Source organism: Bifidobacterium moukalabense DSM 27321 (assembly GCF_000522505.1).
Lineage (GTDB): Bacteria > Actinomycetota > Actinomycetes > Actinomycetales > Bifidobacteriaceae > Bifidobacterium > Bifidobacterium moukalabense.
This window is the reverse complement of the sequence record NZ_AZMV01000001.1, coordinates 284,030-341,700: the sequence shown is the minus strand read 5'-3', so window position 1 is coordinate 341,700 and position 57,671 is coordinate 284,030. Positions and strand designations below refer to the sequence as shown.

Genomic DNA, 57,671 nt, shown 5'->3' with positions numbered 1-57,671 from the left:
GTCAACGATGTCGGCAGGCATTCACCGATCCGCATCATTGCCTTGCGCATACGTCGCAGTGATAGCGGCTGATTGTTTTTGTTTTACGGGCCGAGACGGTAACATGCTTCATATGCTGCGGCAACCGGAGCAAGAAGGCACTTGCAAAGTCTGCGGCACACAGCCAAACAGCGTAGTGGGCACAGAAAGGCGATATGGCACGGCACAGAAAAAAAGCACGGCAGGCACAAAGCTCAACCTGCCATCTCCGGCTTGAAGCCTGGTGTCATCAGGTCCACGTTCATGCCCAAAGACCGTTTCTACGCGGCAGTGGTGCAAGGTATACACGACGGTATGGAACGGGAACGGGAACGTACAAGAAAAGTCACGCGCACGGCTTTGACCATTGCGGCGACCTGCACGTTCGTCGGAAGCATCTGTTTCGGATGGATGGGGGCACGCACATTGCAACGGGCGCATGAACTGGCCCGGATATCCACCTGTCAACAAGCCGTCATCGATATGAACGACTCGTACTTCAAAGCTTTCCAGCTCAAAGCACAGGTGGATTCCGCTTTCACCAGCATGGATGGCACCTACGATCTCGACAGATTGTCGAATCTCCATAACGAAAAAAGTCGAGGTCCCGAGCACACTGCAGTGCTCCGACAACCCCTCCAGCATCACCGGCACCGCCAAAAAGGCCAAGGCCACCTATGACGAACAGACGGCAACATTCCAAGATGCGTTGAAGAAGACGGAATAGCGGGTCCGGCGCACCGCCCGCGAATCTCCGGATCTAATCCACAAAATGGGGGTCGCTGGAGGCTCTGCGCGGAGCCGCAGCAACGGAGGAATCGGTTACGACGGGTTCGGTGCGGCGCATCGAAATACTGGAGGAAGACTGTACGGAACGCGCCTCACGGGAAGAGGCGGCCGCATCAGCCTGTACGGGCGGAAACGCTCCGGTCACGGGGCGGATCCGGCCGGTCGCCGTAGGAATGAAACTGGGCGGAAGCGGCTGCGTGGCAGTGTCATCCTCCGAAAAGTCCTGAGAGACGGTCCGCTCGGAAACCCGGGAAGCCATTGCAGCAAGGGAGTCACACGTATCCGGTTCCCGTTGCTGAAAATCATACTCCGGCATTGCATCTCCCCTCATTCGCTCACCTCACTGTACCGAGGGTAACGCAGCCATAATGACTTCCACATTACGAATGCACGATATGCGCAACTCCCTTACTCAACAGCAACTTAAGCGTTCACAGTGAAGATGGATCGGAACGACGGACGGCTTCCTGCCATGCCTGCCATACGCAGCGCACCCTGCCGCAGAGATGCCCGTCGGAACCTCGGAAAAGCGAGGGGGTTCACCTCACTCAGCCTCGTGCCTCGACTCTTTGTCCTTTACGTTCCAGTATCTGATCGCATTGAACGCACAATATCCGGAGACGAACGCCAAGCACAGAGAGAGGATGATCGTTGCGTAGGAGAACAACGTTCCATCAGCATTGGCTTCGATTACGGACTGGACCAGCCAGATGATGCAGGCGACGCTGGTGATCGCATAGAGCCGTGCGCGGCCGGAGGTGGTGAGTTTCATAATGGTTCCCTTCAAGATATTCGTCAAGATATTCGTTCTCTCGAGCACTTGATTCTCGAGAAGCTGTGATGCAAAGTGAGATATCGGAAAGTCGGATCCGCCTTCATGAGGGCGGATCCGACAGGATTGGTCAATCGGTCAGCATGGCATCAGCTCTTCTTGCGCTTCGACATGATGTCGACCGCGACGGCGCCAAGGAGTACCAGGCCCTTGATGGTCTTCACGATCGCGGTATCGACACCCATGATGGACAGTCCTTGGTTGATGACGCCCATTACGAAAGCGCCCACGACGGCACCGGGGATGGTGCCGATGCCACCAGTCACTGCGGTACCACCGATGAAGCAAGCGGCGATGGCGTCCATCTCAAATTCCATGCCGGCCTGTGCGGTCGCGGAGGCCAATCTGGAAAGCATGCACACTGCGGCGACTGCGGACAGGAAGCCCATGTGGACGAACAGGGTGAAATCCACGCGCCTAGTGTTGATGCCGGAGAGCTCGGCCGCCTTGCGGTTGCCGCCGACCGCGTATACATGACGGCCGAATACGGTCTTGGTCAGAATGAAGTTGTAGATCAGCACCAATACTCCAACGATGACGAGCATGATCGGAGTGCCTCCCTGATCCGCATTCCCGGAGGAGGCGAGCAGATAGGTGACGAAGCCGATGGCAAGGGTCGCGATGACGATCTTGATGATGGTCAGGCTCATCGGTTCAGCCACAAGACCGACCCTTTCCGCGCGAGCGCGCTTACGCAGCTGGCTCCATGCGAACGTCACAATGCACAGAGCACCCAGCACAATGGTCAGACCGTCGAACGGCCCCCACCATCCGAGTATGTTCGGCAGGTAGTTACGCGCGATGCCGCGGAAGGATTCGGAGGTGATCGGGACGGATTCACCGACAATGACGGTGGCGAGACCTCGGAAGATCAACATGCCGGCCAATGTGGTGATGAAGCCCGGGATGCCGACATAGGCGACCCAGAAGCCTTGCCAGACGCCGACGATAAGGCCGACGGCAAGGGAGATGACGATGGCAAGGCCCCAGTTGACTCCTTGCCGTTCCATCAACAGCGCACAGACACCTCCGATGAAGGCCACGAGCGAGCCGACCGACAGATCGATATGGGTCGCGATGATGACCATCACCATGCCTATGGCCAGAATGATCACATATGCGTTTTGCTGAATCAGGGATACGAAACTGTTCGGCTTAAGCAGAACACCGCCCGTCAAAATCTGGAACACGATGACGATGACGAGCAACGCTCCTACGATGCCATACTGCCGTGCGTTGTTGGCAATGGTGGCGAGCAGGCCACCGGTCTTGTTTTCCCTTGCTGCGGGTGCCGCGGTATTTGCGCTCATCGTGCGGCCACCTCCCTTTCCTTGGTCATGCCACGCATGAGATATTCCTGTGTGAATCCTTGTTTTCCGACGTTATCGGTCACGACACCTTGGCTGACCGTGTAGATGCGGTCGCAGATGCCAATCAGCTCGGGCAATTCCGATGAGATGACGATCACCGCCTTGCCGGCATCGGCAAGTTGGTCGATGATTTCGTAGATCTCGTATTTCGCACCGACGTCGATGCCTCGCGTGGGTTCGTCGAGGATGAGAACGTCGGGATCCGCGATCACCCATTTCGCGAGCACCACCTTCTGCTGGTTTCCGCCCGAAAGGGTGGAGACCTGCACGTCGATGTCATGGCATTTGATGTTGAAATCCCTGCGGTATCGGCTGACTTCCTTGCGTTCGATGTTGTCGTCCATGATGCCGTGCCTGCTCAGCTTCCGCAACGATGCGAGAGAGGCGTTCTCTCGGATGTTCTGCAGAAGGTTGAGCCCATACACCTTGCGGTCTTCGGTGGCATAGGCAAGGCCCGCATCGATCGCCGCCTGGACGTTGGGCAGTTCCGTTTTCCTGCCCTTGATGTAGATCTCACCGGAGATGTTCGAACCGTAGGAACGCCCGAACACACTCATGGCGAGTTCGGTACGCCCTGCACCCATGAGTCCCGCCAATCCGACGATTTCGCCGGCACGTACGGCGATGTTCGCATGGTCGACGATGACACGGTGCGGATCGAGCGGATGATGGACCGTCCAATCCTTCAGCCGCAGATATTCCTCGCCCGGAACGTTCGAGGCATGTTCCGGGTAAAGGTTGGTGAGTTCACGGCCGACCATTTTGCGGATGAGTTCGTCCTGATCGAGCGGCGTTTCCTCAGTGACATACATCTGACCGACGGTCGACCCGTCTCGGATGACGGTCACGTTGTCGGCAATCGCCGCGACCTCGTTGAGCTTGTGCGTGATGATGATGCTGGTCACGCCCTGTTCATCACGTAACTGCCGCACCAGATCCAGCAGATGTGCGGAATCCTCATCGTTCAGTGCCGCGGTAGGTTCATCAAGAATCAGGAGTTTCACGTTCTTGGACAGCGCTTTGGCGATTTCCGCCAGTTGCTGCTTGCCCACACCGATATCCGCGATTCTGGAGTCGGGGTCTTCCGGAAGCCCGACTCGTTCCAGCAGGCGGACGGCCTGTGCCCGGGTTTCGTCCCAATCGACCACTCCGGCTTTGGCTCGTTCGTTGCCGATGAAGATGTTCTCCGCGATGGATAGGAACGGACTTAACGCAAGCTCCTGATGGATGATCACGATGCCGTCCGCTTCGGAATCATTGACGGTGCGATATTTGCATTCCTTACCGTCGAACATGATTCTGCCGCTGTAGCTGCCATAGGGGTATACTCCGGAGAGGACATTCATCAGCGTCGATTTTCCGGCGCCGTTCTCGCCACAGATGGCATGTATCTCTCCACGTTCGACGGAAAGGTTCACATTGGTAAGAGCCTTGACCGGCCCAAACGTCTTGGTGATGTTTTCCATCGTCAGAATGGTGTCTCTTTCAGACATGTCACCACTTCCTCATAATGATTTTCTGGAGGTTGTGCGGCCCGTATCCGTGACGGGCCGCACAATGCTCACGGGTTGGCCCGATTACTTGGTCGGTTCGATTACTTGGTCAATTCGTCGAAACGTTCCTGGGTGATGTATTCGGCCTTGACCAGATCGGACAGATTGTCCTTGGTGATGCTCTGAGGATCGAGCAGCTTGGACGGCACGTCGATGTTGTTGTTGTTGAACTTGCCGTTGATGCCGGAGACATCCTTGCCTTCGGCGATCTCGATGATCATGTCGTACACCGCGTCGGCCAGCTTGTTCACGTCCTTGAACACGGTTTCGCCCTGCTTGTCCTTGGAGATGTTCGCCACGGAGATCTCCATGGCATCCTGACCGGTGATGTACGGCCAGGAATCCGTACCGGGCTTCATGTCGGGGCGCTTGGATTCGATGGCATTGATCACACCTTGGGTGATGCCGTCATAGGGAGAGAGCACCGCATCGAGTCTCTCGCCGTGTGCATAGGTGGAATCCAGAATGGATTCCATGTCCTTCTGGGCCTGTTCCGTCTTCCAGGACTGCACGGAAATGGACTGCCAGTCATCAACCTTGAAATCCTTCGTCACGCCCTGACCATGGTTGGACGGAGAGACCAGCACGCCGGATTCAAAATAGGGCTGCAGGAGGTCCCATGCTCCCTTGAAGAAATACTTCGCATTATTATCGTCCGGGGAACCGGTGAACAGTTCGATGTTGAACGGGCCCTTGGCACCGTCTTTCAGACCAAGTTTCTCAATCAGATAGGTGGCTTCGAGCACGCCGACCTGCTCGAGTTGGAAGGTGGCGTAGTAGTCCACGGCTTTGGTGTTCATGATGAGACGATCGTAGGCGATGACCTTCGCGCCCGCATCATGGGCTTTTTCAACCGCAGGACCGACCGCGGTGCCATCCTTGGAGGCGACAACGACAAGCTTCGCATTGTTGTTGACCATATTTTCGATATCCGCGTTCTGCTGGGCCGGTTTATCGTCGGCGAATGACAGGATGACTTTGTACCCGGCCTTTTCGAGTTTAGCCTTTAGGTTGTTGCCGTCCTTGTTCCAGCGTTCCTCGGACTTTGTAGGCATGGAGATGCCGATGGTGTCGCCTTTGGCGAATGCGCCACTTGTGCCGTCCGACGACTGACCTCCTCGGGAACCGCCGCACGCGGCCAGACCCGCACACATCGCCGCACCGACCAGCAATGCTATGACCTTCTTCGTGAATCTCATGTGGTCTCCTTCGACTCCACGGGCGAGCCGCTTTGCCCGTCCGTTCCCACGGATTATTCCGCGGGTTGTCCTAAGCATACCCGATTGTGTTCATTTGTCAAACTCAATACAATGGTCTATGAAGTTTTGAGTTTGTTTGTTGAATTTAGCGGTTTGCCACATCAACCCGACAATCATCGGAAAAGACATCGTCCGGCTCCCCCAAGAAGACCATGATTCGTCACCGTAAACACTTCCATGAGTTAAGCTTGCTTTCATGGCAAGAAGAACGAACGGATCGCAAACATCTTTGCGCAGAGCGAACAAGGCGAACTTATTGGAGTCCATCCATAAATTCGGCGCAATGACCCAAGTCGAACTTGCCGAAATTACGGGATTGTCGACGGGAACCGTCTCCACCCAGGTGCATCAGCTAGTGGAGGAAGGCAAACTTGAAACCCACAACACCATACGCAACGGACGCAGGGCAACGCTGGTCGCCCTGTCCCACGAACAGGGACTTGGAGTCGGGCTGTCCATCACCCGACGCGACCTGCTGCTGGTCATCATCGACTACTCGAAAAACATCATTGCGGAACACAGGCTGCCGCTTCCGCCAAAGCATAAAGCCGACACGACGTTAGAGCGGGCGATTCGACTCATCAATGAGACACTCGAGAATGCGGGAACCGATGCCAGCGAAATCGTAGGCATCGGCGTCGCCCTGGGAGCCCCCGTCGATTTTCGCGCCCAAACGGCCGCAGTGCCTGGCATCCTTCCCGGATGGGATGGCATCGATATTCACACCCCCCTGACTACGGCGTTCCACGTGCCGGTCATGATCGACAATGACGCGAACGCAGCCGCCATCTGCGAAGCTCGAATGGGCGCCGCACTAGGCAAGCAGAATTTTGTGTACATCGGCACAAATGACGGCGTCGGCTCCGGCATCATGGTCAATGGCGACATCATGCACGGGGTAACCGGACTCGCAGGCGAAATCGGGCATATTCAGGTGGATCCGCTGGGCAGTATCTGTTCCTGCGGGAATCGCGGCTGCCTCAACACCATCGTCGACGAGGCACGGCTCGTCTCGCTGCTTAGCGTCACCCACGGCAACATGACCATGGAGGATCTGGTGCAGACAGCCAATGCCGGCGATCCAGGCTGCCGTCGCGTCATTGCGGATGCCGCGGTACGCATCGGAACCGTGGCCAGCGATCTGTGCATCTCGGTGGACCCCGAAATGGTCGTCGTGGGAGGCAGTCTCTCCATGTCCGGAGACACGTTCATCGAACCATTCTCGGAAACGTTGCAACGGTTGCTGTTCCCGAACGCACTGACTCCAATCCAGGTCCTTGCGGCACAACACCCAAATAGCGGTTCGGCCCTCGGTGCTGCCATAATGGTCATCGAGCTTGCTGAAAAGAAAAAAACTGCTTCAAAGCTGAAGCAGTTACGACAGGGGGATCGATGAAAGACACCACACCGTTGTTGGAGATTCGGGACGTTTCCATGCGTTTCGAATTCGTCGAGGCGCTCAAATCCGTCAACCTGACAATCGGTCATCAGGAAGTCGTCGCTCTCGTCGGAGACAACGGGGCGGGCAAATCGACATTGGTGAAGATCATCGCCGGCCTCTATCAGCCATCCACCGGGCATTTGCGCATCCACGGCAAGGAAACGAAGATCAACGACATCCGCAGCGCCAACGACCTAGGCATAGCCTCCGTATTCCAAGACAATGAGTTCTGCGAGAATCTTAGCGTCGCCGCCAATCTCTTCCTCGGCAAGGAACTCCGCACCAACTACGGGATCCGAGACGAGGATTCCATGAACGTCAGAGCAAGGACCGTTCTCAACACCTTATCGTCCTCCATTCAGGTCAGCAGACCGATTTCCAGCCTCTCAATGGGCCAGAGGAGAACCGTCGCAATCGCAAAAACGCTACTCAATGATCCGGATCTCATCCTTCTTGACGAGCCGACCGATTCGCTATCCATCATTCAGACGGCCGAAGTGCTGGAATACATCAGACGCCTACGTACAGAAGGTCGGTCGGTCATTATGGTATGCCATGACCTACCGGATGTATTCGCCATCGCAGATCGAATTGCAGTACTGCGTCAAGGGAGAATCATCGCAGTCCATAACGCCAACGAAACCAGCTACGAACAGATTCTTGCGGAAATAGCCGGAATCCCGAACACCGACGGCCTTGAGGACGCCGATGACAAAACGACCCTGCCGTATGGCAACTTCAGCCCGCGAAGGGGGCTGATCAAACGTCGGGCCGAGCAAAGTGGCCTACTCGCATGGACCTGAATACCCGTCAGCCACAACGTCACGATCAGCTGACAATCTGCGAAGTGAGCTCGAAGACACCGCCGGCAGCGTGCATCCATCTCAGGAAGCCGGCACGAAGATTCCTACATTCGAAGACCCTTCTTACCTGTCATAAAACATCCTTTAGATAACAAAATTCATATACGTAAATCATCATTTACAGTTGACGACGCGAAGCAATCAACACGAATATCTGTACTAAAATACCCGTAGACAAACTTAGAGGGGTATTGTATTCGATTCACTAAATATACCTTCCTACCATGTGCATATATGTAAATCTTTATGCAGGATGATGAAAACTGCGGAAAGACATCGGATAAAGATCTGAGTCTAGTCACGAGGTTTCCATAGACTGCGATGACTCAATTAATGACGTGATCCCACTCTCATTACAGATTGAAGAACGTGCAATTGCAAAGCCGAAGGACTTAAATTACTCTAGGAAGAGTCGCTGCGCCAGTGAGGACATCGTCGTCATTCAGTGCAACGTAGATAAAAACGGTTCTCCGAAGAGGAATCGCAACAGTCGGCCCCAGCCCAGAACCGTACGGAGTAGGTAGATTATCGGAAGATGCGGAAGAAGACGCGCAGTGGATGTTTTACGCAGATCGAAGAGTCACGGGTGGATTCCCCGGGCGAAGCGATTCCTATGGTTGAATCACCGTCGTCTTCCGAGTAGGGGTGGTGTTGTGGTGGTGCGGCGCGGGCGTTGGGGGCGGTTGCCCGGTATGGTGTCGGCGTTGACGTCCTGCCTGCTGTGCGCGGGCCTGTGCGCGGGATTGTGCGCGCGGACGGCGGCGGCGGACGGGACGGCCGACTGGCGCATCGAGGACATGGGCGTGCGCGACGCGTGGAATGCCGGGCTGACGGGCAAGGGCGTGAAGGTCGCGGTGATCGACACCCAGGTCGTGCGGGACTATCCGGCCCTGGCGGACGCGGACGTGACGTACAGGCTGGCGCTCTCGCACGGCGACTCGTGCCACGGCGAATACGACAAGGGCCGGACCATGTCGAAGCGGGACATGACGCTGGGCACGGCCGACGGGTTCAACATGACCCACGGCACCGACATGGTCGCCCTGATCGTGGGCAACGGGAAGGGCTATGACGGCGGCGCCGGCATCCAGGGCATCGCGCCGGACGCGTCGGTGATCGCCTACGCGAAAAGATTCCCCACCACCGGCCCGATCGGCGGGCCCTTCACCGGCGAGGGCTGCATGGATGCCGACGGGAACAATGCCGGCCAGGTCGAGTCCAGCGTCACCGACGCGGTGGATTCGGGCGCGCGCATCATCAACATGTCGTTCGCGGGCGGTGGGGAGAACTGGGATTATCCGCAGGCGGCCCTGCATGCGCTGCGCCACGGCGTGATCCTGGTGGGCGCAAGGGACAACTCCACCGACGCGGGCCTGTACGACCTGGTGGGCAAACCGGCCCACAGCGAGTATTTTCCCGGGACGGTGACCGTCAACTCCCTGGCGCGGGACGGCACGGTGTCGGCCACGTCGGATGTCATGGACGGCAACGTGTCGATCCTGAGCCCCGGGGCCGACACGCCGAGGTACAACTACACCGGTGACCGTGATCTTGTCTTCGCCGATGGCGGCACGTCGACCGCGGCGGCCGACCTGACGGGGTATCTGGCGTTAGCGGTGCAGAAGTGGCCGGAGGCGACGGGCAACCAGATCCTGCAGTCCCTGGTGCGCAACACGAGGGGCAACGATTCGGGCGAGGCGAGGCTGGACGGGGAGCATCGCACGGGGTTCGGCGCGGTGGACCTGCCGCGCCTGCTGTCGGTCGACCCGACGGGCTATCCGGACGTGAACCCGCTGCTGGAGTGGGCGGTCAAGGCCAGCGAACGGCACGAGGAGACCAAGGGCATGTACACGGAGCATTCCGATTGGACGGACACCACGATCGTGGAGAGCGACCCGTTCTCCCCGAGCGGCGAGAAGGTCGCCTGCACGACGGCGTGCATATTGGTCGGCCGGGAGTACCGGCGCCAGGCGCGGGCGTGGCGCAAGGTGGAGCAGTGCCGCAGGGACGGCGGTTCGGATTGCATGCGCTGGTCGGCGACCGCCACCGCCGGACGGGCGGACGCGGACGCGGATGCTGCGGGTTCGCCGGCGTTGCCGGGGTGGGTGGTGCCGGTGGCCGGCGTGGCCGTGGTGGTGGTGGTCGGCGGGATCGTGGCGGCCGTGGTGGCGCGGCGTCGCGCCCGTGGCCGGCGCCGGCCGCCCCAAGGGCCTGTCGCCGCTGTGGGTGGCGGGCCGGCGTATCCGTCCGGGGTCCCGCCGGTGCGGTATCCGCCGTCCGCCGTCCCGCCGGACCAACAGCCACCATTGCCACCACGACGGTAGGCCAATCGTAATTGAACAACATCTGGAAAACGCATTCAGGAAAGGACGGATATGGCCTTTAAGGAAAAATCAACGGGCAAAAGCAATTATGAGGAACGGCTGTCGATGATTGCGCGAACGGCCCAGTGGGAGTTCCCGGATGAGATCACGCGGTTCTGCGATGCGATGGACAAGGCCTCCGACGCATTGGGGCGTGCGGGGACCGTACTGCAGGAGGATGGCGTGTTCGAATGCAGTGCTCGTGACGCCGCATTGGCGTGTTCCGACCGGATCGTCCGGAATATCAGCGATGCCGATTTCACCGCCCAGGCGAAGCGACTCCGGCAGCGTATCGAAATGTTCAACGATGTCATCTGCGAGGCACAGAACGTTCGTCTTCCGGGTGACAAGTTGAGCAAGGAATCCGAACAGGCCATCATGAACGCCACCGAGCCGATGGACTGGATCGTGCCGGGACTAGGTACCGTGACGGGGGTTATGGGGATCGCCGGTGCGAATTTGATCTCCCGGATGCTTGCCAGCAACCGAGAGGAGGAGGCAAAAAAGGAATATACGCGACTGATAGGGAAAGTCAGAAACGGGCGTTTGGACCCTGAGCCTCTTCCCGCGGTTGATGTGAATGGAATCTGGCCGGCGCCCTCCACCGATGGCTCCAAGGACAAGGCAATCGAGGATTCCCCCTTTACCAACGGATCGAACGGCAAGGGCTCGGGTGGTGGCGATGGCCTGTCCGCCATCGGTGCCGCAGGTGCGGGTGTCGGCGGCGGTGCCGTTGCCGCGGGCGTGGCCGCAAAGAGCGCCGTTTCGGATTCCGCCAATGCCTCCGCCACGGCTTCGAGTGCCGGCCTGTCCGCCACCGGTGCGTCGAGTGGAACGGGTCGCTCCAGTGTTTCGGAATCCGGTGGGTCGGGAAGCGGTTCCCGCTCGGACGGGCTGGTGTACGATCCGGCGACCGGCAGGTGGGTCCGCCGCAAGGACCACATGTCGGTCGATAGCGGCATGGACGGTCTGAACGGTGCGGGCTCGCTGCATGGCGGCCTAGGGCGTACGGCGATGGCGGCCAGCGCCGGCGTGGGAGTCGGCAGCACCCTGGCTGCGGGACGCCTCGCGGGCTCGGGCTCGTCCATGGGTGTGCTCGGTGGCGGTGCCGGTGGCACCAGCACCGCAGGGCTGGCATCGCTGGGCGGTGCGGGCATGGGATCGTATTACGCGAACGAACCGGTGCGGGCGACCGCCGTATCCTCATCGATCAAAGGCGCCACCGGCATGGCCGCGGGCCTGCCGAAGGCCGGGGCGGCGTCTTCCGCCGGGGCCGCTTCCACGCGTGGCGCGACCCCGGCGATGATGGGTGCCGGCCGCGGCGCCTCCTCGAGCAAAGGAGGCCAGCGCCGTAACACGTTGGGCTACATCGCGCCGACGATCGAGGACGACGACGAGTTCATTCCCAAGCCGCTCGCGGCGATGGCCGGTCACCGCAAGCATTCCGGCGAGTGAACGCAATCCGGTGAGGTAGAGGAAGAAAGGACCGTTTATGGCATCGCAATGCATACTCTACAATTCCGATGACCTGGCGAAAACAGCGCAGGCATACCATGAGGCAGCCAACGGTTTCGCCGCCGCGAAATCCACATTCGTACAGACCGGAGCGAGCAATCCCGGCTTCGGCCTGTTCATGATGGCGCTGTACCCTCCATATATTGCCTGTAAGGCTGCCACGCAGGGATATCTGGGCAATATCGGGCAGATGGCGGAAAAGCTGTCTACGGCGTTGCAAGGCGCATCGGAAGACAGCCAGCAGGTCGAATGCGACTGCCAGGATCAGATCGATAATCTGCAAAAGCAGATTGACGAACACAACAAACGTCTCACGGCACTCGAGAACAATCAGCATACCGGCACTTCCACCGACAGCAACATGGGTGATGGCGGAGAGGCCGGCACCGGTAGTGGAGGCTACGGTGGCGGCGGTACCGGTGGATACAGCGGCGGCGGAGGCGGCGGTTCGGCCGATTCTTCCGATACCTCCGGCATGCAGAGCATTTCGACTCCGGCGCAGAGCTCCCCGGCGGACACCTCGACGAGTGTGGACGACGGTGCGCAGACCTCATATGCCCCGATCGATACCGCAAACGGTACCGGTGCCGGTACCCAGCATGGCGCGGGAACGACCGACACCCAGCATGGGACCGATTCCAACACGCAAAACGGCACCGGCACGAACGGCACCATGCCGCCGGCCGATCAGAAGACCAAGGATACGGTCAACACCATCGGCCTCGACGCCAACGGCGACGCCAAAGACGATTACTCCCTGAACCTCGCGGATGGCAACACCCATGCGACAGTGCTGGAGGATGGGTCCGTCAAACTGTCCAGACAGGATGCCTCGTCCATGCCGATGCCCCCTGGAACCAATGCCGGGAAACCCGATTCCTCCTTCAGCATCGATGCCAACAATGACGGCAAGGATGACGTCTCCATGGCTCCCGATACGGGTGCGGACGCCCGCATCAGCATATTCGAAAAGGATGATTCCAAATACGCGGCCATCGACTTCGACAATGACGGCGACTACGACGCCGCGGTACGCATCGGCGACTCCGAGGCGGCGCGCGAGGCCATGCGCAGGGAGACGGAGGAATCCGTCTGGCAGGGCATCGCGAGCAGGGATCCGTTGGGCAGATCCGCCGACGAGCTGAAATCGCTGTATCAGGACCGCGACATCGTGGAGCTGCCCCAGCGCACTGAAATCAAATAGATGAAATCAAGTGGAAAGGAGGCGTCATAGCATGACTGATTCCTCATCGGAGCCAACATACTCATGGGCGAAAAGAGTGCAAGACAATAAGGGACTCTTCGAATCCGCCGGGGCCATCGCCAAACAGGCCCTGGAATCGTCCCGACAGGTTTCGTCGGCCGCATCGACCGCCGAGAAGGGTCTGACGGAGAAGATCCATGGCGGTTTCGCCAAGGCGCGCATCGCCATCACAGCGGTTGATGCCCTGTGCAAGGCCATTTTCGGGTACAGTCCCGTCGATGAATGGATCAAAAAGCCGTTCTTCGGCGATTGGGATGAACTGCGCTCCACGGCCAGCCAGTGGCGGGCGCTGGCCGAATCGCTGACCGCACTGCAAACCGCCGTACAGAACGTCTCCTCCAACGTCGATGAGACGTCATGGTCCGGCGAAGCGGCCGACCTGTTCGTCATCCGCAACAACAGCCTCGCCGAGAACGCCGGCAAGGGGCCCCAGCCATGTCTCGAAGTGGCACAGGCGCTGGAGGCCCTGGCGAGCGAGATCGACGGAACGTTCGACATGGTCATGGACGAGCTCGAACTGCTTATCGAACTGCTTGCCGCGGATGCCGCCGAATTCAGCATACCGGTCGTGGGGCCGATCCTCGGAACCGCCCAGGCCGCGGTTGACGTAGGCGTGGCGATCGATTTCGCCGTGGAGGTGACGGAATACATCGCCACGCTGTTGGGCGCCATCGCCGATTTCGTCGGAGTCGCATCCACGATGATGAATCTGACGAGCGAATCCCAGGCGGCGCTGGATCAGTTCGGGACCGGCAGCGGCGGCAGCGGCGGCAAAGCCGTCGGTGGCGGCGGCTTCGGCGGGCGGTGACGGTCGCCTGACCGCCAATGTTCGTGCCATGAAATTGCGGGAATCATAGAAGGAACACCATGGAAAACGTGGATATTGAAACTTTCATGCAACGTCTGGATGAAATCTCCACCCGGCGTAAGGCGATGCAGTCCAAACTCGCCCGAGAGAAGCATCGTGTCGACGAACTGGTCGCCGAGCGGAGAAAGAGGATCGAGGAGCGCCGCCGCAAAGGAGACAACGGACGTGCCTGGCAGGTTTTGCAGCAGCGCATCGACATGGGCGAAACCTGTGAGAGCGACATCTTCTCCGGCATCGACAAGTCTCCGGAGGCGCGTGAGGTGCGCGGCTATACCAGCAAGCTGGCAGGCTACATGCGCGACTACGTGGAGGATGCGGATGATCAGGACAACGAGGCCGCCCAAGGGCGCGTCAAGTTGGACGAACAGATGAAGCATCTGCATGAACTGGAATCACGATTGAATGCCCAGGCATGATGGCAGGGCGGTCTCCACGTCGTCCGTCGAATCCGGCAGGCGTGGAGACCGCGGCGGCATACAGCCGGTGTCCCGTCGAAACCTTGATGGCATGGCTCTCGTCAGCGCCGCGGTGTTCGGTGTTGTCGCGGTCATCGGATTGACGGCATCCCTGATGTCTCCGACTGTGCAGGAACAGGCGCGGGATACGCCGATGATTCTGTTCGTAGGGCTGATGATGGCGGTGCTGCTGTGTGACTGGCTGTGCCTGAAAGGCATCCGTGACCATGACCGTGCCTTGTCGTTGATCGCGTTCGCCTGTTCGGTGATATTGGCCGCATGCGGTGGTGTGGCGGTCTCCTTCGTGATTCGCTGCACGCAGCCGATGACGGCCGGTGCGCTGTTCGCATCCTGCTGTGTGGCGGTGAACATGGCGCTGATGATGGTCCGCATCACCGATCCGACCATCGGTGGGGCGATTTCCGCCGTGTTTGCGGCGGCGGTGCCCCTGATGCTGGCGTGCGCCGTTGCGCTGATTCACGCGCTGCATGTACGGCTGCTGGCAGCCTTCGTGCTGGCTGCGGCGATCTGCTGCCTGCAGATGCTGCCGAACATCGTGGTGCACGCGCCGGACCGTTATCTGGTGGAGTGGCGCACTTACATGACCCGCCGTTGGACGGTTCGTGGCGGCATTCCCGAAAGGGCCCGGGCGCTTACCCGAGCCGACATACACGACGACATGCAGACGTTTCTGGCGCGATACGCCACCGGTTTCATGGTATGCATGATGCTGATACTGCTGACGTATGCGGTGGTGGCCGAGTCCTACGCATACGACCAGTGGTATGACCGCATCGGCTTCCTTACGCTCAGCGCCGCGTTGTTCCTGTTTCTCACGTTGAAACCGCGCCAGTCCGGTCGCCCTTTCGAACGGTACTTTATGCGCCTTGGCGGCATCATGGTGCTGCTGATCTGGTGCATGCACATGCCATACGCGATGCCCGACTGGGTATCGGCGTTCCCGTTGGCGTGCATGCTGGCCGTCGGGGCATCGGGATCGGCCATGGCATTCGGCATGCTCGCCCAGCATGGCGGATTCCATTCGCTTGCACTATCCCGCATCGGCGACGTGCTGTGCTTCACCTCCATGATGATTACGCCGGCGGCGGCGTTCTTCGCCGTCGGCGCCCTGGAATTCATAAGGGGATTATGATGGCCACCCCGACACCAGTCACTCGCTTTCGCCCGGCCGATGCGGTCAGGCAGTGCGAAGCCTCCTTCATCGATTTGGGATTCGTGCTGTTGTGCGCGGGTGCCGCCGCATTGATCGGCCGTAACGTCACGGTGACGGCCATGGTCGCATTCGAGGCGGTGATCGTGCTTGCGGTGGCGGAAGGCTCACGAGGCCTGACCCCTGGCAATATGATGCTTGGATTGCGAACGGTTCGGGCCGAAGGCATGCATGACGCCGCCGCCGGAGTGCTTCCCGCCGGAATGGGGCGCATCCTCATCAAATATTGCACGCTGATCGCCTCGCTGTTGGCGGTGTTCGTGGGACTTCCAATAGTCATCTGCTCACCGCTGTTCGTCAGGAACGATCTCAATCAGGGATGGGCGAACGGGCTCGCCTCGCTGGCAAGTGTCGACATCCATCAGCCCATCGTCATATCAGGAGGAACGCCGCGTCAACAGGCCGCCGTGGCGGCCGCTCCGAGCCGTACGGCCACCCAGCGAACGATGTCACGACAGCCATCCGCACAGCCATCCGTACCTCCTACGGTCGCCCTGCCGCCGAATCTCAAACCAGCCCCGGCGATGCCGCCGATGCCGGCTGCGCCGGTACCGGCTACATCGGCACCGGTCGTATCGGCACCGACCGCACCGGCGACGCACATCATCATCTTCTTCGAAGACGGTTCCAAACAACCGCTCGCCATCCCGTCCACGCTGGTCCTGGGACGCAAACCCGCACCGCAGGAGCAGGGAGACGCCGTGCTTGCCGTGCCCGACCAAACCGGCACCGTATCGCGCAGCCATGCGCGGCTCGAAATCACCGGGGACGACCTGTGGATCACCGATCTGGGCAGCACCAATGGCACGAAGGTCATCAGCGAGGACGGCGAGGAGACCAGGCTGAGGGCACGGCAACGGTTCCCCATCCACACCAGAAGCCGCATTTTCCTAGGTGACATGGGATTCAGCATCATCATGTCGACAAGCAGGAGGAAACGTTCGTGAGCGCGGAAGAAACGCAGACCAGCAGACTTGAAGGCCCGAAAACCCCCAAAGGCAGGGTCGTGCTGCAGGCCCCACCGGAACTTGAACCCAGTGACGGCGTCAATACGCTGCTCACCTCACTCGTGCCGCTGTTGGGCGCCATCAGCGCCATGGTCATGATGCTGATGACCAATTCAGGTCTGACCGGCATACTCACGGGTGGCATGTTCATGGTCTCGTCATTAGGATTCGTGGTGGTCAACGGTTTCCGCCAACGTTCGCAGCGCATGGCCAATCTGACCGCTTCGCGCAGGGAGTACCTCACCTATCTGACGGGGTTGCGCAAGACCGTACGCGCCGCAGGACGCAAACAGCGCAACGCGGCGCTCTGGAACGCACCGGCCCCTCAATCCCTGGCGGCGCTTGCGCAGGAGCCGGAACGCCGTTGGGAACGCATTCCCGCCGACGAGGACTTCATGACCCTGCGCTGCGGCACCCACGAGGTACCGCTGTGCCTTAAGCTCGAATCGCCCGAACTGCCACCGCTGGCGCAGCTTGATCCCGTTTCGGCCTCGGCGGCGCATCGATTCATGTTGGCGCACCAATCCCTGCGCAACATGCCCTATACCGTGGATATACGCGCCTTCAAGCGGGTGGAGCTCCTGGGAGACGTCGAACATACGGAGGCGCTCGCCCGCTCACTGGTCTGCCAGGCGGCCGTATGGCACGCACCGGAGCATCTGCGTGTGCTCGTGCTGACCTCCATCGAGCACAAGAGCCGATGGGATTGGGTGCGTCTGATGCCGCACTCCCGCACGATCAACGAGGATTTCGATGGAGCGTGGAGGGGCATGCCCATGGAACCCTCCGATCCGAGCCGGTTCATGGTGACCACCAACACCCATATGGTCGACGGCCTTGTAGGCGATGACGTGGTCAACCGCAATCGATACACCGGCGATGATGAGATATCCCCGCATGTGATAGTGGTCAACGACGGCTTCGACCGTGACACCCTCGCCAAGGAGACCAGACTGTTCTCCTCGGATGGACTCGGAGGCGTCACCATCATCGACATGCCCAGCCAATGGGGCGAACTCGAAGAGGACAATGTGCTGCGAATCCTCTTTGCGCAGGCCGTGGTCGAGGAAGGCTTGAACGTACTCGAAAAGCGTGATACCGACATGGTGGAGCTCTTCTCGACCACCATCAAGCCGATCCGGATCGAACCGGACGGGCTGACGGTGGGCGAAGCCCTTGCCATCGCGCGTCGTCTCGGCGAGGTGCAATCGCAGGAACGGTCCGATGACGGCTCGCAATCCGCGAACGCACGCAAGAAATCCTCCGAACTGCCGAATCTGCTGGGCATCGACGACATCCGCAGCATCAATCTGGGGGCATTGTGGGCATACCGGACCGGCAAGGAACGGCTTCGCGCGCCGATCGGCCTGTTCGACGACACCAGCACGGCATATCTCGACATCAAGGAGATGGGTCAGCGCGGCATGGGACCGCACGGCGTGCTGGTCGGCGCGACCGGTTCGGGCAAATCCGAAGTGCTGCGAACGTTGGTGCTTTCCCTGGCGCTGAGCCATTCCCCGGATCAGCTCAACTTCGTTCTCATCGATTTCAAAGGCGGCGCGACCTTTGCGGGAATGGACGGCATGCCGCACATCTCGTCCATCATCACCAATCTCGGCAGGGAGGCGTCGCTGGTCGACCGTATGGAAGACGCCTTGGACGGCGAGATCAACCGCCGTCAGGAACTATTGCGCGATGCCGGCAATCTGGCGAACATCACCGAATACGAGGATGCCAGGGTCAATGGCGGGCGTACCGATCTGAAGCCGTTGCCGTCTCTGCTGGTGGTGGTGGACGAGTTCTCCGAACTGCTCAAGGCCAAGCCCGATATCGTGCAGTCCTTCGTACGCATCGGCGCGGTGGGCCGCTCGCTCGGCATACACCTGCTGATCGCCTCGCAGCGCCTTGAGCAAGGCAAGCTGCGGGGTCTGGACGAGCATCTGTCCTACCGCATCGGACTCAAGACGTTCTCGGCCTCCGAATCACGGGCGGTGCTGGGCATTCCGGACGCCTACGAGCTGCCCAGCCTGCCGGGCATCGGCTACTTGAAATCTCCGGACGGCACCATCACGCGATTCCGTGCGTCCTACGTTTCCGGTGTGCCGAAAGGCTTTTCGGGGGAGACCACCACGTTCCAGTATGCCGTCGAGCAGATGCGCGGCAAGGGCACACCGGCCCACGTGGTGTGGCTGCCGCCGCTGATTACGCCGAATTCGCTTGACGAATTCATGCCCGACCTGACCGTTACCGAGGAATATGGCCTGATCTCCCCGAGCTGGAGAGCCCGTGGCACACTGATTGCCCCATGCGCGCTTGAGGATCGGCCCCGCGAACAGAAGCGCGAGGTCATGGCGCTCGACCTGTCGGGTGCGGGAGGCCACGTGGCCGTGGTGGGCGGTCCCTTGAGCGGCAAGAGCATGATGCTGCGTTCCATCGTCACCTCGTTGGCGTTGACGCATTCCCCATTGGAGACGCAGTTCTACGTCATCGACTGCGGCGGCGGCACGTTCGCGCCCATGGAGACTCTGGAACATGTCAGCGGCGTGGCCTCCGGCAACGAGGAGGAGAAGGTGCGTCGTACGCTTGCCGAGGTTTCCGGCATCATCGACTCTCGCGAGCGTTTCTTCAAGGAACGGCGCATCGACGGCATGGACACCTATCGCCGGCGTCGTGCCGCGGGGCAGGTCGATGACGGGTACGGCGACGTGTTCCTGGTCATCGACGGTTGGGGGGTATTCCGCAACGATTACGAGGAGTTGGAGGCCAAGGTACAGCAGATCGTCGCCCGTGGCCTGACCTTCGGCGTGCATGTGCTGATGAGCGCCAATCGTTGGATGGAGATCCGTGCCAATATCGGCGATTTGGTCGGCACCAAGCTCGAATTGCGTCTTGGCGATCCGGGGGATTCCCAGATCGACCGCAAGATCGCCGCCACCGTGCCCAAGGGAACTCCGGGCCGTGGCCTGAGCTCCGCGAAACTGCATATGCTCGCCGCGTTGCCGCGCATCGATGGCGGGCACGACGCCGCCACGGTGGCCGACGGCATCGCCGATCTGATCGCCAAGGTGCATGCGGCATGGAAGGGCAGGCAAGGTCCGAAGCTGCGCCTGCTGCCCACGAATCTGCCGTATGCCACGCTCATCGGCGCCGTGGCGAAGCAGGACGCCTCCGACCTCACCCATGGCAGGATGGTCATCGGCGTCAATGAAAGCGCCCTCGCCCCGGTGGTGCTGGATCTGCACAAGGAGCCGCACTGCTACCTGTTCGGGGATTCCGGTTCCGGCAAGTCCACGTTCCTCCGGCTGATGATCAATGAAGTCGTGCGCGGATATCCGGATGGCAAGGCGAAGATCTTCATGGTGGACTACCGACGCGCCAACCTCGCCCAGATTCCGGATTCGCACATGGGCGCGTATCTGACCAACGACAAGATGGCCACGGAACAGCTGGCCGATCTGGCTGATTTCCTGTCGACCCGCATTCCGGGACCGGACGTGACCGCCGAGCAACTGCGCAATCGTTCGTGGTGGACGGGCTCGGAGGTCTATGTGATGGTCGACGACTACGATCTGGTCGCGACCAGTCGAAGCAATCCGTTGCGTGCGTTGGCTCCGCTTCTGGCGCAGGCCGGCGATCTGGGGCTGCATGTCATCGTGACCAGACGAACCGGTGGCGCGAGCCGCGCCATGTACGATCCGGTGCTGCAGTCGTTCCAGGATCTCGGCATGACCGGCATCCTATTGTCGGGGGATCCGAACGAAGGCCAGCTTATCGGTAGGGTCAAGCCGGTGAAGGCGGTGCCGGGCCGGGCGCAGATCGTCACGCGTGACGAGGGTCTTTTCGTGGCGCAGCTCGCCACGCTTCCCCTGAAGGAATAGGTATGGCGGCACGGCGCGTGTTAACGATGTTCGTAACATGCGCATGGAACGATGGTGCATTATGGATAAACAGCAAGAGTTTGCGCTGCGCACGGTCGAGGAACGCGACGTGCGCTTCATTCGTCTGTGGTTCACGGATGTGTTGGGGACGCTGAAATCCGTTGCCATCGCGCCTGCGGAACTTGAGGCCGCGTTCGAGGAGGGGCTCGGATTCGACGGTTCCGCGGTGGAGGGCCTGACACGAGTGTCCGAAGACGATATGATCGTCAAGCCCGACCCGTCCACATTCCAGATTCTTCCGTGGCGCGGCGGTCCGCAAGGTACCGCGCGTATGTTCTGCGACGTGCTCACCCCTGACGGGGAGCCGTCGCTGGGTGACCCGCGTCACGTGCTGAAGCAGGCCCTGGCCAAGGCCAAGGAGCGGGGCTTCACCTTCTACGTGCATCCGGAAATCGAGTTCTACCTGTTCGAGAAGCAGGACGATTGGTCCAAGTCGCCGACGCCGATTGACGAAGGCGGCTATTTCGACCACGTGCCGCGCAGCCCCGGCATGGACTTCCGCCGCGCCACCGTGAACATGCTCGAACAGATGGGCATCTCGGTGGAATATTCGCATCATGAGGCGGGTCCGGGCCAGAACGAGATCGATCTGCGGTATGCGGACGCGCTCACCACGGCCGATAACATCATGACCTTCCGTACTGTCGTCAAGGAGATTTCGCTGGAGCGCGGCATCCATGCCAGCTTCATGCCGAAGCCGTTCTCCGACGCTCCGGGCTCCGGCATGCACACGCACCTGAGCCTGTTCGAAGGCGACGCCAACGCGTTCTATGAGGCCGGTCAGGAATTCAACATGTCCATGACCGCCCGCCAGTTCGCCGCCGGCATCCTGTACCATGCGGCCGAGATCTGCGCGGTTACCGACCAATACGTCAACTCCTATAAGCGACTGTGGGGCGGTGCCGAGGCGCCGAGCTACATCTGCTGGGGGCATAACAACCGTTCCGCCCTGCTGCGCATCCCGCAATACAAGCCGGGCAAGGGCAACTCCGCGCGCATGGAGTTCCGTGCGCTCGATCCGGTCGCCAATCCGTACCTGGCGTATTCCGTGCTGCTGGCTGCAGGCCTTGACGGCGTCGACAAGCAGATGCAGTTGGGCGAACCGACCAGTGACGACGTGTGGGAGCTCACCGACGCCGAACGTCAGGCCATGGGCATCCAGCCGTTGCCGGAATCCCTCGACGAGGCGCTGAAGATCATGGAGAAGTCCGACTTCGTGGCCGGAGTGCTCGGCGAGCACGCCTTCGAGTATTTCCTGCGCAACAAGCGCCAGGAGTGGGAGGAGTACCGCCAGCAGGTCACGCCGTATGAGCTGAAGAAGTATCTGCCGAAGCTGTGACGCCGATTCCCGTCGGGCCGTGTGCCCGCACCGCGGATTTTTGATGAAGAGGTCCGCCATCCGAGTCATCGGGTGGCGGACCTCTCCCGTATGCGCCCTCATGCGGCGCCTTCCCATTCGGAGGATCTGCGTCTATCCGCGCGGATTGCCGAACCAGCCCGAATAGATGATGGAGAAATTGCGGTTGCCGTATGCCGAGCAGGCGTCGCCTTCGCCGGCTCCCGCCTTCAATGCGGCCGTGTTCGGCTGATACGGCGTGTAGATGTATAGCAGTGCGGTCGCCTTGTTCTCGATATACACGTTCGTGCCGCCACAGCCGGCGTTCGGATGGTACTGGATGTAGTTGAGTGCGCCGGCATGGTAGCCGTAATCGTCTTCATGCTGCACGTAGTACCGGTATCGTTTGGCTGCGCCGTACACCTGTTTGAAGAATCCGGCATATTCCGGATCGCAGTTCGCGTCATCCGGGCAGTTCAGGCCCATCGCCGACTCGTATTGGAAGTCGCTCGGGTCGGTGGCCGTGAGCAGATGCTGCTCCTTCTGCAGTACGGTGAGCAGCACTTTTTGGCTGATGCCGCATGCCTTGCCCGATTTGTAGATGATCGCCGCGGCGCTTTCGCCGGTGCCGCCTTCATATGCCTCGCAGTATTCGTCGGCCGACTGCGATTCGGTGTCGAAGGTCATGGTCTTGAGGCACTGTTCTCCCGAGCATGCCGCTCCCTGCTCCTCGATGAAGGATTGGACCTGCGCCTCGCTCAGGGCGTTGCCGTTGAAGAACTGGCCGTCGGAGATGATGTTGCCGGGATTGAAATCGTATTTCGCCTGCAGCTGATTCTGTGCCTTCTCGGCCAGTCCAATTTCCACCCGCCAGTTGATGAAACGTACCAGGCCCACGATCAAGGCGGCCGTGGTGACGACGATGAGCAGCGCTTTGCAGAGCAGACCGGCCCGTTTCCTGAGGCCGGCTTTGTTCCATGTGCTGCGCAGGGATCCGAGACGGGGGAACCTGCGCGGTGAGCTGCTTTTGCGACGTTTCGTGCTTGCCATTGTGCCATATTGTAGCGTGCCGGCCTAGGGACGTTTTCGTAAGTTGAGCGAACATAGTCAGTATGTGGAATCGGGACGCGTCGAAAGGGTGGAAAGGGTGCGGGGCTCGTCTAGAGTTGGCAATCGGTTTTATGAGATGTAGAACGATTGACGAGAGAGTGGCATATGACGCAACGCGCGAAGACGGACCGGTTCTTCAATCTTCCGGTGACCATCCTGGTGGCCTTGAGCTTCATGCTGGGCATGAGCGAGTTCATCATGGTCGGCATCCTGCCGGATATCGCGGCCGGACTGAAGGTATCCGAAGTGACCGTCGGTAATCTCGTATCGCTGTTCGCGCTTGTCTACGCACCGGTCACGCCGCTCGGCTCGGCCCTGTCGGCGCGCTTCCCGCGCTTCGTCACGCATCTGACGCTGGTCGGTATCTTCCTGCTTGGCAATGTGCTGTGCGCGTTCGCGCCCGACTATGGCGTGCTCGTCATCGCGCGAATCCTCATCGCGCTCGTCTCCGGTACGCTTGTGGCCATCGCCATGACGTATGCTCCCGATGTGACGACGGAGCGATATCGTACGAAATTCATCGCATGGGTGTTCTCCGGCTTCTCCATCGCATCCGTGGTGGGCGTGCCGGTCGGCACATGGGTGGCGAACGTGTTCGGTTGGCGTTGGGCGTTCCATCTGGTCAACGTGCTTACCGTCGCGCTCATCGTGATGATGGTCATCGTATTGCCGCGCAACAGCCATATCGTGAAGATCGGCTTCCTGCCGCAGTTCCGCCTGTTCTTTGACCGGCGCATCCAGCTCGGCGTGCTCGATGTGGTGTTCGGTGCGGCCGCGAGCTACGTCTTCTACACGTATCTGACGCCGATCATGCGCGACGAAGTGCACGTACCGGAACGATACCTGAGCGTAGGCCTGGTGATTTTCGGCGCCGCCTGCCTGTGGAGCAACCTGTACGGCGGCAAACTGGCCGATCGGGGCAGGGGAGTGGAGCCGCTGACGCATATCCGCCCGATCTACTGCGCGCATGCGGTGCTCATGGCATCGTTGATCGTGACGCATTGGGTGCCGGTGTATGGCGCGCTGCTGCTCGTGGTGCTCGGCATGTTCATGTATCTGCAGAACTCCGCATCGCAGGTGCTGTATATGGACGTCGCCTCGCAGTCGCATCCGGGGTCGCTGAACCTCGCCGCCTCACTCAATTCCATGTCGTTCAACATCGGCATCGCGGTCGGTTCCGCGGTCGGCGGCGTGGTCAACAACCATCTGGGCCTCATGTGGCTCGGTCCCGTAGGCGCACTGTTCCTGCTGTGCGCCGTCGGCACCACCACGCTGCTGCGACCCTTCGTGGCGCAGGAACGTGAGTTCTATACGAGAATGTAGGTTTTCCCGCAACGCCCCTTCCAAGTGGACGTTATTCAAGCGCCCTTGTGATGCGTTGCAGGCTGATCGGCTTCGGCGTGCCCAATTCCTGCGCCCATAGGGACACATAGAACTCCTCAAGCATCCAACGTACGGTGATGGCCTGTTTCATCAGCGCCTCATGGCGGGGTCCGGCCGGCTCACGTTCGGCCTTCGCCATGGCCTTGTCCGCAAGTTGTTTGGCTGCGTCGGCCTCCCACGCCCAACGTACGTCACGGTTCTTGTCGTGCTTTGCCTTGTTCAGCCGCAGCAGATCGGCGTGCAGATACCGTTCGATTGCGGCGAGCGATTCCGGCGGCGCCTTGCCGACGAACCCGGGGAACACCAACGTGGCGATATGTTCGCGGATCGATTGCAGCACGCTCAATAGGGGCAGGTCGGCTTTGCCGGAGACCGCCTTATCGACTTCCGCATAGCGTTTGAGGATGGCGATCACATCATGCGCCACCGCATACACGGTATCCTCGAATACTTCGTGCACGTCGAGCACCGCATTCGCCAACGCCTCGTCATCCGGCAGTTCGTCGACCTTCGGCAGGAGTCGTTTGACGGCGGCCAGTTGCAGGTCTTCGGTCAGCGCCTTCGTGGACTTGTAGGGTGCGGAGGCGAGCATGAGCGCTTCCGTGCCGAGCCAGCGTGATGAGATGCGTTCGCTGGGCATGCGCAGTGCGTCCAGCGCGCCCTGCCAGAGCATGGTGGCGCGTGCCTCGGTGGTGGCGCCCGCCTTGTGCAGCAGATTCGCCTGCTCCACCAGCTTGCCTTGGTTTCCTGCCGTCTCCGCCTGCCTTTTGACCATCTGCCGGGCGGAGGCTTCGGCCTGTTCGGCGAATGTGCGTTGCAGTTCGACGAGTGACTTGCCGGTGCCGAGTACCTTGACCGGTCTCCGTGCGTGGCGTCTGCCGTGCTGCTGCTTGCGATTGGGTGGCAGCTGCCGTTCCACCGCGAATGTCATGCGCAGGTACGGCGTGAGCTTGTTCCATAGTTCGCCCGTGAGCACTTCCGGATGGATCTGCGCGCCGACGATGTCGATGGCCGCCTGCGTGAACACGTGCGGCAGATCAGGCCATGCGGCTACGCCATTCGTGTCGGCCGGTGGAAGATTCGGCTTCTGTTGCGAACCGGAACCGGGCAGATCCGGATACCGCTCGTCGATCCATGCGCGGATCCTGCGTGCCGTGTCGGGGGCGGGCACGAACTGCACGCGCAACGTTTTCGGCAGTGATTTGATCATGCCGACGATGAGCTCGTCCAGCAGGCCGGGCACGTTCCAGGTGAACTGTTCCGGCGTCAGTCGTGAGAGCGCCTTCAATGGAATATGCACGGTCACGCCGTCGTTCGGATCATGCGGATCGTATACGTAGCTCAACCGCAGGTCGATGGGCGAGCCGTCGGTACCGAGCGTGTGCCAATGGTCGGGGTAGTCGGACAGCGACACCGAATCGGCGTCGGCGAGACGTTCGACCTTCTCCGGATCGAAATCCAGCAAATCAGGCTGTTCGTCATGCTTCGTCCTCCACCATTTCGCCAGGTCGGCGACGTTCGTGACGGTGTTGGGGATGATCGCATTGTAGAAGTCGAACAGATCCTCGTCACTGACCGTCTGCGCCACCTGACGGGTACGGCTCGCGTCGTCGGCCGCATCCTCCAAGACGTCGCGGTTCTTCGTGACGAAATCGTCATAGGGGAAACGCTGCTGGATATCGCCCTCCACCAAACCCTGACGAATCAGGAAATCACGGGCCTCCAACGGATTGATGCGACCCCACTGCACGGTACGGTCCTGTACGATCGGCAGACCGTACAGCAGCACCTTCGCGCTCGCCACGGCGGAACCACGCGAACCCGACCAATGCGGGTCGGCGTACGTGGTGCGCGTCAGAGAACCGGCCAGAGGTTCCGCCCACGCCGGATCGATCTCGGCGGAATAGCGGGCCCACAATCTGCTCGTTTCCACCAATTCCGTACTCATCACCCATGACGGGGTGCTTTTGGCCACCGCCGAAGCTGGGAACAGTGCGAACCGCGTGCCGCGTGCGCCCTGATAGTCGTTCTTCGACATCTTCTGCGCACGCTTCATGGCGCGGGCACGCGCCGCGCCCTTGAGCCCGGCGAAATCGGAAGCCTTCGGTTCGCGAACCACCTGCATGCCCATCATCGACAGCAGGCCGGCCAGCATGGAGGTATGAATGCCCTGCGCATCCCACGAACAGCACAAAGAATGCGCCGCCTGCTGGTTCATCGGCAGCTGGCGGATCCCCAAGTCCGGCCGGGACGCCGGAATCGGCTCGCCGACCTTGAATCTGAACTCCTTGCACATCTCGCGTAGCTGCGTGACCAGATCCTTCCACTGGCGCATGCGCAGCCAGCTCAGATACTCGGTCTTGCAGATGCGGCGCAGCGCGGAATTGCTCGGATCGCCATCCGCCTGGAATACGCGGTCCCACAGATTCAATGCGGTCACAAAGTCGCTGGTCGGATCCGCATAGCGGTTGTGGATGCGGTCGGCCTCCTCGCGGTGCTCATCAGGCCGTTCGCGCGGATCCTGCAGGCTCAGGAACGCCACCACCACCAGCACGGCGGCCAGCGTGTTCGGCGTGGTCGACTTCGCGGCCTCGATGACCATGCGGCCCAGACGTACGTCGATCGGAATGCGCGCCAACTGACGGCCCGTATGCGTCAGCACCACCTCGCCATGCTTGCGGGCGATGGCCTTTAGTTCGGTCAGCTCGTTGAAACCGTCGGACACGGCCTTCATATCCGGCGGATCGATGAAGCCGAAATCCGTCACGTCCTGTGCGGTGCGCGCCACGCCCACCGACAGCATGTGCAGCACCACCGCGCCCAGCGACGTGCGCAGGATCTCCGGTTCCGTGAACTCCGGCCGGGTCTCGAAATCCTCACGTGAATACAGGCGGATCGCGATGCCGTCGGCGATACGTCCGCATCGGCCCGAACGCTGGTTCGCGCTCGCCTGGCTGATCGGCTCGATCGGAAGCCGCTGCACCTTCGCCGTCTTCGAATAGCGCGAGATACGCGCCGTGCCGGGGTCGACCACATAGCGGATGCCCGGCACGGTCAACGACGTTTCGGCCACATTCGTGGCGATCACGATGCGCTGGTGCTCATGCGGTTCGAACACCCTATGCTGTTCCTTCGAGGAAAGCCTCGCGAACAGCGGAACGATCTCGATCGCGTCGGGCCTGCGCATGTCGGTCGCGCGTGGCCCGTAATGGTGTCGGAGCGCGTTTTCGAACTCATGGATGTCGCGCTCGCCGGAGGCGAACACAAGAATATCGCGGGCCCCACGGTCATGACTGGAATGGATCACCAGTTCGGCGCAGGCACGCGCCACGGCGGTCGGCATGTCGATATTCACGTCACGGCCCGAATCCCTCGCGTCCGGAGCGGCGGATAACGCCTCGTAATCGGAATCGCCCGGCATGGCCCCGGTTTCGAAGCCTGGCACGGAACGCATCAACGCGGGCGCGGTGCCAAGCGGTTCGTACACGATCTGCACGGGGTAGGTACGGCCCGATACCTCGATGACCGGCACCTTCGTGTGCAGGGCATGCTCAAAATGCTCCCGGAACTTCACCGAATCGATGGTCGCCGACGTGATGACGAGCTTCAGGTCGCGACGCTTCGGCAGCAACGCCGTCAGGTAGCCAAGCAGAAAGTCGATGTTGAGACTGCGCTCATGCGCCTCATCGATCACGATCGTGTCGTATTGCATCAGCTTCGGATCACGTTGGATCTGCGCCAGCAGAATGCCGTCCGTCACCACGCGCAGTCGCGTCTTCGGCGAGCTCTCGTCGGTGAACCGCACCTGATAGCCGACCTCGTCGCCCAGACGCACACCCATTTCGGAGGCGATGCGTTCGGCGACGGTGCGAGCGGCCAACCTGCGTGGCTGCGTATGCACGATCTGCCTGCCATGGGATCCGCGACCCAGTTCCAACAGGATCTTCGGCAGCTGTGTGGTCTTGCCGGAACCCGTCTGGCCGGAAACGATCACCACCTGACTCGATCTGACGGCTTCGGCGATGTCGCCACGTGCCGTGGAAACCGGCAGTTGGGAAGGATATTCGAACTTCATGCCTTCAAAACCTCGATGACGCGGAAGCCTTTGGCGCTTGCGTACTTGCTCACCCCATAACCCTCGCCAAGCTGCATGGCAAGCCAGGGAATCAATGAATCCGATCCCAGGTTCTTCTGCACCACCAGGTAGGCGGCGCCTCCCGCGCTCAATCGTGGCAGCCACGCCGTCAGCAGTTCGTGCAATGCCTCCTTGCCGATGCGGATCGGAGGATTCGACCAGATCAGATCGAAGGTGAGGTCTTGCGGAATCCCATCCGCCGTCACCGCGTGAATGGTGTCGATGCCATTGATTTCGGCATTGCGCCTCGTCAGCTCCAACGCACGCTCGTTCACATCCAACGCCCACACGTCGGCCTTCGGCGACTCGAACGCCATCGTCAACGCGATCGGCCCCCAGCCGCAGCCCAAATCGAGGAATGCGCCCTCCTGAGGAGGTTCGGGAACCCTCTTCAACAGCACGGAAGTGCCCAGATCCACCCTGGTGCCGGAGAACACGCCGTTGGAGACCTCCACATCCGCCTCATGGTCGCGAAGCATGACGTGCAGCCTTCTGCGCACATCCTCCGATGTCGGTTCCGCGGCGAAGTATTGCTCCGCCTTGCCGCCCTGATTGCCCATACCCATGTTCGTCATGCCACTTCCCATCCGTTTTACGCGGTCCCGAGGCATCATCCGCCCATATCGCGAATGCCGCCGGTTCATGTCTCTACAGAATGATGATAATAGGAGGCATCATAGTTTAACCGTGAGAGGTGCCATTGACCCAGGAGATCGAAATCGAGCAGGAAACGGACGAAGCCGCCGTGGGCGGTGTGCTTGCCGACCAGTCGGAGGTGCTGCTCGATACCGGCGACCGGGAACGCTTCCACGAATCCCATGATGAGCAATGGCAGGAACGTGAATCCCGCAATGCGCTGAAGCATGTGGCGGGTCTGGGCGAGAAGCAGGACGTCACCGAAGTCGAATACCGCAAGGTGCGACTCGAACGTGTGGTGCTCGTCGGCGTATGGTCTTCCCGGGAAACCACCCAGGCCGCGGCCGAGGAGTCGTTGCGCGAGCTGGCGGCGCTCGCCGAAACCGCGGGTGCCGTGGTATGCGATGGCCTGCTCCAGCATCGCATCAAGCCGGATGCGGCCACCTATGTCGGTTCCGGCAAGGCGCGCGAGCTGGCGGGCGTCGTGGCGCAGGAGGATGCCGACACCATCGTGGTGGATGACGATCTGCCGCCAAGCCAGCGTCGAGCCCTTGAAGACGCCACCAAGGTGAAGGTGGTCGATCGCACCGCCGTGATTCTTGACATCTTCGCCCAGCATGCCACCTCCCGTGAGGGCAAGGCGCAGGTTGAGCTGGCCCAGCTTGAATACATGCTGCCGCGACTGCGTGGTTGGGGCGGATCGCTGTCCCGTCAGGCCGGAGGTCGTGCGGCCGGCGCCGATGCCGGCATCGGTTCGCGAGGTCCGGGCGAGACGAAGATCGAGATGGATCGTCGCGTGATCCGCAGCCGTATCGCCAAGCTGCGCCGGCAGATCGCCGAAATGGCTCCCGCGCGCGAGGTCAAACGTGGATCCCGTCGGCGTTTCGGATTGCCGACGGTCGCCGTGGTCGGCTACACCAATGCCGGCAAATCGTCGTTGACCAATCGCCTGACCGGTTCCTCGGAACTGGTGGAGAACGCCCTGTTCGCCACTCTTGATACCGCGGTGCGTCGTGCCCGCGCAAAGGATGGTCGCCTGTATGCATACGTCGACACCGTCGGATTCGTGCGTCGTCTTCCCACGCAGCTTGTCGAAGCGTTCAAATCCACATTGGAGGAAGTCGCCGAGGCCGATCTGATCGTGCATGTGGTCGACGGCTCCCATCCCGATCCGTTCTTGCAGATAGACGCGGTCAATGACGTGCTTGCCGACATCGATGGCGTGGGAGCCATTCCGACCATCGTGGTGTTCAACAAGGCCGATCTCATGGAGGATGCGACCCGTGAGCGCATCGAGGCCCTGATGCCCGAGGCGTACATCGTCTCCGCATATTCGGGGGAGGGCGTGGACGGGCTGCGCGCCAAGGTCGAATCCATGCTGCCGGTCCCCAACGTGCACGTGGAGGCCCTGTTGCCATATTCGGCCGGCTCGCTCATGTCGAGCGTCCGGGAATACGGCAAGGTGCTCAATGTCGAATATCGTGATGATGGCATGCTGCTTCAGGCGGAGGTCGATGACCATCTGGCGTCGCGGATCGTCGAACAGGCCATTGCCTGAACGTTTTCCGATGCTTCGTGACGTGGTGGTCCCCACGGTTTTGTGAACGTTCACACCAATTGTGATGCAAATCACGTTTCAGTCATGACGGGCTGTGCTAGACGGGTCCGAAACGTCATACTGTGTGGATACAGTAAAAGTGTTATTGAAGATGAAGCCCGTCACCAACGGGACATTCGTTTGCCAAAGAGAGGTAAGCACATGGTGGATTCACCAATCAAGCCCACAAAGCTCGCTATCATCGGTGCCGGCGCAGTCGGCTCCACTCTCGCCTTCGCCGCCGCCCAGCGCGGTGTCGCCCGTGAGATCGTGCTCGAAGACATCGCCAAGGAACGCGTCGAGGCCGAAGTGCTCGACATGCAGCACGGCTCCAGCTTCTATCCGACCGTGTCCATCGCAGGTGGCGATGATCCGGAAATCTGCCGTGACGCCGACATGATCGTCATCACCGCAGGTCCGCGCCAGAAGCCGGGTCAGTCCCGCCTCGAACTCGTCGGCGCCACCATCAACATCCTCAAGGCCATCATCCCGGGCCTCGTGGAGGTCGCCCCGAACGCCATCTTCATGCTCATCACCAACCCGGTCGACATCGCCACCCATGTCGCCCAGAAGATTTCCGGCCTGCCGAAGAACCAGGTCTTCGGTTCCGGCACCAACCTCGATTCCGCGCGCCTGCGCTTCCTGATCGCCCAGCAGACCGGCGTCAACGTCAAGAACGTCCACGCATACATCGCCGGCGAACATGGCGATTCCGAAGTCCCGCTGTGGGCTTCCGCCACCATCGGCGGCGTTCCGATGTGCGACTGGACCCCGCTCCCGGGCCACGATCCGCTCGATGCCGACAAGCGTGAAGAGATCCACCAGGAAGTCAAGAACGCCGCCTACAAGATCATCAACGGCAAGGGCGCCACCAACTACGCCATCGGCATGTCCGGCGTCGACATCATCGAAGCCGTCATGCGCGACTCCAACCGCATCCTCCCCGTCTCCTCCATGCTCGAGGACTTCCACGGCATCTCCGATGTGTGCATGTCCGTGCCGACCCTGCTCAACCGCTCCGGCGTCAACACCGCCATCAACACTCCGGTGTCCGACCGTGAGCTTGCGGCCCTCAAGCGTTCCGCGGAGACGCTGAAGGAGACCGCCGCCCAGTTCGGCTTCTGACAAAGAACGCGGTAACGGAATGCCGGCTGCGTCACCCGAAGCCTGACGTACCGCCGTACGCCTTCGTCTCGGGAGCCTTGCCGGCATGCGCGTTGCCGTTTTCCTTATGTCTTGACATCGAGTTACGGAATGGGTATTCTGCAATCTGAAATACGGGAACCCCAGCCTTCGGGCTGGGGTTCCCGCGTTTTCGAACGAATGAAAATGGTATTGAGAAGCGATTTCAGTTTGCCTCTCGATGGAACCGAGCGATGGGAATGCACCATATGGCACACGATCATGCGCATGCACATGGAACGACGGCGAATGGGGGAGGGGAGCATCGGAAACGACTCATGATGTCGCTGGGGCTTACCGCAACCGTGTTCCTGGCGGAAGTCATCAGTGCCGTTATCACCGGATCGCTTGCCCTGCTGGTGGATGCCGGCCATATGCTCACCGACATGTCGGTATTGGTCGCCTCCACGATCACGGCGGTGCTTATGCAGCGAAAGCCTGATAGCAAACGAACCTGGGGATGGGCGCGTCTTGAAGTGCTCACCGCAGCCGTCGGAGCGTTGATTCTGCTGCTGGTCGGCATATACGCGTTGGTGGAGGCCGGCATGAGACTGTTCGGCGGCGCCGCCGATGAGATCTCGGATGTACGACTGCTGCTGTTCATGGGTGTTCTCGGTTTGGCGGCAAATGTCGGGTCCATCTTCATTCTCGCCTCGCAGAGCGAGGATAACATGAACATGAAGGCCGCATTTCTGGAGGTCATGAACGATGCCTTGGGATCGGTGGCCGTCATCGTCTCGGCCATCGTGCTCATCTGCACCGGGTGGGTGGCTTTGACGCCGTGGCCGGCGGCATCATCGCGTTGTTGATGATGCCACGCGCGATCAAGCTGCTGGGCAACGCGGTGCGCGTACTATTGGAGGAAACCCCGAAGGGGCTGGATCTCGACGAGGTTCGCATGCATCTGGAACAGGTGCCTCATGTGGTCGCCGTGCATGACCTGCATGCCAGCACCGTGTCGACGGGCATGCCAATTCTCATGGCGCATGTAGTGGTGGAACGGGGTCTTACCATGGAGGATGCGGCCCGAATCCTTTCGCAGCTTCAGAACTGCCTGCGGGAGCATTTCCCCGTTTCGATACCCCATACCACCTTCCAGCTTGAGCCGGAAGGGTACAGTTCCGCAAGCCTTCCGCAGATGCATTCCTGACATGTCGGGCGGTTGACCGTCATTATCGGACGGTATGGCGGAATCAGATTTTGCGCAGTACGGTGACGACTTTGCCCATGATTTCGGCGTGGGTGCCGTCTATGGGCGAATAGGCCGGATTGTGCGGGATGAGCCACACGTGGCCATGGTCTTTGCGGAAGGTCTTGACCGTGGCTTCGTCATCGAGCAGGGCGGCGACGATATCACCGTTTTCGGCGGTGTTCTGCTCGCGCACCACCACGAAATCACCGTCGCAGATTGCGGCGTCGATCATGGAATCGCCGTGCACTTCCAGCATGAACAGATTACCGGTGCCGGTCAGCCGTTCGGGCAGTCGCATGACATCATCGACGTGCTGTTCGGCGGTGATCGGTATGCCTGCGGCGATGCGTCCGACCAGCGGCACATCATGGGAGGCCATGATGGACTCGTTGGACTCCATGCCGGTGGGGAACGGGATGACCTCGGCGATCCTGCCTTCGGGAGCATGCTCCTCAATGCTGACGACCTCGATAGCGCGTCCCTTGTTGGCGCTCATGCGAATGAAGCCCTTTTCCTCCAGGACCTGCAGTTGGTGTTTGACCGAGGATGGGCTTTTCAGGCCCGCGGCCTCGCCAATTTCGCGGAACGAAGGAGCGAAGCCGCGTTGGGCGAGATGCGTCTTGATGGCGTCCAGCACCTTGCGTTGGCGCTCGGTGAGCGAACTGGTGTCAGGACGTGGTTCGTCTCTCTTGGGCGTGAATGGGACGGTGCTCACGGTGTGCTCCTTTCGATACGGATACAAGCATATCGCGAAACGCCTGAGAAATCAAACATCTGTTCGATGCATGGTTGCGTTCTTCGAACATATGTGCCATAATGTAGAACACATGTTCGATAGAACAAGTGTTCGAAAGGAGCGGTGGCGATGAACGGTATGCGAGGTATGTCGGCGATGGCCCGGGCAGTGCCTATGACGAATGGTTCGACGACGTCCCGTCCGAGATCTCCTAAGGAATCGAAGCCCCGCCGGAAATGGCTGAAATCCCTATCGGACCGTATCGTCACCGCAGCGTTGCTTGTTGGATTGGTGTGTTGCCTGTATGGGGTGATTCGCCCCGACCAGGCGGAATCCGCGACCGGTGCGACCCCTGTGGTCGTGTATACGGTGCAGCCCGGCGATACGTTGTGGGACTATGCGTCAAGCATCACCCCGGCGAATGGCGACGTGAATGAAACCGTCGACACACTTGTCCGCATCAATAACCTTGATTCCGTCTCCCTGCGGCCCGGACAGCGATTGCTGGTTCCTGAACGGTAGTCCGGAGGGGGCTTGGGTTAATTCAATGGTTCAGGCTATTGTGGAGACCATGCATTGCCCGTTTTGCCAGAACCCAGATACGAAAGTGATCGATACCCGCATCAGTGAGGACGGTCACTCCATTCGCCGTAGGCGCGAATGCCCGAAATGTGCCAAACGATTCACGACGGTGGAAACCACCATGCTGTTGGTGGTGAAACGTTCCGGGAACGTCGAACAATTCGATCGCAACAAGGTGATTTCCGGTGTGCGCAAGGCATGCCAGGGGCGGCCGATCAATGAGGATGATCTGAAAACGCTCGGACAGCGCGTGGAGGAGGATCTGCGGTCAAGAGGTCTCGCGCAGGTCAAATCCGATGAAGTGGGCAAGGCCATTCTGAAGCCGTTGCGTGATTTGGACGTGGTGGCCTACATGCGTTTCGCGAGCGTGTATCAGAATTTTGAGAATCTCGAAGACTTCCAGCACGCCATCGACGAGCTCAAGGGCGATGTGAAATAGACGGAGCGGGCGTTTTGTATGGATAAGGGGTTCTTCGGCCAACATGACTGAAGACCCCCTTATCGTCCGCGCAATGCGGGAGCGTCAGCTGATCACGCGCATACGGATCGTGCCTTCGATGGCGGCAAGTGCGTCCAATGCCTGCTGATCCGGACGTTGCGCCACATCGGTGACCACGTAGCCAAGCTCGCCTTCGGTGCCCAATGCCTGCGCGGCGATGTTGATGTTGTCTTCGCCCAGAACACGGTTCACATGGGCGAGTACGCCGGGCAGGTTGGCATGCAGATGTGCGATGCGGCAGGTGCTGCGGATGTCGGACAGTGTGATCTGCGGCATGTTGACGGACAGCATCGTCGATCCCTTGAACCAATAATCCTCAAGACGCTGCGCCACGAAGTGTCCGATCGATTTCTGGGCCTCCAACGTGGAACCGCCGATATGCGGTGTCAGAATCATATTGTCTTCATCGGCCAATGGTGTGGTGAACGCATCGCCGGTTTTCTTGGGCTCAACGGGGAACACGTCCACGGCCGCGCCGGAGAGGTGTCCGGAATCAAGATGCCGTTTCAGCGAATCGAGGTCGGCGACGAAACCGCGGGACAGGTTGATGAAGATCGCATCCTGCTTCATGTGGGCGAACTGGTCCTCGCCGAAAAAGCCGGTGTTCGACTTGCGTCCATCGACATGCAGGGTGACCACGTCGGACTGCCCCAGCAGCTCGTTGAGCGTGCCGCAACGGTGGGCGTTGCCCATGGCGAGCTTCTCCTCGATGTCGTAGAACACCACGCGCATGCCGAGGGCCTCGGCGATGACGGAAAGCTGGGAGCCGATATTGCCGTAGCCGATGATGCCCAATGTCTTGCCGCGCACCTCGTGCGAGCCGGATGCGGATTTGTCCCACATGCCATGCTTCATATGGTGGGTGTGCGCCGGAATGCGACGCATCAGGCAGATGATGTCCCCGATGACCAGCTCCACCACGGAACGGGTGTTCGAATACGGTGCATTGAACACTGCGATGCCACGTTTGCCGGCATAGTCGAGATCGACCTGGTTGGTGCCGATGCAGAAGCATCCGACGGCGGTCAGCGTCGGACGGGCGTCGATGACCTTGCGCGTCACGTTGGTCTTGGAACGGACGCCGAGCAGGTCCACGCCTTCAAGCGCGTCGATGAGCTCGTCCTCGCCCAGCGCGCCCTTGAGGCACTCCACTTCGAAACCGTGGTCGCGCAGTGATTGCGCGGCGTCGGGATGAATGTTTTCCAATAGCAATGCTTTAGGCATGGATACCACCTTATAGCGTGAGCGTTTTTTCATCGTCGTTTGTCCGCACTATAAGCAGTCGCTGCGTGGGCCTGGTCATGGCGACATACAGGTCGGAGGCCGCCACGATACGCGAAGGGGCGTCCTCTTCGATGCGGCCGGGTTGCACCACCATGACCGCGTCGTATTCCAAACCCTTGACGGCCTGTGTGGAGCACACCGTAACCTGTTCGTCCCAGGAACTCTGCGAGCTCAAACGCTCGAATTCCTTGGGGGCCAAGGTCTGGCGCAGTTCCGAGTAGACCCTGGTCCGAAGGGGGGGCGAGCATGGCGTCGGGGGCGATGATGGCCACGCGGCCGGTGCCATCCGCAGAGACGTGGGTGCGTACCAGGTCGATGGCCTGGTGGGCCACCGCGTCAGCGAGCAGGCTTTCGTCGGTGAGTATGAGGCGTCTGACGGAATCCGCAACGCTGCGGACCGCGTTGACGGTGGAGATGTACAGGCCTTCCGCCGAGGCGAAGTCGCAGGCCAGCTGCGAGACCTCCTTCGGGTTGCGGTAGTTGATGGTCAGCTCGTTGAGCGACCAGTTATCCGTTCCGAACAGCGGATCCATCATGCGGCGCCATGAGCGGGTGCCGCCCAGGGCCGAAGTCTGTGCGACGTCTCCCACGATGGTGAAGGAGCGGGACGGGCAGCGGCGAATCAGCATACGCCAGTCCATGGCGGTGAGCTCCTGCGCTTCGTCGACGACGACATGCCCGTAGGTCCATTCACGGTCGGCCGCCGCACGTTGTGCGGTGAGTTCCGCATCCATGCCGTTGATGTTGTCGACCAGCATCTGCGAGGTGATGATGCCCGAACCGATACCGGCCTGGGCGAGTGTGTCCTGGGCGAACTGCTCCTCTTCGGCCCGTTTGGCATCCAACGCCTTCTGCCTGGCCACGGCCTTGGGATCCGGGCCGAGCAACTCCATGGCCTCGTCGAGCAAAGGCACGTCGCTGACCGTGAAAGGCGACCCCTTGGGGCGGATCAATGTTTCGATATCGCGCTCCTCGAGCCATGGCGCGAAGCGGCGAAGCTGACCGGGCTTGGAGAACAGCTGGTCCACCAGCCAGGTGCCGGTCATCGGTAGCCACGCGAGGTTCAGGGTCTTGCGGAGCGCATCGTTTATACGCAGCTGCTGCATCACGTCATTGAGCTCGGCTTGTTCGGGAGTGTAGTCGAGCTGCTCCGCATAGCGGTTGCGTATGGCGATGAGCATGCTGTGCACGAAGGTCTCACGGGCCTTGTTATGCGGCTGTCGTGTTCTTTTGGCGTCGGTGATGGCCTGTTCCACATCGACGCGCAACATGGGTATGGCGAAACCGTTGATGCGGATCGTCGGCAGCTCGGACGGAATGCGCTCGCGCGCGGACACGGCGTTGGCTATGGCCTTGGCCATGCGGCGTTCACCTTTGAGTTTGGCGGCATACGGATCGTCGTGCCCCGTGGCGATGACTCCCGGAATAAGATCGGCGATGGTGCGGCTGACCACACCGGTTTCGCCCAGGGAGGGGAGCACCTGATCGATGTAGTGCAGGAATGTCGAGCTCGGGCCGACTACCAGTACACCGGAACGTTCCAGCGCGCGACGATGCGTGTACAACAAATAGGCCGCCCGGTGCAGGGCCACCGCGGTCTTGCCCGTGCCCGGGCCTCCCTGCACCACCACCGCCTGATTGAGGTCTGCGCGGATGATGCGATCCTGCTCCGCCTGGATGGTGGCCACGATGTCGGTCATCTTGCCGGTTCGCTTGGCGTTCAGCGATGCCAGCAACGCACCCTCGCCGGTCAGCGTGCCGGCGGAGGAGGCCTGTCCGACTTGGTCGGAATGCACATCAAGCACCTCATCCTCCACGCCGACCACTTCGCGGAAGTTCAAGGTGATATGGCGTCGCATGACGATGTCGCCATGGCTGGAAGGCGTCGCCTCGTAGAACGGACGGGCCGCTTCGGCGCGCCAATCCGTCAGGATCGGCTCGTGATGCTCGTTTGACAGGCCCAGACGGCCGATATAGCGATGTTCGCCCTTGGCGTTATCCAATCTGCCGAACACCAGTCGATCCTCTACGGCGCGCAGCTGGGTAAGACGGTCCTCATACATGGTGGCGAAGGAATCGCGCTCGGTGCGTTGGGTCGGAGAACCGTGCGAACCGGCCGCACGCACGGCGTCCAGTCGGGCACGTGCCTGTGCCCGAAGCGCGTCCAGACGGTCGTATGCGCGGCTGACAGCCTGCTGCTCCTCATGCAGCTGGGCGGAGTAACTCGACATGTGGTGATCCCTTCGTGCAAAAACTCAGGCAATCAAATCTACTCCAAGGCTTCTACGAAAGCGGGGAAATCGGGGCGAGGGACGATGGACGCCTGACGGTGCCGCACGAAAACGAACGAATCGAATTGCGGGGAAAAGGCGTCGGCATGAGTGTATTTTTTGTGTTTTAGTGGGGAGTTGCGGTGATTGGTGGGGTAAAGTGGTGAACCAGCCGTGGGCGGAGTGTACCCAATGTCGAAAAAAGGAGGTGTGGCCATGGTTCGCAACGCTGAATCCGAGCCCTCCTCGAACGATGCCTCCGCATCGTTGTGCGACATGATGGCCGATCTGCCACCACTGCTGTTGGGGACCTACACTCCCAAGATCGACGCCAAGGGACGCATGGCATTGCCTGCGAAGTTCCGTAGCCAGCTCGGTCCGGGCATGGTGATGGCACGCGGGCAGGAGCATTGCGTCTATCTGCTGCCGCAGATGGAGTTTCGCCGCATCGCCATGCAGATTCAGCGCACTTCGATGGGCAATAGGGCCGCGCGCGAGTACCTGCGCGTGTTCCTGTCCGGCGCCGTCGACCAGGATCCGGACAAACAGGGTCGTGTGCTGGTGCCGCAGATGCTTCGTGATTACGCGAACCTGGGGGACGACATCGTGGTGATCGGCGTGGGAACCCGGGCGGAGATTTGGAACAGGCAGGCATGGGAGGAATATCTGGCCGACAAGGAGCAGGGATATTCCGATATTGCCGACGATGTGTTACCGGCGGTGGAATTCTGATGACAGATGTGACGACGATTCATCAACCAGTATTGTTGCGCGAATGCGTGGATCTGGTCGTACCGGCGTTGGCGAAGCCTGGAGCGATCGCAGTGGATTGCACGCTCGGCCTTGCCGGACATTCCACGGCGTTCCTCAAGGCGAGTCCCGAGGCTCGATTGATTGGCATCGACCGGGATACCGAGGCACTGTCGCTTGCCACCAGACGTATGGAACAGGAAGGTCTGGCGGATCGTTTCATTCCGGTGCACGCCGCCTTCGATGAATTCGCGCGGGTGCTCGAAGAGCGGAACATCGCAACGGTGAACGCGGTGTTCATGGACCTGGGCCTTTCCAGCCTGCAGATCGACGAAACGGAACGTGGCTTCTCCTATTCCCATGACGCACCGCTTGACATGCGCATGGATGTGACGCAGCCGCTGACCGCCAGGCAGATTCTGGCTGAATACCCATTCGCCGACTTGGTGCGCATCTTCCGCACCTACGGTGAAGAGCGCTTCTCCAAGCAGATCGCGCGGGAGATCGTGCGCAGACGCGAAACGGAGCCGCTGGTCACTTCGGGGCAACTCAATCGGCTTGTCGACGAAGTGGTGCCGCAGGCCCATCGTCCTGCGGGCAATCCAGCCAAGCGCGTGTTCCAGGCGCTGCGCATCGAAGTCAACGGCGAACTTGACAAGCTTGCGGGCACTTTGCCGCAGATCGCCAATCATCTTGCGGTCGGAGGCCGTCTGGTGGTGGAGTCGTACCACTCACTGGAAGACAAGACGGTGAAAACCTTCATGAACCAAGGTCTCAAGGCCGATGTCCCAGCGGATATGCCGGTGATTCCACCTGACATGCAGCCGTTCTTCAAAGAACTGACCCGAGGGGCCATCAAGGCCGACGAGACGGAGATCGCCATGAATCCACGTTCCGCATCCGTTCGTCTGCGGGCCGTGGAGCTGACCAGACCGATCCCCGACCGATGGCGCAAACGCTTCGACCGGGGAAACGACTATCGGACCATGACAAGACAAGGAAGGAGGGGCTGATATGGAGGCACCACGTACCATCTCATCGAACGCAGCGCCCGCAGGTCGCAGGAGCAAAAGCGAGACCGCAGGCACCACCCGTCCGGAACTGCATGTCATCAAGGGAAACCACACGGATGAATCACGCGTCAGGCGCGGCTTCGAACAGCTTCTCACGTGGACTCGCACGCGCAGGACCCCGCTGCTGCATCTGGTCGTCGCCGTGGTGTTTCTGGGTGTATGCCTGCTGGGAGCATTGACATTGCGTACGCAGATGGTGCAGAACTCCTTCGAGGCCAGTCAGATTGAGGCGAACATCACCCGTCTTTCGCAGGACGTCGAAGACGATCAGGCCAAGCTTGACGAGCTCGAGGCGTCCTTGCCGGACAAGGCGGAGAAGATGGGCATGGTTCCGCAGAAGGGGGCATTGACCATCGACCTCAACGGGTACAAGGCGAGTGGGGACGACACTCAGTGAAGTTCGTCAGACGCATCTACGCAATATTCCACAGGAACCTGCTGATGAAGACCATGGCCATCGGCGTCATCCTGGCGCTTTTGGCCTGCATGTGCCTGATACAGCTGGCCAATGTGCAATTGATCAATGGCAGGGACATGGCACAGGCCGCCGCGCAAAGCCGTACCATCACGGTGACGTTGAAGGCCCGTCGCGGCAAGATCCTCGACACCAACGGGTCGATTCTGGCGCAAAGCGTGGAACGCTACACCATCATCGGCAATCCCGAGGAGGCGCAGGCCTTCATACCGACCACCTGCACGAAACAGACCGGTGACAACTGCCATCAGATCGACGGCAAACCGGTCGGTGCCACGGGTGCGGCCGCCGTGGCGCGCCTATTGGCCCCGGTGCTTGGCATGGACGCGACCGAACTGGGCGCCAAACTGTCGGGGACCGGCCAATACGCCGTGCTGAAAAAGGACGTGACGCCTGCGGTTAAGCGTAAAATCAGCAAGCTGAACTTGGGCGGCATCGTCTATGCCGAGCTGAGCAATGAACGCCTCTACTCCAACGGCACCCTGATGGGTGCGCTGCTGGGCGGAGTCAACGATGAGGGCGAGGGCGTGGCCGGCATCGAACAGATGGAGAACAAGCTGCTCACCGGCAAGGATGGCTACCAGGTCTACCAGCGGGGCAACAGCGGCGTCGAGATTCCGGGGACCATGACCGAATCCCAGGATGCCGTCAACGGGTCCGACGTCACCCTCACCATCGACCATGACGTGCAGTGGTATGTCGAGAAAGTGCTCAAGGAAGGCCGGGAAAAATACCAGTCCGCATGGGGGGTCGCCATGGTGCAGGATATCGAGACCGGCGATATCCTGGCACTTGCCGACAGCGATGAGGTGCAGGCGGGTAGCGATCAGGCCAAGCTCGGCGTGTCGAGGGCCGTCAGCGAGACCTTTGAGCCCGGCTCGATCGGCAAGGTGTTCGCCATGTCGGGCATGCTGCAGCTCGGGCTGCATCAGATGACCGATAAATTCACCGTCCCCGACAGCTACACGGTGAATGGGCAGACCTATAAGGACGCCACCACGCATGGCGCCGAGCACTGGACCCTTGCGGGCATTCTCGAGCAGTCGTCCAACGTGGGCATGGTCATGGCCGGGGACAAGATGAGCAACGAGCAACGGTACGATTTCATCAGTAAATTCGGCATCGGCCAGAATACGGGCCTCGGTCTGCCCGGCGAGTCGTCGGGCGTGCTGCATCCGGCGGACGAATGGGACCAGCGAACGCGCAACACGGTGCTTTTCGGCCAAGGCTATACGGTGAACGTCATGCAAATCACGAATGCCGTGGCGGTGATCGCGAACAAGGGAGTGAAGAAACCGCAGCGCATCATCAAGTCGGTCACGGACTCCGAAGGCCATACGCAGGAGAAGAAGGCGAAGGGGGAAGCCACCCGCGTGCTTGACGAACAGGTGGCGTCCCAGATGCTGAACGCCATGGAATCCGCGGCCGACCACTATTCCTCATTCGTGAAGGTCGACGGATATCGTATGGCGGCCAAATCAGGTACCGCCGAAGTCGCCGGTTCCGACGGCAGGTTGTCATCGATCATCAGCGATTATTCGGCGATCATTCCCGCAGATAATCCACGGTACGTGATTACAGTGGTGCTCAAGGATCCGCAGGGAAGCTTCGGCGGTCTGACCGCCGGCCCGCTGACCGCGGAAATCGGTGAATTCCTTATGCAGAAGTATGAGATACCGGCCTCCAGCCCGCGTACTGATGCTATTGCAGTGGATTGGTGATTGGCGGTCGAAGAAAGGCAGGGAGACGTCAGCAATGAGCGCGGTAAGCGAATCCATGAACCGGCGAATGACTTTGGGCCATCTTGCCAGCCAATACGGTTTTGATCTTGACCCGTCATTCGCCTCCGAAGTGACGGTGACCTCGCTTGCGGACGACACCGACTCGATACGTCCCGGCGCGTTGTACATACCGGGGGCCGACGTCGATGCCCGTCAGCTGGTGCAGGCGCAACGGCTGGGAGCCTATGGCGCGATCGTGCCGCATGCGTTGCGTGGGGAATTGCGGGATCTTCAGATCCCCTTGATCTACGCCGAACCGACGCCCCGGCAACTTGGCAAATTGGCCTGCGACATTGCGGGGGCGCCATCCGACGCCCTGGCCGTATTCGCCATCGTCGGCAATGATCGGGAGTCGGTCGAGTACGACGTGAAGGACCTTGCGGACTTCCTGCATATGCTCGGCAACCCCGTAGGCGTGATCAGTGCCGGTAACTCGCAGTCCCTGGAACGATTCCTCGATCTGCGGTACCCGTTGTCGATTTTGGATGTGCAGCGTACCTTGGCGGTGTGCGCCGAAGACGGCGCCGCGGCGGTGATCCTCGCATTGGACGAGCGGACGTTGCGCGAACAGGCGTTGCAGTCCGTCAGCGTTGATGTGTTGGGCATCGATGACGCCGACGTGGATGGCGAGCAACTGTCACGGAAGGTGGCCGGCTTCGGCGGCGTAATCGGCAAACAGACGCGCGTGGCCACCCGTACGCAGGAATCCGACCTGTTGGCGACACAGGCCGCGATGGCATACGAACAGGTTGATGGCAGGGCGCTGTCGCTGTCGATCGCCATGGTGTTGGCCGCCGGCGTGCGCAAAGCGAACATCAAGAGCGCACTCCGCGTGTCGCGGGACCTGAACTGACGAAACCGAATGAAACCGGAACGAGCAAGAGGAGACGAACCAGTGAACAGCAACCCGACCATGATGCCGATGAGCCTTGCCGAAATCGCGCAGGCCGTCCATGGAAGGCTGGTGACAGGGGAGACCGCGTCGAACGGGGTCATGGCGACCAGCGCGTTCAGCGATTCCCGTCAGGTCCGTGAGGGCTCGGTGTTCGTGGCCATCGCCGGCGAGCGTGTGGATGGCCACGACTTTGTGGCGAAGGTAGGCGAGCGGGGGGCCGTTGCGGCGTTGGTCGATCACGAGGTGGCTGATGCCGGCGTGGTGCAGATCGTGGTCGAAGATACGGTTCGTGCGCTGGGCGAACTGGCCAGGCATAATCTGGAACGTCGCCGTGCCATGGATTCGCCGTTCACCGTAATCGGCATCACCGGTTCCGTCGGCAAGACCACCACCAAGGATCTGATGGCATCGTTGCTGTCGTCCATGGGTGAGACGGTGGCCCCGGTCGGCTCGTTCAACAATGAGATCGGTCTGCCGTTGACCGCGCTGAGGGTCAATGAGGGCACACGTTTTCTGGTGGCGGAGATGGGTGCCAATCATGTGGGCGAGATCGCCAATCTCACCAGCTTGGTGCCGCCTGACATCGCCGTGGTGTTGAAGGTCGGCGTGGCGCATCTGGGGGAATTCGGTTCCGCGGAGCGCATCGCGCAGGCGAAATCCGAAATCGTCAAGGGGCTGGTGCCGGGCGGCGTGACCGTTCTGAATGCCAATGACGGGCATGTTGCGGCCATGAGCGGCATCGCCCCGGGTGAGGTGCTGTGGTTCGGCCTGCCGGAGCGGCAGACTCCCGATCACATGGTCGCCGCCGAGAACGTGAGCTGTGACGATCTCGACCGTCCATCCTTCGATCTTAGGGATGCCGAAGGCGAGCATGCCGCGGTCAAACTGGGAATTTGCGGACTGCACAATGTGATGAACGCCCTCGCCGCCGCCACCGTGGCGCATAGGCTGGGCATGCCTTTGGACCGGATCGCCGCCGGGCTGGCGGATGTCAGGCGCATCAGCCCACATCGTATGGCCGTGTCCACCATCGCCAAGCCTGAGGCGGAGTTCACGTTGATCGACGACTCCTTCAACGCCAATCCCGATTCCATGAAGGCCGGATTGGACGGCCTGATCCGCTGGCATGCCAACGATGGCCGGCAGCCGTTCCGCATCGCGGTGCTGGGCGCCATGCTCGAACTCGGTCCCGATGAGCGCATGCTGCATGAGCAGGTGGGGGCGTACGCCGTGCAGGGTGGCGTCGACGCACTGATCGCCGTCGGCAGCCGCGATGACGTCGCGCTGGACGCGTTGGCCGAGGCCATGACGCAGGGCGGGGAACAGGCCGCTCGTGCACGCTGCACGGTGGATTGGGCCCACGACATCGACCAGGCGGACGCATTGGTATCCCGGTTGGCGACCGAGCATGCGGGTACAGTGGTGTTACTCAAGGGATCTCACGCCTCCGGGCTGAGCGCTTTGGCGGATCGTTGGCAGCCCCTTGCCACGGAATAGATCGATATGCACAAATTGGTACTAGCCATCGGCTATCTGACTGGAACGGAGAGCATCAGGTGATTTCGCTCATCATTGGAATCTTGGTGTCACTGGTTGTGACGATTGTGGGCACCCCGCTGTTGATACGCCTGGTGCATAAACTCAATTACGGGCAGTACATCCGTCAGGACGGACCGCAGTCGCATCTGGTCAAACGTGGCACACCGACATTGGGAGGTGTGGTCATCAATCTGGCCATCGTGCTGGGATGGGGCGCATCGGCGCTGTACCGTTTCCTTCATCAGGGCGAGGTGCCGTCCTGGTCGGCGGTGTTGGTGCTGTTCGCCATGCTGTCGATGGGCCTGCTCGGCTTCATCGACGATTTCGCCAAGGTGAGCAAGAAACAGAGTGAGGGCCTGACCGTGCGCGGCAAATTCATCGGCCAATTCATTCTTGCCACCATCTATGCGGTGCTTGCGCTGGTTCTGCCTACCAAGTCCGGATTCCCAAGCGCGCAGGCGGGTGTCAGCTTCATCGAAAGCCCGTTCTTCAGCTTCGAGTTCGCCGGCCGCGTGGTGGCCATCGTGCTGTTCGTGATCTGGGTGAACTTCCTTATGACCGCATGGACGAATGCCGTCAATCTGACCGACGGCCTGGACGGTCTGGCCGCCGGCTCATCGATGATCGCCTTCGTCGGGTACGCGGTCGTCGCTTTCTGGGAGTTCTACCATCTGAAGGGTTCCGGGCATGAAGGCTTCACCTATGCGGTTTCCGATCCGCTTGATCTGACCATCATCGCCTCCTGTGCGGCGGTGGCCTGCCTTGGCTTCCTGTGGTACAACTCGAATCCCGCGTCCATTTTCATGGGCGATACCGGGTCCCTGGCCCTCGGCGGTCTGTTCGCGGCCCTGTCCATCGCCACGCATACCGAGGTCCTTGCCGCCGTCATGGGCGGTCTGTTCGTGCTCGAGGCCATGTCCGACGTCATTCAGGTCGGATACTTCAAGATGACTCATAGGCGTGTGTTCAAGATGGCGCCGATTCATCATCATTTTGAGCTGAAGGGATGGCCCGAGGTCAAGGTCGTGGTCCGCTTCTGGATGATCGAGCTGTTGTTCGTGATCATCGCGCTGGTGCTGTTCTACGGTGACTGGGTCACCCGTTCCGGGCTGTGGCTGAGCTGAGACATATCGGGGAATTATGAGTGGCCTACGCTGATATGGCGTGCGCCATGACGGTAAATGACAAAGGTTGGTTGACATGGACGTGAACGGTAAGACGGCGATTGTGGCGGGTCTGGGCATTTCGGGCCAGAGCATGATGCAGGTACTCGAGCCGAGGGCCGGCAAGGTCATCGGCGTGGACGAGAAGAAGCCTGATGCGGATCTGCATTCCTTCGATCAGATCGATTGGAACGGCGTGGATCTGGTGATGACCTCTCCGGTGTTCAATCCACGCACGCCGTTCATCCTCGAAGCGCAGCGCCGGGGCATTCCCGTGATGAGCGAGGTGGAATTGGCATGGCAGCTGCGTGTGGATGCCGATTCAACCGGCGAACCCGCACGGTGGATCGGCATCACCGGAACCAACGGCAAGACCTCCACCACGGAAATGACCTCCGAGATGCTCACCGCATGCGGGCTCACCGCACCGGCCGTCGGCAACATCGGCAAGGCGGTCTCCCATGCCGCCGTCGATCCGGCCAATGACGTGCTGTGCGTCGAGCTGAGCTCCTTCCAGCTGCACTTTACGGATTCCCTGGCTTTGGATTGTGCGGCCATCACCAATATCGCGGACGACCATCTCGACTGGCATGGCGGCATCGATAACTATGCGGCCGATAAGGCGAAGGTGTTCCATCATGTCAGGAAGGCACTGGTCTACAACGCCGATGACGCGCGTGTCACCGAACTCGCCCGGCAGGCCGAGGCGGCGGAGGGTTGCCGCAGAATAGGCTTCACGCTGCATGAGCCGCAGGCAGGCCAGATCGGCATCGTCGACGGCTGGATCGTCGATATGAGCGGTGTCGCAGGCGGCGAACCGGGGCAACCCTTAAAGGTGGCCAAAGTCGCCGATTTCACTCATCTGACCGAGCCGGATGGCACGGTGTATCCTCATCTGCTCGCCGACGCGCTGACCGCATTGGCGTTGGCGTTGGGATTGGGCGTCGATAGGAACAAGGCCATCGTCGCATTGCAGCGGTTCACTCCCGGCGGCCACCGGATCCAGACCGTCGCCACGGCCCGCGTCGAGAATGGCGTCATCCGTTTCGTTGATGACTCTAAAGCCACGAACGCGCATGCGGCCAAGGCCTCGCTGAACAGTTTCGCCGATAAGTCCGTGGTATGGATTGCCGGAGGACTCGCCAAGGGAAGCCGTTTCGAACGGCTCGTAGCCGACCAGGCGCACACCATCAAGGCGGCCGTCATCATCGGTGAGGACCAGCAGCCGATGCTTGATGCGTTCAGGACCAGTGCCCCGCAGATTCCACTGGCCGTCATCGACCCTGCGGACAAATCCACTGTCATGGCTAGGGCCGTGGATGCGGCCGGAGAATTCGCCGGACCGGGCGATGTGGTGCTTATGGCTCCGGCCTGTGCGTCCATGGACCAGTTCGTATCGTATGCCGACCGTGGCAACCAGTTCGCCGATGAGGCGAAGCGATGGGTGAATGAGCATGGCGAAGCCTAAGACGAGCCGTACCGTCTCCTCGGCGGCGACCGATCATGCTGTCCGGGATGCGCGGGCTCGAACCCGTGTCGAGGCCGAAACCGTGCAGCGGCCGGGGGACTTCCAACGATTCGTCGGCTTGCGGAGCCTGCTCAACCCGTTATGGTGCTTCCACGGATTCAGACTGTCGGTGATCATCCTTACGTTGTTCGGCGTGATCATGGTGTTCTCGAGCTCGTCGGTGAACATGATCGCGAACGGCTTGTCGCCATGGGCACAGGCCCTGAAGCAGGGCGGATTCTGCGTGGTCGGGTTCGTGGTCGCCCTGTTGACGATGATGGTTCCCGCCTCGGTGTACCGCAGAATCAGCTTCTTTCTGCTGTGCGGGGCGATGGCGCTGCAGGCACTGACGCTTACCCCGCTTGGCGTGGAGGTCAACGGCAACAAGGGCTGGATCGGCATCAAAAACGTGTTCACCATACAGCCCGCGGAAATCGTCAAGCTTGCATTATGCGTCTGGATGCCTTGCGAGCTGATCGCCGCGCGCAAACGGATGCGCAAGGAGGGTTTCTTCAAGGCGTATAGGAGGCTCGGTCTGGGATATGTGCTGAGTCTGGGGCTGGTGATGTCCGGCAAGGATCTCGGCACCTGTATGATTCTGCTCGCCATCGGCGCGGTCGCGCTGATCCTCGGGGATTTTCCCGGCAAGTGGCTGGCCCTGATCGGTGCCTTGGGCGTGGCGCTCGTCGGCGGGCTCGTGCTGAGCAGCCCGAATCGACTGGGGCGTATCCTGGCCGCATACCAGACTTGCTCGGCCTCCGACCTGCAAGGCGTGTGCTATCAGGCGGTGCATGGCAAGTATGCCATCGCCTCGGGGGGTCTTCTCGGTGTCGGCATCGGCAACTCCGGAGAAAAATGGGGGTATCTGCCCGAAGCCCACAATGATTTCATCTTCGCCATCATCGGTGAGGAAACCGGATTCATCGGGGCCTCGATGGTTATCCTGCTGTTCGTGGTGCTTGGCTGGTGCATGATCGTGGTGGCCCTGCAGGCGCGGAACCGGTATGTGACGATGGTGCTGGCCTGCATCACCGTATGGATCGTGGGGCAGGCCATCGTCAATATCGGCGTTGTGATCGGCCTGTTCCCCGTCATGGGCGTGCCCATGCCGTTCGTTTCGGCGGGTGGTTCGTCGCTGATCATGTGCCTGGGCGCCGCGGGCGTGGCCGTCAGCATGATGAAGGAACAGCCGCAGATCAAAGCGGAGACCACCAAGGTCTGAATGACAAAACGTAGAAACTGTAACCATCCGCATTCCTATGGGTGCGCCATGCGGACATGCGCCATGCCGTGGGCTAAGCTCGTACTCTATGAGCACTCGGAAGCATATCGTTCTGGCTGGCGGCGGCACCGCCGGCCATGTCAATCCACTCCTCGCCGTGGCCCAGGTGATTCGAACCCTGGAACCTGATGCGGATATCGCGGTCGTAGGCACCGCGGTCGGGCTTGAGCATGATCTGGTGCCGCAGGCCGGTTTCCAACTGGAAACCATCGAAAAGGTGCCGTTCCCGCGCAAACCTAACATGGCCGCATTGCGATTCCCCGCCAAATGGAAGCGTGAAACCGCGAAGGTGCGTGACATCCTTACCCGGCACGAAGCCCAGGTCGTGGTGGGGTTCGGTGGCTACACCTCTGCTCCGGTCTACGCGGCCGCTCATAGGATGGGCATTCCGATCGCCATGCACGAGCAGAATGCGCGTGCCGGCATGGCCAACAAACTGGGTGCACGTTGGGCCGACATGATCGGTTCCGCCTATGCCGATACCGGTCTTAGGCCCCGCAGAGGCGTGTCCGTCGAACGTGTGGGACTACCGCTGCGCCCGGCCATCGCAAAACTTGCTTCGGCCCTTGGTCATGACCGTGCCGCGGTGAGACGTGACGCGGCCACGCTACTCGGCATCGACCCGGATCGTCCGTTGGTCGTGGTGACCGGCGGTTCGTTGGGCGCGGTGAACGTGAATCGTGCGGTGGCCGGGTCGGCCAAGGAGCTGTTGCAGCATGCGCAGGTGATTCACCTGACCGGCAAGGGCAAGGGCGAAGAGGTGCGTTCCCTGGTATCGGTGAACGCAGGGGAGCGGGCGCTCGGAAAGCTGGGAGCCGACCATGCGGGCGATGGCGACTATCGTGTCGCCGAATATCTGGAACGGATCGACCTGGCGTTCGCCTGTGCCGATCTGGTCATCTGCCGTTCCGGCGCGGGCACCGTCTCGGAATTGACGGCGCTGGGATTGCCTGCGATCTATGTGCCGTTGCCGATCGGCAACGGCGAGCAGCGTTTCAACGCGCAGCCGGTGGTGGATGTACATGGAGGTCTGATGGTCGCTGACGGTGAGTTCACCGTGGATTGGGTAAGACACCACGTTCCGCAATTGCTCGCCGATCCGGAAACGCTTGCCGAATACGGTCGCAACGCTTGGAGCTACGGCATTCGTGACGCGGCCGAGGTCATGGCCGAGCGTGTGCTGGCCCTGATCGGGCGGCAGGCGGCGTGACCGGGCCGGATCGAACGGCACATTGGCCTGAGGTCCGACCATAATGGAATGAGCTTGAAAACATGCGTAAGAGGAGCAGCCGTGTCTGACAACCAGCGTGATGCCGGTACCATTGTTCTTGATCCAACCCATGCGTCCTTCGGCCCTGAGGAGGGTGTGGGCGATCTTGGGAAAACCCACTTCATCGGCATCGGCGGAGCCGGTATGAGCGTGCTCGCCGAGATGCTGCATGAGCAGGGCGTGCAAGTGGACGGCTCCGACCGTGAGCCGAGCGCCAAAACCGAACGTCTGCAGGGGCTTGGCATCACCGTCGAATTCGGCCAGCGCGCCGAGAACGTCGAAGGCGCACGCACCGTGGTATTCTCCAGCGCCATCAAGGCCGATAATCCGGAGATCGTGGCGGCCTACGAGGCCGGCGAGCGCATTGTGCACCGCAGCGACATCCTCGCATTGCTCATGCAGTCGAAGCGGGCCGTGACCGTTGCGGGCGCCCATGGGAAGACGACCACCAGCTCCATGCTCGCCCACATCCTGGTCAATGCGGGCGAAGGCGATCTGGCGGATCCGAGCTACGCCATCGGTGGTTCCATTCAAGGCAGGGATGGTACGACTCTTGACGGCGGCCATGCCGGTAAGGGCAGTGTGCTTGTGGCGGAGGCCGATGAATCCGACGGCAGCTTCGCCAAATACCATCCCGAAATCGCCATTATCACCAATGCGGAGGCCGATCATCTCGACCATTACGGTACGCAGGCCAATTATCGTGCGGCGTTTGTGGCACATGCGGGGCATGCGGGCAAGGCCGTGATCATGTGCGGTGACGATGATGGCGCATTGGCCGTACTGCGTGCGCTCAGGCCGGAGGTGGCACGGCATGTCGTGGTGTATTCCACGCAGTCGTCCGAGGCTCTCGGCGATTTGAACGGCGCCACGCAGGTGCGCATCGAATCGGAAAGCGAAAGCGCGCAAAGCGGTATCGAGCATTTCACCCTGCACCTGCCGTCCGGACTGGTCGAGGCCGAGGAGCGTCGTGTTCCGGTCACCCTCACCGTTCCCGGCATCCACAATGCGCGGAACGCCACGGCGGCCATTCTTGCGGCCGTGATGCTCGGCGTCGACGTGGAACGTGCCGCGGCCGCGGCGACGTCGTTCCTGGGGGCTGCGAGACGCTTCCAGATTCGGGGCACTGTCAATCAGGTGACCGTCATTGACGATTATGCGCATCACCCCACCGAGATCGCGGCGTTGTTGGATGCCGCCCGTCGCCGTTACCCTGCTGCCGGAATCCATGTGATTTTCCAGCCGCATCTCTTCTCACGCACCATGTTTTTCGCCGGTGAATTCGCCAAGGCGCTGGCCAAGGCCGATGACGTGATCGTCACCGGAATCTTCCCGGCTCGTGAAAAGCAGGAGGATTTTCCGACCGTCAGTCCCGATACGATAGTGGACGAGGCCGTGAAGCTTGAACATGAGCCTGCTGACGATTGGATCCGCGGTGTCAACGACATGCGCATCGCCGCCCAGATGATGGTGATGCGAGCCCATCACGGCGATGTCATTCTCACCGTCGGCGCAGGTGACATCACGCAGATGGATCCGGTGATCCTGCATGCTTTGCAAGCCCATCGTTGGGATTGTGCACGCTGATGGCGCGCAGGGTCATCAGTTCGGGCAAGGAGTCGGGTTCCGGAGACCAATCCCGGGGGCGCTCCATCCAGGGACGTTCCGCCCAAGGGCGTTCCCCTCAGGGACGCTCCGTCTCCAGCGATGGTTCGCGTTGTGAATCCGGAGGATTCGTGGACGCCCGCAAACTGCGCAGTGAGGATCTGGTCGCCAAAACGCTTGATGAGACCTCCGGCACGCTGGGTGTGATCACGCGTCCGAAGGTCGTCGATTTCAGCGCGCGTTTGAAGGAACGGCGCAAGGCCAACACCCGAATGATCGTCATGCGCGTGGCCGCTTCCGTCGGTGTGATCGCCGCCATCGTCGCACTGGTTTGGCTGTTGTTCTTCTCATCCGTGTTCAGATTGGAATCCTCCGGCATCAGTGTCGACGGCGCCAATGAGTGGGTGAGTCAGGAGCAGGTGCTGTCAATCGCCCGTCAACAGGCCGGCAAATCCCTGCTCCTGGTGTCGGGTGATGACGTTGAGAAGAAAATCAAGGACATTCCGGGCGTCACTTCGGCAAAAGCGGTCAAGCGCCTGCCGAATTCGCTGGAGGTGACCATCAAGGCGCAGAAGCCCGCGGCCATGCTGAAAACCTCCGAGGGCACCATGACGGCCGTCGACAGCCAAGGCCGTGTGCTCAACTCCGTCAGCGGGGCGTCCGTCGAGGGCATTCCGGTAATCGAGGTGGCCGATGTCGACGAAAGCCTGAAGAATCGTTCCATCAAGGAGGCGCTGAAGGTCCTAAGCTCACTGCCGGATTCAATGCGTAACTCCATTACCAGGGTCACCGCGGAAACGCAGGATTCCATCACGACCGAACTCAATGATGGCGATAAGGTGATCGTGTGGGGTGACTCCTCGCAGCTCAAACTCAAAAAAGCCGTTGTCGACAAGATCATCAACGACCCCAATGTGATCGGGGACAAACACAACGTTGATGTGTCCGCGCCCTTGCGCCCCATCATCAAATAGCTTCCGGTCCGGGCCTGAAACAAGAGATCCCCTCGATTCCACATGGAGTCGAGGGGATCTCTCGGTTAGGAGGATGGAAGGAGAAGCATCGGGATGTCAGGCGTTCGGATTGGCCTTGAGCGCCGGTGCCACGGAGACGGCGGGGTCGAGACGTGGAATCAGCGTGCATTGCGTGGCATGATACAGGTCGGATTTGCCCGGCCATACGGTGCCGATGACCTGATTGTCCTTGTTCAGCTGATGGAACCAGGAACCGTTCTTATGGTCGATCAGGTACTCGTCGATGTACTGCCAGAAGGTGGCATACCAATCCTTGTACACCTGCTTGCCGGTGACGGTGGCCAGAGTGGCGGAGGTGTTCACGGATTCGGCGAGCGTCCAGTGCATGCGGTCGGTGACCACCGGCTTGCCGTTCCAGTCGGTGGTGTAGGCCAGTCCGATGGTGCCCTCGGCGTTCCATGCGTCGGCAAGAGCCTGGACGAACAGGTTTTCCGCGGCTTCGATGAGCTGCTGCTTGCCCTCTTCGGAACGCTGCTTGGAGCTCAGTGCGTACTGGGTGATCAGACGGGCCCATTCGATGCCGTGGCCCGGAGTGGCGCCGTACGGCTTGAACTGGTCATCCGGCTTGTCATGGTTGCATTCGAGATCCGGCTGCCAGTCGGCGGTGAAGTGCTCCGGAATACGCCAGTTGTTGTCGGCGGCCCAGCCGACCACATGATCGATGATGCGTCCGGCGCGCTCACGGTATTCCTCGTTGCCGGTCACGTCGGCCACGGCCAGGAAGGCCTCGGTGGTATGCATGTTGGCGTTGATGCCGCGGTACGGGTCGAGTTCGGTGAACTCGGTGTTCCATGTGTCGACGGCCAGACCGATTTCGTCATCCCAGAAGTGCCTGTCGTAGGTCTGGAGGGCTTCGTCGAGCAATTCGTCGGCGCCTGGGCGGCCGATGAGCTTGGCGGAGGTGGCGGCGAGGATCACGAAGGCGTGGGCGTAGCAGACCTTGCCGGACTCGTGGGTGCTGCCGTCGGCGGAGATGGACGGGTACCAGCCGCCGTTCACGTCGTCGTGCAGCGGGCCGCGCAGACCTTCGATCGCCTTGTCGACGAGTTCGGCCGCGCCCGGCTCGCCATGCAGGAAGCCGAGGGAGTAGACGTGAGCCATACGGCAGGTGATCCATGTGTGGATGCTTTGGGTCAGGTCCGGCTTGCCGGTATCGTCCAGCCAGTAGGAGCCGCCCTGCGGTGCGGGGAAATTGTGGCCGAAGTGCAGGAGTTCGTTGGTTTCCGCCTCGAGTAGATCATGGTTTTCCTTCGAGCCGAACACATAGGCTTCGGGGGAGTATGCGCAGGTCATCGATCAAGTCCTTCCTTGACATCGTCTGCTATGACGTGATAACTGGGTTGATGTATTAACTATGTTAATCACTTAAGCGGTTAATGCAAATCGTTGCAATGGTGTGTCGCGGGATGTTTAGGGTAGCCTATAGCGAAAGGGGGTAATATGCCCCTCAACTACTGACGATTGACACCCCTGCGGAAATGCCGTATTCGCAAGGAATGGCGTTATCGGAAACAGGTGTGGGAGAGAAAGGATTTTCCGGATGAGGAAACTTTTTGGAGGCCTCAAGATGGGCTGGCTTGCCGTGATATTGTTCGCGGTCGCCGCGGGCGCCTACACCGGCATCGTCGGATCGATCCCGGCCGCGGAGGGGACATCGTTCAAGGACATCGCGATTTCCTTCGAATGGTGGGTCATCTTCGCGGTCGTCATCGCGTCCAACTGTACGAAAAGCTGGGAGTCAGCGCTCAAGATCTTCGTCTTCTTTCTTATCAGCCAGCCGCTCTGTTTCATCATCGAGGTGGTGTTCGGCCTTTCCGTTGACCAAGCGTTGTACTACTGCTCCATCTGGGGTCCGGTCACGCTCCTTACGTTGCCTGGCGGATTCATCGCCTACTACATCAACAGGCAAAACGTGTTCGGCAGTGTGATCCTAGGTTTGGGCAACTCCATTCAGGCGTTTCTTGGAATCGCCTACATAATCCAGATGCTCGGAAACCCTCCGTATCATCTGCTCAGCGCCATCGTTTGCTTCGCCTCCATCCTCATCATGACCTTCCAGATCCAGAAGGACAATAGAAACCGAGTGATATCGCTCCTGGTGCCTGTTGTGGTTGTGGTGGCCGCCCTTGTGTTCATACGGATGACCGGACGCGTCATCGTCTAGGATCGCGAGATGGGGCATGTCGGCGTGGGCCGGCTGGTTGAATGTATGCCCATGTGTTGCCCACGTCCTGCCGCGAACTGTATGATCCGTAATGAATCGTCTGGGCTGGCAGATAGCGTGGAAACCCTTGGGAATACAAAGAAAGCCGCCATTTCCGGCGGCTTTCGAATGGTGGAGCTGCGGGGAATCGAACCCCAGGACACCAAGCCCGAAAGCCTTACTCCCGCTTTGATCATGCGGCGCCAACGGTCCCTTCTGACAACATTTTGACAACATTCCCGCGGAGCAGCAGCGAATCCATCGCCGCTCCCACCCCGTCGAGGTCATCGTCGAAAAGGTCCGCGTAGACATCCAGGGTCATCGCCGCCGACGCATGCCCGAGCTGGTTCTGGATCGCCTTGACGTTCGCGCCGGACCTGACCATGAGGCTCGCGGCGGTGTGACGCAGGTCGTGATAGGTCAGGCCGGCCGGCACGCCGGCACGTCTCTTCGCCCACCAGAACCACTTCGTCCTGTCGTTCGGCTGCGCCGTACGGACAAGATACCCTCCATCCGGCGCGGGAAACAACGGCTCGCCGCCATCCCTTCCATCGCACTGGTCGCGCAACGGCCCGTCCAGCACGCCGGGAAACACGACCTGACGCGTCCTGCCCGACTTCGGCAGGTCCACGACGACCTCATGGCCGACGGTGGTGGCGCTCCTCCTGACGGACAACCGATGCCGGGCGAAGTCCACGTCGGCGACGTGCAGTCCGGCCATCTCGCCCCATCTCAGCCCGCACAGGCCGAGCACGAGCACCATCGTGCGGCGCCCGCCGGATTCGTCGGCGAGACGGAACAATTGTTCGACGGTGAGGTACGTATGGTCCTTGCGTTTCTTGCGCGGGGTCTCGATCCCGGCGCATGGATTGGACGCGATGAGACGGTCGGCGCATGCGTCGGCGCAGATGCCCCGCAGTATGCCGAGGTTGCGCAGCACCACGGTCGCGCTTTTGCCCTGCGCCTGGCCGGCGACCCATTCCTGCACCTCGTTGCGGTGGATCGATGACAGCCGCCGGGCGCCCCATTTGGGCTTCACGTGCACGCGCCATGCGCGTTCCAGGGATTCCACGTAGCTCGCCTTCGATGACACGCGTTTTTTCGCGATCCATGCCGGCCACAGGCCGCCGACCGTGACCCTGCCGGCCTGCGGGTCGATGAAGCCGCCCCGCGCGACCGCCATCGTCACATGCTCCGCGGCCCATTCCTGCGCGTCGCGTTTGCGCAGGAAGCCTCGCTTGCATGTCTGCGACCCGTCCGGCTTGCGGTAGGTCACCCTCCATCGCCTGCCGGCCTGCAGCATGTACGAATCGACTACGGCCATCACGCACCACCTCACGGCTCCATGCCGCCGCGCGTGGAGCCTCTTTCAAATGTCCGGAACCGGAAAACGACATCGGATGACCGGCCCGCGCATGCCGCCCATGGTTCTTTCGCCCGGCGGTGAAGTGCAGCATGATGCGCATGCGCTTATGACTGACATTGATTAACATTACTGACATTACTGACAACTCGCCAAAAAACGTTGACAGTGACATTACCCACCGGTAGATTGAAGGCAAAAGGGAGGTGCCGTGGACGATGAGCATGAAGACGATGATGGAATCGATGCGGCGCGGAGTGGCGGCCGGAACGAGGATAGCGGTGACGAGACGCGTGGAGTACAGGTCACCGATCCAAGTGAAATCGGCCGCGGAACTCCAGACAGCGGCATGGAACAGGGTCGGCCGGACGCTCCACAAGTCAATGGAACGGGAGAAGGCGTCCAACAGGTAGCCTTCCAATGGCGTTCCGCGCCACTTCCGACCGTCGACGAATTCGCCGGCTACGAACGAATCCAACCAGGAGCCGCGAACAGGATCATCACCATGGCCGAGAAATCGCTCGACGCGGAAATCGAAGCACAAAGAAAAGCGAACGAAGTCGCGGCCGACGACCATAAGGCGCAGAACATCTGCATGGTCATCGCCACGACCGCGTACTCGATTCTCCCATACGCCGGATTCGGAAGCGCGATCGTCTGCGCCGCATTCGGACAACCGGTGGCAGCCACCTTCGGCGCGCTCATCGGAGCCGTCACGGCCGGACCACAGATAATCCAGGAAATCAGAAAAAAGAGATAACGACCAACCCAAACCCCGGCGCTCGCGGTATGCGGGTGGCCGATTTTTCGGTTGGGGATAGGATATAACGGATTTAGGCGAATATAAAGCAATATAAGGTCGTATAAATCGCATCGGTGAGCCCTGATGGAATATTTTGCGCCCGAATGAAACATGACGTGCCGCCATGCGTCCGTCCATGTCACAAAAAATAACCCCGCCGAAGCGGGGTTGGAAGTTTTGTCACTGCTTGTCGTAGACGCTGCAGTACACGTTGGCGCTGT

Annotated in this window: 44 protein-coding genes and 2 pseudogenes (1 of these 46 cut by a window edge); 32 read left to right on the top strand and 14 right to left on the bottom strand. The window is 60.7% G+C overall.

Features of this window, described 5'->3' with window-relative positions; all coding sequences use genetic code 11:
• Positions 1 to 282 precede the first annotated feature (282 nt).
• Positions 283 to 699, top strand: coding sequence for a hypothetical protein (locus BMOU_RS01525; protein ID WP_235143634.1), 417 nt, complete (start codon positions 283 to 285; stop codon positions 697 to 699).
• A 652-nt stretch (positions 700 to 1,351) separates the two neighbouring features.
• Here the strand turns inward: BMOU_RS01525 and BMOU_RS01520 are convergent.
• From BMOU_RS01520 to BMOU_RS11325, 5 genes are all read right to left on the bottom strand, one after another.
• Entirely contained in the window at positions 1,352 to 1,579 is a 228-nt protein-coding gene (locus BMOU_RS01520) for a hypothetical protein (protein WP_034874075.1), read from the bottom strand.
• Positions 1,580 to 1,728: 149 nt separating this feature from the next.
• Complete coding sequence (gene mmsB / locus BMOU_RS01515; RefSeq protein WP_034874073.1) at positions 1,729 to 2,949, bottom strand: multiple monosaccharide ABC transporter permease; 1,221 nt, start codon at positions 2,947 to 2,949, stop codon at positions 1,729 to 1,731.
• Positions 2,946 to 4,502, bottom strand: coding sequence for a sugar ABC transporter ATP-binding protein (locus BMOU_RS01510; RefSeq protein WP_034874071.1), 1,557 nt, complete (start codon positions 4,500 to 4,502; stop codon positions 2,946 to 2,948). The genes mmsB and BMOU_RS01510 overlap by 4 nt, the downstream gene beginning before the upstream one ends.
• Before the next feature lie 101 nt (positions 4,503 to 4,603).
• Positions 4,604 to 5,761, bottom strand: a complete 1,158-nt coding sequence (locus BMOU_RS01505) for a substrate-binding domain-containing protein (RefSeq protein ID WP_034874069.1) — start codon at positions 5,759 to 5,761, stop codon at positions 4,604 to 4,606.
• A gap of 90 nt (positions 5,762 to 5,851) precedes the next feature.
• Positions 5,852 to 6,088, bottom strand: a complete 237-nt coding sequence (locus BMOU_RS11325; RefSeq protein WP_167539728.1) for a hypothetical protein — start codon at positions 6,086 to 6,088, stop codon at positions 5,852 to 5,854.
• On the opposite strand from BMOU_RS11325, the gene BMOU_RS01500 reads away from it, so the two are divergent.
• The 11 genes from BMOU_RS01500 to glnA all read left to right on the top strand — a co-directional run bounded on the left by BMOU_RS01500 (position 6,018) and on the right by glnA (position 22,105).
• Positions 6,018 to 7,217 (top strand): ROK family transcriptional regulator, encoded by a 1,200-nt coding sequence (locus tag BMOU_RS01500; RefSeq protein WP_051428851.1) that lies wholly within the window; start codon positions 6,018 to 6,020, stop codon positions 7,215 to 7,217. The two genes, BMOU_RS11325 and BMOU_RS01500, sit on opposite strands and share 71 nt — an antisense overlap.
• Entirely contained in the window at positions 7,214 to 8,065 is an 852-nt protein-coding gene (locus BMOU_RS01495) for an ATP-binding cassette domain-containing protein (protein ID WP_034874067.1), read from the top strand. Before BMOU_RS01500 ends, BMOU_RS01495 begins: the two co-directional genes overlap by 4 nt.
• Positions 8,066 to 8,817: 752 nt before the next feature.
• Positions 8,818 to 10,449 (top strand): S8 family peptidase, encoded by a 1,632-nt coding sequence (locus BMOU_RS01490; protein WP_051428850.1) that lies wholly within the window; start codon positions 8,818 to 8,820, stop codon positions 10,447 to 10,449.
• Positions 10,450 to 10,500: 51 nt separating this feature from the next.
• Positions 10,501 to 11,943 (top strand): hypothetical protein, encoded by a 1,443-nt coding sequence (locus BMOU_RS01485; protein WP_034874065.1) that lies wholly within the window; start codon positions 10,501 to 10,503, stop codon positions 11,941 to 11,943.
• Between the two features lie 37 nt (positions 11,944 to 11,980).
• A complete protein-coding gene (locus BMOU_RS01480) occupies positions 11,981 to 13,207 on the top strand; it encodes a hypothetical protein (protein WP_034874063.1) in 1,227 nt (408 codons plus the stop codon).
• A gap of 31 nt (positions 13,208 to 13,238) precedes the next feature.
• A complete protein-coding gene (locus tag BMOU_RS01475) occupies positions 13,239 to 14,075 on the top strand; it encodes a hypothetical protein (RefSeq protein ID WP_034874061.1) in 837 nt (278 codons plus the stop codon).
• Positions 14,076 to 14,161: 86 nt separating this feature from the next.
• Complete coding sequence (locus BMOU_RS01470; protein WP_235143633.1) at positions 14,162 to 14,551, top strand: hypothetical protein; 390 nt, start codon at positions 14,162 to 14,164, stop codon at positions 14,549 to 14,551.
• A complete protein-coding gene (locus BMOU_RS01465; protein WP_235143632.1) occupies positions 14,538 to 15,743 on the top strand; it encodes a hypothetical protein in 1,206 nt (401 codons plus the stop codon). Before BMOU_RS01470 ends, BMOU_RS01465 begins: the two co-directional genes overlap by 14 nt.
• The gene (locus BMOU_RS01460) at positions 15,740 to 16,768 is read left to right on the top strand and encodes an FHA domain-containing protein (RefSeq protein WP_034874056.1); all 1,029 of its coding nucleotides are present in this window, start codon (positions 15,740 to 15,742) and stop codon (positions 16,766 to 16,768) included. Before BMOU_RS01465 ends, BMOU_RS01460 begins: the two co-directional genes overlap by 4 nt.
• Complete coding sequence (locus BMOU_RS01455) at positions 16,765 to 20,706, top strand: type VII secretion protein EccC (RefSeq protein WP_034874054.1); 3,942 nt, start codon at positions 16,765 to 16,767, stop codon at positions 20,704 to 20,706. Before BMOU_RS01460 ends, BMOU_RS01455 begins: the two co-directional genes overlap by 4 nt.
• 61 nt (positions 20,707 to 20,767) lie before the next feature.
• The gene (gene glnA, locus BMOU_RS01450) at positions 20,768 to 22,105 is read left to right on the top strand and encodes a type I glutamate--ammonia ligase (protein ID WP_003839401.1); all 1,338 of its coding nucleotides are present in this window, start codon (positions 20,768 to 20,770) and stop codon (positions 22,103 to 22,105) included.
• 132 nt (positions 22,106 to 22,237) lie between these two features.
• On the opposite strand, the gene BMOU_RS01445 is transcribed toward glnA, so the two are convergent.
• Positions 22,238 to 23,152 (bottom strand): hemagglutinin, encoded by a 915-nt coding sequence (locus BMOU_RS01445; RefSeq protein WP_235143631.1) that lies wholly within the window; start codon positions 23,150 to 23,152, stop codon positions 22,238 to 22,240.
• Positions 23,153 to 23,317: 165 nt separating this feature from the next.
• Between BMOU_RS01445 and BMOU_RS01440 the strand changes: the two genes are divergently transcribed.
• Positions 23,318 to 24,535: an MFS transporter gene (locus BMOU_RS01440; protein WP_034874052.1), complete on the top strand. Its 1,218-nt coding sequence runs from the start codon at positions 23,318 to 23,320 to the stop codon at positions 24,533 to 24,535.
• Positions 24,536 to 24,566: 31 nt separating this feature from the next.
• Here the strand turns inward: BMOU_RS01440 and BMOU_RS01435 are convergent, their stop codons facing one another.
• Positions 24,567 to 28,670, bottom strand: a complete 4,104-nt coding sequence (locus BMOU_RS01435; RefSeq protein ID WP_034874050.1) for a DUF3418 domain-containing protein — start codon at positions 28,668 to 28,670, stop codon at positions 24,567 to 24,569.
• Positions 28,667 to 29,317, bottom strand: coding sequence for a class I SAM-dependent methyltransferase (locus BMOU_RS01430; RefSeq protein WP_051428849.1), 651 nt, complete (start codon positions 29,315 to 29,317; stop codon positions 28,667 to 28,669). Before BMOU_RS01430 ends, BMOU_RS01435 begins: the two co-directional genes overlap by 4 nt.
• A gap of 113 nt (positions 29,318 to 29,430) precedes the next feature.
• Here BMOU_RS01430 and hflX point away from each other — a divergent pair, with 113 nt between their 5' ends.
• The 3 genes and pseudogenes from hflX (at position 29,431) to BMOU_RS01415 (ending at position 33,295) form a co-directional block, all read left to right on the top strand.
• Positions 29,431 to 30,924 (top strand): GTPase HflX, encoded by a 1,494-nt coding sequence (hflX, locus tag BMOU_RS01425; RefSeq protein WP_034874048.1) that lies wholly within the window; start codon positions 29,431 to 29,433, stop codon positions 30,922 to 30,924.
• Positions 30,925 to 31,125: 201 nt separating this feature from the next.
• Positions 31,126 to 32,088, top strand: a complete 963-nt coding sequence (locus BMOU_RS01420) for an L-lactate dehydrogenase (RefSeq protein WP_034874046.1) — start codon at positions 31,126 to 31,128, stop codon at positions 32,086 to 32,088.
• Between the two features lie 266 nt (positions 32,089 to 32,354).
• Positions 32,355 to 33,295: pseudogene (locus BMOU_RS01415) on the top strand (cation diffusion facilitator family transporter).
• 43 nt (positions 33,296 to 33,338) lie between these two features.
• Here BMOU_RS01415 and lexA read toward each other — a convergent pair.
• Positions 33,339 to 34,052 (bottom strand): transcriptional repressor LexA, encoded by a 714-nt coding sequence (gene lexA, locus BMOU_RS01410; RefSeq protein ID WP_034874044.1) that lies wholly within the window; start codon positions 34,050 to 34,052, stop codon positions 33,339 to 33,341.
• 150 nt (positions 34,053 to 34,202) lie between these two features.
• Here lexA and BMOU_RS01405 point away from each other — a divergent pair, with 150 nt between their 5' ends.
• Together BMOU_RS01405 and nrdR are read left to right on the top strand one after the other, a co-directional pair.
• Positions 34,203 to 34,595 carry a LysM peptidoglycan-binding domain-containing protein gene (locus BMOU_RS01405; protein ID WP_034874042.1) on the top strand — a complete coding sequence of 131 codons (393 nt, stop codon included), beginning with the start codon at positions 34,203 to 34,205 and terminating at the stop codon, positions 34,593 to 34,595.
• 49 nt (positions 34,596 to 34,644) lie between these two features.
• Entirely contained in the window at positions 34,645 to 35,094 is a 450-nt protein-coding gene (nrdR, locus tag BMOU_RS01400; protein WP_034874040.1) for a transcriptional regulator NrdR, read from the top strand.
• Positions 35,095 to 35,178: 84 nt separating this feature from the next.
• Here the strand turns inward: nrdR and serA are convergent, their stop codons facing one another.
• The gene (gene serA, locus BMOU_RS01395) at positions 35,179 to 36,378 is read right to left on the bottom strand and encodes a phosphoglycerate dehydrogenase (protein ID WP_034874038.1); all 1,200 of its coding nucleotides are present in this window, start codon (positions 36,376 to 36,378) and stop codon (positions 35,179 to 35,181) included.
• A 10-nt stretch (positions 36,379 to 36,388) separates the two neighbouring features.
• Positions 36,389 to 38,669, bottom strand: a pseudogene (locus tag BMOU_RS01390) (HelD family protein).
• A 255-nt stretch (positions 38,670 to 38,924) separates the two neighbouring features.
• Between BMOU_RS01390 and mraZ the strand changes: the two are divergent.
• From mraZ to BMOU_RS01330, 12 genes are all read left to right on the top strand, one after another.
• Complete coding sequence (gene mraZ / locus BMOU_RS01385) at positions 38,925 to 39,440, top strand: division/cell wall cluster transcriptional repressor MraZ (RefSeq protein ID WP_034874036.1); 516 nt, start codon at positions 38,925 to 38,927, stop codon at positions 39,438 to 39,440.
• Positions 39,440 to 40,471: a 16S rRNA (cytosine(1402)-N(4))-methyltransferase RsmH gene (gene rsmH / locus BMOU_RS01380; protein WP_034874034.1), complete on the top strand. Its 1,032-nt coding sequence runs from the start codon at positions 39,440 to 39,442 to the stop codon at positions 40,469 to 40,471. The genes mraZ and rsmH overlap by 1 nt, the downstream gene beginning before the upstream one ends.
• 1 nt (position 40,472) lies before the next feature.
• Positions 40,473 to 40,928 (top strand): hypothetical protein, encoded by a 456-nt coding sequence (locus tag BMOU_RS01375; protein ID WP_034874032.1) that lies wholly within the window; start codon positions 40,473 to 40,475, stop codon positions 40,926 to 40,928.
• Positions 40,925 to 42,727 (top strand): peptidoglycan D,D-transpeptidase FtsI family protein, encoded by a 1,803-nt coding sequence (locus tag BMOU_RS01370; protein ID WP_034874030.1) that lies wholly within the window; start codon positions 40,925 to 40,927, stop codon positions 42,725 to 42,727. The genes BMOU_RS01375 and BMOU_RS01370 overlap by 4 nt, the downstream gene beginning before the upstream one ends.
• 34 nt (positions 42,728 to 42,761) lie before the next feature.
• A complete protein-coding gene (locus tag BMOU_RS01365; RefSeq protein WP_034874028.1) occupies positions 42,762 to 43,640 on the top strand; it encodes a hypothetical protein in 879 nt (292 codons plus the stop codon).
• 60 nt (positions 43,641 to 43,700) lie between these two features.
• Positions 43,701 to 45,179 (top strand): UDP-N-acetylmuramoyl-tripeptide--D-alanyl-D-alanine ligase, encoded by a 1,479-nt coding sequence (locus BMOU_RS01360; RefSeq protein ID WP_034874444.1) that lies wholly within the window; start codon positions 43,701 to 43,703, stop codon positions 45,177 to 45,179.
• Between the two features lie 59 nt (positions 45,180 to 45,238).
• Positions 45,239 to 46,345, top strand: a complete 1,107-nt coding sequence (mraY, locus tag BMOU_RS01355) for a phospho-N-acetylmuramoyl-pentapeptide-transferase (RefSeq protein ID WP_034874026.1) — start codon at positions 45,239 to 45,241, stop codon at positions 46,343 to 46,345.
• Between the two features lie 76 nt (positions 46,346 to 46,421).
• Positions 46,422 to 47,852: a UDP-N-acetylmuramoyl-L-alanine--D-glutamate ligase gene (gene murD, locus BMOU_RS01350; protein WP_034874024.1), complete on the top strand. Its 1,431-nt coding sequence runs from the start codon at positions 46,422 to 46,424 to the stop codon at positions 47,850 to 47,852.
• Positions 47,839 to 49,113 (top strand): peptidoglycan glycosyltransferase FtsW, encoded by a 1,275-nt coding sequence (locus BMOU_RS01345; protein ID WP_171002100.1) that lies wholly within the window; start codon positions 47,839 to 47,841, stop codon positions 49,111 to 49,113. The genes murD and BMOU_RS01345 overlap by 14 nt, the downstream gene beginning before the upstream one ends.
• An 88-nt stretch (positions 49,114 to 49,201) precedes the next feature.
• Positions 49,202 to 50,383 carry a UDP-N-acetylglucosamine--N-acetylmuramyl-(pentapeptide) pyrophosphoryl-undecaprenol N-acetylglucosamine transferase gene (locus BMOU_RS01340; RefSeq protein ID WP_034874022.1) on the top strand — a complete coding sequence of 394 codons (1,182 nt, stop codon included), beginning with the start codon at positions 49,202 to 49,204 and terminating at the stop codon, positions 50,381 to 50,383.
• A gap of 48 nt (positions 50,384 to 50,431) precedes the next feature.
• The gene (gene murC, locus BMOU_RS01335) at positions 50,432 to 52,030 is read left to right on the top strand and encodes a UDP-N-acetylmuramate--L-alanine ligase (RefSeq protein WP_051428848.1); all 1,599 of its coding nucleotides are present in this window, start codon (positions 50,432 to 50,434) and stop codon (positions 52,028 to 52,030) included.
• On the top strand, positions 52,030 to 53,022 hold the full coding sequence (locus tag BMOU_RS01330; protein WP_034874018.1) for a cell division protein FtsQ/DivIB: 993 nt from the start codon (positions 52,030 to 52,032) through the stop codon (positions 53,020 to 53,022). Before murC ends, BMOU_RS01330 begins: the two co-directional genes overlap by 1 nt.
• Before the next feature lie 96 nt (positions 53,023 to 53,118).
• Here BMOU_RS01330 and BMOU_RS01325 read toward each other — a convergent pair whose 3' ends face one another.
• Positions 53,119 to 54,375: an AGE family epimerase/isomerase gene (locus BMOU_RS01325; protein WP_034874017.1), complete on the bottom strand. Its 1,257-nt coding sequence runs from the start codon at positions 54,373 to 54,375 to the stop codon at positions 53,119 to 53,121.
• Positions 54,376 to 54,622: 247 nt separating this feature from the next.
• Here BMOU_RS01325 and BMOU_RS01320 point away from each other — a divergent pair, with 247 nt between their 5' ends.
• Entirely contained in the window at positions 54,623 to 55,246 is a 624-nt protein-coding gene (locus tag BMOU_RS01320; protein ID WP_235143630.1) for a hypothetical protein, read from the top strand.
• Between the two features lie 232 nt (positions 55,247 to 55,478).
• Here BMOU_RS01320 and BMOU_RS01315 read toward each other — a convergent pair whose 3' ends face one another.
• Positions 55,479 to 56,609, bottom strand: coding sequence for a site-specific integrase (locus BMOU_RS01315; RefSeq protein WP_034874015.1), 1,131 nt, complete (start codon positions 56,607 to 56,609; stop codon positions 55,479 to 55,481).
• A 250-nt stretch (positions 56,610 to 56,859) separates the two neighbouring features.
• On the opposite strand from BMOU_RS01315, the gene BMOU_RS01310 reads away from it, so the two are divergent.
• The gene (locus BMOU_RS01310) at positions 56,860 to 57,408 is read left to right on the top strand and encodes a DUF2335 domain-containing protein (protein WP_034874013.1); all 549 of its coding nucleotides are present in this window, start codon (positions 56,860 to 56,862) and stop codon (positions 57,406 to 57,408) included.
• 222 nt (positions 57,409 to 57,630) lie between these two features.
• Here the strand turns inward: BMOU_RS01310 and BMOU_RS01305 are convergent, their stop codons facing one another.
• Positions 57,631 to 57,671 carry the 3' portion of a hypothetical protein gene (locus BMOU_RS01305; RefSeq protein ID WP_051428847.1) on the bottom strand. The gene runs 685 nt beyond the window's last position, so the window shows 41 of its 726 coding nt (coding positions 686-726); its start codon lies off the right edge, out of view; its stop codon occupies positions 57,631 to 57,633.

Bases quoted from the DNA above. Each gene is read 5' to 3' on its own strand.
- BMOU_RS01525 (WP_235143634.1), top strand. From the start codon at position 283: ATGCCCAAAGACCGTTTCTACGCGGCAGTGGTGCAAGGTATACACGAC.
- BMOU_RS01520 (WP_034874075.1), bottom strand. From the start codon at position 1,579: ATGAAACTCACCACCTCCGGCCGCGCACGGCTCTATGCGATCACCAGC.
- mmsB (WP_034874073.1), bottom strand. From the start codon at position 2,949: ATGAGCGCAAATACCGCGGCACCCGCAGCAAGGGAAAACAAGACCGGT.
- BMOU_RS01510 (WP_034874071.1), bottom strand. From the start codon at position 4,502: ATGTCTGAAAGAGACACCATTCTGACGATGGAAAACATCACCAAGACG.
- BMOU_RS01505 (WP_034874069.1), bottom strand. From the start codon at position 5,761: ATGAGATTCACGAAGAAGGTCATAGCATTGCTGGTCGGTGCGGCGATG.
- BMOU_RS01500 (WP_051428851.1), top strand. From the start codon at position 6,018: ATGGCAAGAAGAACGAACGGATCGCAAACATCTTTGCGCAGAGCGAAC.
- BMOU_RS11325 (WP_167539728.1), bottom strand. From the start codon at position 6,088: ATGGACTCCAATAAGTTCGCCTTGTTCGCTCTGCGCAAAGATGTTTGC.
- BMOU_RS01495 (WP_034874067.1), top strand. From the start codon at position 7,214: ATGAAAGACACCACACCGTTGTTGGAGATTCGGGACGTTTCCATGCGT.
- BMOU_RS01490 (WP_051428850.1), top strand. From the start codon at position 8,818: ATGGTGTCGGCGTTGACGTCCTGCCTGCTGTGCGCGGGCCTGTGCGCG.
- BMOU_RS01485 (WP_034874065.1), top strand. From the start codon at position 10,501: ATGGCCTTTAAGGAAAAATCAACGGGCAAAAGCAATTATGAGGAACGG.
- BMOU_RS01480 (WP_034874063.1), top strand. From the start codon at position 11,981: ATGGCATCGCAATGCATACTCTACAATTCCGATGACCTGGCGAAAACA.
- BMOU_RS01475 (WP_034874061.1), top strand. From the start codon at position 13,239: ATGACTGATTCCTCATCGGAGCCAACATACTCATGGGCGAAAAGAGTG.
- BMOU_RS01470 (WP_235143633.1), top strand. From the start codon at position 14,162: ATGCAACGTCTGGATGAAATCTCCACCCGGCGTAAGGCGATGCAGTCC.
- BMOU_RS01465 (WP_235143632.1), top strand. From the start codon at position 14,538: ATGCCCAGGCATGATGGCAGGGCGGTCTCCACGTCGTCCGTCGAATCC.
- BMOU_RS01460 (WP_034874056.1), top strand. From the start codon at position 15,740: ATGATGGCCACCCCGACACCAGTCACTCGCTTTCGCCCGGCCGATGCG.
- glnA (WP_003839401.1), top strand. From the start codon at position 20,768: ATGGATAAACAGCAAGAGTTTGCGCTGCGCACGGTCGAGGAACGCGAC.
- BMOU_RS01445 (WP_235143631.1), bottom strand. From the start codon at position 23,152: ATGGCAAGCACGAAACGTCGCAAAAGCAGCTCACCGCGCAGGTTCCCC.
- BMOU_RS01440 (WP_034874052.1), top strand. From the start codon at position 23,318: ATGACGCAACGCGCGAAGACGGACCGGTTCTTCAATCTTCCGGTGACC.
- BMOU_RS01435 (WP_034874050.1), bottom strand. From the start codon at position 28,670: ATGAAGTTCGAATATCCTTCCCAACTGCCGGTTTCCACGGCACGTGGC.
- BMOU_RS01430 (WP_051428849.1), bottom strand. From the start codon at position 29,317: ATGGGAAGTGGCATGACGAACATGGGTATGGGCAATCAGGGCGGCAAG.
- BMOU_RS01420 (WP_034874046.1), top strand. From the start codon at position 31,126: ATGGTGGATTCACCAATCAAGCCCACAAAGCTCGCTATCATCGGTGCC.
- BMOU_RS01405 (WP_034874042.1), top strand. From the start codon at position 34,203: ATGAACGGTATGCGAGGTATGTCGGCGATGGCCCGGGCAGTGCCTATG.
- nrdR (WP_034874040.1), top strand. From the start codon at position 34,645: ATGCATTGCCCGTTTTGCCAGAACCCAGATACGAAAGTGATCGATACC.
- serA (WP_034874038.1), bottom strand. From the start codon at position 36,378: ATGCCTAAAGCATTGCTATTGGAAAACATTCATCCCGACGCCGCGCAA.
- mraZ (WP_034874036.1), top strand. From the start codon at position 38,925: ATGGTTCGCAACGCTGAATCCGAGCCCTCCTCGAACGATGCCTCCGCA.
- rsmH (WP_034874034.1), top strand. From the start codon at position 39,440: ATGACAGATGTGACGACGATTCATCAACCAGTATTGTTGCGCGAATGC.
- BMOU_RS01375 (WP_034874032.1), top strand. From the start codon at position 40,473: ATGGAGGCACCACGTACCATCTCATCGAACGCAGCGCCCGCAGGTCGC.
- BMOU_RS01365 (WP_034874028.1), top strand. From the start codon at position 42,762: ATGAGCGCGGTAAGCGAATCCATGAACCGGCGAATGACTTTGGGCCAT.
- BMOU_RS01360 (WP_034874444.1), top strand. From the start codon at position 43,701: ATGATGCCGATGAGCCTTGCCGAAATCGCGCAGGCCGTCCATGGAAGG.
- murD (WP_034874024.1), top strand. From the start codon at position 46,422: ATGGACGTGAACGGTAAGACGGCGATTGTGGCGGGTCTGGGCATTTCG.
- BMOU_RS01345 (WP_171002100.1), top strand. From the start codon at position 47,839: ATGGCGAAGCCTAAGACGAGCCGTACCGTCTCCTCGGCGGCGACCGAT.
- BMOU_RS01340 (WP_034874022.1), top strand. From the start codon at position 49,202: ATGAGCACTCGGAAGCATATCGTTCTGGCTGGCGGCGGCACCGCCGGC.
- murC (WP_051428848.1), top strand. From the start codon at position 50,432: ATGAGCTTGAAAACATGCGTAAGAGGAGCAGCCGTGTCTGACAACCAG.
- BMOU_RS01330 (WP_034874018.1), top strand. From the start codon at position 52,030: ATGGCGCGCAGGGTCATCAGTTCGGGCAAGGAGTCGGGTTCCGGAGAC.
- BMOU_RS01325 (WP_034874017.1), bottom strand. From the start codon at position 54,375: ATGACCTGCGCATACTCCCCCGAAGCCTATGTGTTCGGCTCGAAGGAA.
- BMOU_RS01320 (WP_235143630.1), top strand. From the start codon at position 54,623: ATGAGGAAACTTTTTGGAGGCCTCAAGATGGGCTGGCTTGCCGTGATA.
- BMOU_RS01315 (WP_034874015.1), bottom strand. From the start codon at position 56,609: ATGGCCGTAGTCGATTCGTACATGCTGCAGGCCGGCAGGCGATGGAGG.